Below are 57,671 nucleotides of genomic sequence, written 5' to 3'. Positions count from 1 at the left end.
CTGAGGTATATATCGTTGTCATGCCTGCTTTAGGTTTGACTTCTGAGGTTATCGCAACGAACTCACGTAAACCAATTTTCGGTTACCACGCCATGGTTTACTCCTTGATCGGTATTACCGTGTTGTCATTTATCGTATGGGGTCACCATATGTTTGTGACAGGTATGAACCCGTTCTTGGGTGGTGTATTTATGATCACAACGTTGATTATCGCCGTTCCTTCCGCTGTTAAGGCATTTAACTACTTGGCTACGTTATGGAAAGGTAATATCCGCTTTACGCCAGCAATGATGTTTGCTATCGGTTTGGTATCTTTCTTTATCTCCGGTGGTTTGACAGGATTGTTCTTGGGTAACGCGGCATTGGATATCAACCTGCACGATACGTATTTCGTTGTAGCCCACTTCCACTTGGTCATGGGATCTGCTTCCATCTTCGGTATGCTTTGTGGTGTTTACCACTGGTATCCGAAAATGTTTGGTCGTATGATGAACACGAAATTAGGTTATTTGCACTTTTGGTTGACTTTTATCGGTGCTTACCTGGTATTCTTCCCAATGCACTTTATGGGTATTGATGGTGTACCGCGTCGTTACTATGCATTTACGGAGTTTGCTTTCATGGCAAAATGGGTTTCTGTGAATCAATTGGTTACTTGGGCTGCGATTATCGCTGCTTTGGGACAGGTTGCATTTTTATGGAACTTCTTTTACTCGATCTTCTTCGGTAAGAAAGCGTCACAAAATCCTTGGCAATCGAATACCTTGGAATGGACTACTCCGGTAGAACATATTCATGGTAACTGGCCGGGAGAAATTCCAACCGTACACCGTTGGCCTTACGATTACAGTAAGCCAGGTCATGGTGAGGATTTCATTCCTCAAGATGTTCCCTTCTCTGAAACGATGAGCTCGAATTTGCCTCATGATTTTGAAGGAGATGAGGAAGCTGAGCGTATCCAGGCAGAATGGAATGCTCAAAATGGTAGAAAAGACTAATAAGATTTAATCGAATAGAGTAGGGCTGGTACCTACTCTATTTTATACAAGTTTGTATTTTAAGAGGTAGGGGTTGTATTATGTTTCCAGCAGCTGAAAAGCGATTTATAAAGACCAATTTTATTACGATTATCGTATTGTTTATGGTCATTATTGCTGGAGGCGTTGTGCGGAGTACAGGTTCAGGCATGGGATGCCCAGATTGGCCAAAATGTTTTAACCGTATTATTCCACCCACTGATATTTCCCAATTACCACAGGGATACGAACAACATTATATTGAAGGGAGAGCAAAGAAGAATGAACGTTTCGCCAAGATTGTGGAATTTTTTGGTGATAAGGAAATGGCTTACAAGCTCCGGACAGACAAAAGTATTTTGCAACATGAAGAGTTTAATGTCGCAAAAACCTGGACGGAGTATATCAATCGCTTGGTAGGCGTTATTTCTGGATTCTGTTTATTGTTTACTGCAGTTTATTCTTTCACATATATAAAATCAAAAAGTTCGATCGTTGTTTGGTCAGTGGTTAATCTTTTTGTTGTGGTCATTCAGGCCTGGTTGGGTTCGATCGTTGTATCCACCAATTTGATGCCCTGGATTATCACGGTACATATGCTCTTGGCGCTTGTAATTGTTTGTATCAGTATATATACCTACTTTAAAGCAGTTACGTTACGCGACAAGACTATATTGGTTAATCGTTCTTTAGGCATAATAAAAGGTCTTGCGTTGATTTCCATTTTGTTGATGTTGACGCAGGTGATCGTTGGAACGGGGGTTCGGGAGGAAGTTGATCTGTTGACCGGCTCTAACATTGCCCGTGCCGATTTTATAACAGCTATTGGCCAACAATTTGAAATACATCGATGGTTGGCGTATTGTTCTTTGATTTTAGTTATTGTATTATTCTTTTTGGTCCGCACAAGTTTCAATACGGGATCTAAGCAATTGAAATTTGCTTTAATCACTTTGATCCTCGTGGGTATCCAAATGCTATCAGGAATTATCTTAGCTCGATTTGCAATACCTGCATTTGCACAGACAACGCACTTGGTGGTTGGGACACTTTTATTTGGTGCTCAATTTTACCTGTTGTTACTGTTAAATAAGCAAAGGCATTAATTTTGAAATTCGAGATGTTTATGTTAAAAACTATGTGTTTGAATACACTGGTAGTAGGAGGTCTCTTTTAATTATGAAAGAATTTATTTCAGATTTTAAAAAGCTCGTTAAGTTAAGACTTACGTTGACGGTGGTATTCTCCGCCTCAATTGCTTTTCTGATAGGATCAAAACAACAGGGTGAAATTTTCTGGGTCAATTGGTTATTGTTGACTGTGGGTGGTTTTCTGGTAACAGGTTCTGCCAATGGTTTTAACGAAATCATCGAAAAAGATCTGGATAAGTTGATGAAACGTACAGAGGATAGACCGCTACCTTCTGGTCGGATGACAACAGGTCAAGCTTTGGTAATGAGTGTCTTTATGGGCATCTTGGGCACCTTGGTATTGGTTCGCTTAAATTTTGTCGCTGGCCTACTTTCGGTTTTTTGTATCCTACTTTATGCATTCATCTATACACCTTTAAAAAGAAAATCACCAATAGCCGTGTTTGTAGGTGCATTCCCTGGCGCATTTCCACCATTAATTGGTTATTATGCTGCCTTTTCACAGGATGATCTGGCCTATTACAGTGGACACAACGAAGCCGCAATTATTATTATTCCCTTTGTGTTGTTCGCGATTCAGTTTTTATGGCAGTTTCCGCATTTCTGGGCAATCGCTTGGGTTGTGGATGATGACTATAAATTGGCTGGTTTTAGATTGTTACCAACTACAAAACGTGATAAGATATCGGCCTTTATGGTATTCATTACAGGGTTGTTAATGATTCCTGCTGGATTTATACCTTATTATTTTGGCTTTGGTGGAATTTGGTTTACGATAGTGTCGGTGATCGGTGGATTGATGTTTGGTTATTATGGCTATTTGCTTTTTAAGAATTGTGATATTCCTTCGGCAAAGAAAGTTATGTTTACATCGTTCATCTATTTACCTGTTACACAACTCGTATTATTGCTTAACTTTATTCCTTTGAAATAATGTTAGATATACAAGCACAAACTGACGAGAAGTTAGTACAGAGAAAAGCTCAGAAATTCAACCTTTGGTTGGGTATGTTGGGTATGTTCATGATGTTTGCTGCGTTATCCAGTGGTTTCATTGTTTATACAGCAAGTGGGGTGGACAAAGGGATCAAGACCTTACTGCCAGATACGTTTGTGTATAGCACAATCGTGATCGTGGTGAGCAGTCTTACGATATTTTTAGCGCATAAAGCTGCTAAAAATGGTGATTCATCCAAACAGAAGTTATTATTAATGGTGACTTTCGTTTTGGGTATCGTGTTTTTTGCATTACAGGTACATGCTTGGAATGTGTTAACTGAGCGAGGCGTTTATTTTGTGAATAACAATGCGTCTCAATCCTTTATCTACATTTTTACGGGAATGCACTTGGCGCATATTATTGCGGGGTTGATCGTTTTGATTGGCGCGATTATAGGGGCGAATAAGCTTTCTAAGGACGGCAATCTCTTCCGCATGGATCTTGCCAGTATTTTTTGGCATTTTCTCGATCTTTTATGGATTTATATATATGTTTTCTTACTTTTGAATCAATAATAGTAAACAATGAGTACAACAGTATCGCAATTGGATAAGGTAAAAACTGGTCCATGGAATGGTGGAAAATCACCTTGGAACTTAGAGTATGGAAAAATCATGATGTGGTTTTTCTTGGTAGGGGATGCCTTCACATTTTCTGCATTTTTGGTTTATTACGGCGCACAACGCTTTTCTCACCCAACATGGCCTGATCCTGATAAGATTTTCCAATCTATCCCGGGTATTGCGGAGCATGGTCAACCTTTGGTATTCGTAGGTTTGATGACCTTTATTTTGATTATGTCTTCAGTGACAATGGTATTGGCTGTAGAAGCTGGACACCGCAATCAAAAAAATGAGGTTGTAAAGTGGATGTTGTGGACGATTTTAGGTGGTATCTGTTTCGTTGGCTGTCAGGCTATCGAGTGGACTCACTTACACCACATGGGATTCTGGTTTGGTAAAAACCCAGCGACTGGTTTAGAAGGTGATGCAATTAAGACCGCATTATTGCCATACTTTACACACGATATTTCCTATACATCGGCATTGCAATTCGCAAACTTGTTCTTTACGATTACAGGTTTCCACGGTTTCCACGTTACAGTAGGTATTATTTTGAATATCATCGTTCTTTGTATGACCTTAAATAACACATTCGAAAATCGTGGTTCTTACCTAATGATTGAAAAAGTAGGTTTATATTGGCACTTTGTGGATTTGGTGTGGGTATTCGTATTTACATTCTTCTACTTAATCTAATCACTGAATTAATAATTTTAGATCGCTATGTCACAATATCAAGATAATATCGCTCACGGAGAGCATGCTCACGAAGGTGGGATGGATAAGAAAGCCATCTGGAGAGTATTTGGCGTACTTTTGGCGCTTACTTGTCTAGAGTTCTTAATTGCATTAGGTTTTGTTCACCACTGGCAAATTTTAGCCAAAGGTGCATTGGTAAATACAATTTACATTGTTTTAACATTGGTTAAAGCATATTATATTGTTGCATTCTTTATGCACTTGAAATTTGAGAAATCGAGCTTCATCGTTACCGTAGCAATAGTCTTTATTTTTATTATTTATTTTATCGTTCTGATGTTAGTTGAGGGAGGTTTCTTGGCGGGTGCGTTTCAAGAGCATCAATTGTTTCCAAATAAATAGATAAAAGTGAATAATGGATAATAATACTGGACAAAAGAAAGGTATTAAAACTATATTGATCCTGGCAGTAATTCTTTTATTGCCGGGATTTTTATATTTTATACTACATAAAAGCGGTTCCAATAGCTACGCTTCCCTACCGATATTTGGTCAGAAGGAAGTTCCGGGGACGACACACCGTAAATGGGGGCGGGATATTCCCGATACCATTTATCATACAGTGCCACCGGTAGATTTTGTGAACTACGATGGTAAGCCTGTACGCTTAATGGGCAGTGATACAACGCTATCGGTCGTGCATCTGATGTATTCAAGGGATGCTTCGTTGTCACGTACCATGGTGAAAAAGTTGGATCAGATTGCCAACCGTTTTATTCAGAACAAAAAGGTAAAACTGTATTCGATCACAGTAGACACAAGTTATGATACACCTGAAGTATTGGCGAAATACGTAAAAGTTTACAAACCCTGGACTAAATCTTGGTTTTTTGTGACAGATCCAACCGTTGATATCTTTAAATTTGCGAAAGAGAGTCTATTGCAGGATGCGTTGGTAAATACGGATAATAGCAAACCGTTTATTATTGGTTCGAATTATCTTTTACTTGATACGAAGGGACGTATTCGTGGGATATACGACATCAATGTAAAAACAGATGTGGATCGTCTGGAGGACGAAATTAAACTGTTGTTGGTGGAGGAAATCCGAAACCGTCCGGCAACAATAGAACAAAAGAGATAGATTAGTTAGCATTATGGAAGAGAGTCTGATCAAAGAGAAAAAGTATAGCAAATGGATCTGGCTATTGTCTATTGTGATTCCAATAGTAGTAGCGATCCTGTTTACGGTGAATTTACAAAAGTTAGGTTACGATGTAAAGCCATTGACGTTTTTGCCACCTATTTATGCGACGATCAATGGCATTACCGCAATACTGTTATTTTGGGCAGTTGCTGCTATCAAAAAAGGAAACAAAACTTTGCATGAACGTTTGATAAAATGTTGTATCGCTTGTTCTCTGGCTTTTTTGGCGATGTATGTTGCTTACCACATGACATCCATAGAGACAAAATATGGGGGTGAGGGAATTTGGAGGCCTATTTATTTCTTTATACTGATCACACATATTCTTTTGTCGATCATTATCATTCCCTTTGTGCTTTTTACTTTCGTAAGAGGTATTTCGGGCTCTTATGCGCGCCATAAAAAGCTAGCACGGATTACTTATCCCATGTGGCTTTATGTTGCTGTGACCGGTGTTATCGTGTATTTAATGATTTCGCCTTATTATATAGGTTAATTTAACAAAAGGAAAAGGAGTTTGCTTATGAAACGTATTTGGATTTACCAGGCTGATCGTGTCCTGTCGGGCGATGAAGGACAGCAAATTGCAGCTGAATTAACCACCTTTGCTGAGCAGTGGAAGGTGCATGGAAAGCCTTTATCTGCTTCTGCTGAATTGCGTGACAATCTTTTTATCATTCTAAAGGTTGATGAGGATATCGCTGCCGCCTCTGGCTGCTCCGTGGACAGTTCCGTTCGTTTTTTGAAAGGCATAGAGGAAAAATACCATGTTCAGCTCTTCGACCGTATGCAGTTTGCCTATAAATCAGCGAATGGTGTGGCTGTGGTCAACCGTTCGGGTTTTGAGAAACTTTTGGCTAACGGCGAAATAGATGACAATACACTTGTGTTTGATAATACGATCACTTACGATTATCAGTTGGATAGTGCCTGGGTAATTCCTTTTAAAGAAAGCTGGCATAAGAGATTATTTGCATAACGAAAATAACATGTATTTAAAAACGCCATTCCTAAAATGGCGTTTTTTTTATGTTGTCACGAGATAGCAATGAATCATAAGATAAATGAAGTGATCGGTATTCCATCCGCTGCGTCAAATCAATGAAATCTCCATCTTTAACGCTAATATTCAATGCAGGCTTAACTATTCCGGAATGGTATAATGATGCATGTACTTTGCAATGGCGTTTGCTCTTCTGTTGACATAAGAAGAAGGATTACGTGCGTCCCATTCGCGGGGATTTGGCAGGATTGCGATAATTAATGCCGCTTGTTTTTTGGACAGATTGCTTCCGGTTTTGCTAAAGTAGTATTCAGCAGCTGCATCTGCTCCATAAACTCCCTGCCCCATTTCAATGACATTGAGATAGACTTCAAGAATACGTTTTTTACTCCAGAAGGTTTCAATGAGTACTGTGAAGTAGGTTTCAAATCCTTTTCTTAACCAAGAACGACCTGGCCATAGAAAGACGTTCTTAGCGACCTGCTGACTGATTGTACTTCCGCCACGGAGCTTTTTACCCTGTGCATTTTTCTTGATGGCATTTTGAATACCTTTAAGGTCAAAACCCCAGTGGGTCATAAAATGGGCATCTTCCCCTGCAATGGCCGCTAATTTTAAATTGTCCGAAAGTTCGTCGTAACTCAACCAGTTTTTTTTCAGTTTAAACCCCTTCCCCTGTTCCTTAAGTTCAAACCCACGTTGAATCATCAGCCAGGTAATGGGGGGATTAATGAACCGCAAGCTAATTACCCAAAAAAGACTAATACCGATAAAATAAAGAACTACTCTGCTTGTGATACGGAGAATAGGTGATTTGATAGACTTCAACGGATTGAAGGAAGCTTTCTTAAAGGTATTTTTTTGTTTACTGGCTGTATTTTGCTTACCAGATCTCTTGATGGCCATATCATTACAAAATTTGTGCAAACATAACATCAAAAAGTTATACTTTCATACTTTACTTCATCATTTCTTTTAAATTTTCCAAAGTCACAGCACTCATCCAAGATATAGCTTTTGTATCTATTTCTCCATTCGGCTTTACAACAACATATGTTGGAAATCCGGAACGATTAAATAAAGTGAATAGTTCACTGATCACCGTATTTGCGACAAACAGATGTGTACCTGGCTGTTCCAGTTCTGCTACTTTGTTGATCCATTTTTGTTGGTTAGAGGAAGCGTCGGTGCATAGATAAATAAATTCTACAGGAAGTTTTGCCTCTTTTGCTTGGTGATGTAGTTTTTTGCTGTAGGGCATCTGATCAAGACAGGGACCACACCAGGTCGCCCATATATCCAATAAGATAAGCTTGTTTGGATATTTTGCTTTGATGGTTTGAAGAAGTTCGGCACCCGTTTTCGTATTGTTCAATAGTAATGCTGCATCGAAAGGGAGCTCTTTAATTAATGTGCCGAAAGGGGTTTGCTTTGATTCGGTAGGAGTGGAATCTAATATATCTTTCAGTTTTGCCTGTTTGGCAGTTAAATTTTCTATTTCAATATTGAGGTTGTCTTTGGCCCATGCACTCTTTAATTTTGGCAGTAAAGTACTATAAATCGTATTTTGTGTTTGGATATCATCATCATCGAATTTTAAGTTGAGGATATCTGCATAATTTTCTGGAAAAGTTTTGGTAATATAATCGGATACTTTAACAAAATCGCCACGACTTGCGTTGTCAGGATAGAGGACATATTTGGTATAGTAATGTAAAAATCGGTAATAATCGCTAACTTCATTGGAAATGGAGTAAATCGGGATTAACAGACCATCGCCGATTTCTTTGTTGATTTTATTTTGCATATAGTAATCCAGCAGTCTGTAGGTATACTGCGCATTAGTTGCTGCATCAATTAGCGGTTTGCAGGTTGTACCATAAGCTTTATAAAATGCTGTATTTGTATTTCTTTGAATCGTAAATAAGGAGTCTAGTTTTTGCTGAAACTGGGGATCTTTGGGATCGAGCTTTCGCAGGGGTTTGTAAAAATCAGGGTTATTTTTCTTATCGAATAAGATATACTCATTCATCTGTCGATTTACTTCTGCATCTTTTCCAGCGAAGGAAATACCATCACCGATCATGTAAACCTTGTTTTTCTTCAGCTTCTCTAAATCAAAGATGAGTTCTAAATCCTCATGAAGATAAAGACAGGTATAGGCATCATAATCACCCAAGTTAAACCAGACTTGCTGATAGGGAAGATTATGCGTTTGTCTAAATTCGAATGTGCCATCAGCGTTCACTGGTATCGTTGCTTTACTTTGATGAGTTCCTATTAAATTGACGATACTGTATTGTATTTGGATTTTGGATAGTTCTTCCTGATTAGCATTTATGATTTTACCAGTCACTTTAGCCAGTTGTTTTTTGCTCAATTGATCATAGGATTCATCTGTTAGGGAAATTGGTTCAAGGTCCTTTTGCGCATAAAGCATACATGGTAGCCATAGCGTAAGCAATAAAGCAATAAAATAGACTTTCATAACAAGTGGTTTATATGTAAGCCTAATATATTAATTAAAAAAAATCAATTTCTCTTAATTAATGTTAAAATTTGTTCGATATTGTAATTTGCCAAAGCGACGATATTATCCTATTTTTACGCTTCACAAATTTGATTTTAGAAGTTGGCAAAAGAAAAGAAAGTAACTCCGTTGATGCAGCAATATAATGCGATCAAGATTAAGTATCCTGGTGCATTATTGCTGTTCCGTGTTGGCGATTTTTACGAGACATTTGGTGAGGATGCAATCAAGGCGGCTCAGATTTTGGGTATCGTTTTGACGAAACGAGGAAATGGTTCGGAATCCGAAACGGCTTTGGCGGGTTTTCCACATCACTCTCTGGAGACTTATCTCCCTAAATTGGTGCGTGCAGGTCAACGGGTAGCAATCTGTGATCAGCTGGAGGATCCCAAAACAACCAAAACGATCGTCAAACGTGGCGTCACGGAATTGGTTACTCCTGGAGTCTCTTACAATGATAACATTGTTCAGCAGAAATCGAACAACTATCTGGCCTCTATTTTTACAGATAAAGATAAGATCGGTATTGCTTTTCTGGATATTTCGACTGGTGAATTTCTTGTTGCTCAGGGAAGTACATCCTATATAGATAAATTGCTTCAGGGCTTCATGCCGACGGAGATCATTTTGCCGAAGAAACAGAGCAAGGATTTTATTGAACAGTTCGGAGCACATTATTACACTTATTTTTTGGATGAGTGGCCTTATACCGGAGATTATGCTACCGAAGCGTTGCTAAAGCACTTTGAAGTCGCTTCGCTGAAAGGCTTTGGTGTGGACCGGATGCCGGCTGGCATTGTTGCTGCTGGGGTTGCACTGCATTACCTCAATGAGACGGAACACCGTAACCTACAACATATCTCTACGCTTTCGCGGATCGAAGAGGACCGGTTTATGTGGCTGGACCGATTTACAATCCGTAATCTGGAACTGATCGGATCCATGAACGAAAATGCAGTTACGCTATCAGATGTCCTCGATCATACAGCCAGTCCAATGGGCGCACGGCTTTTGAAGCGTTGGATCGTCATGCCGTTGAAAGACAAAAAGGGTATTCAGGAACGTCTGGACGTGGTGGATTTCTTTTTTAATAACCGTGAACTGCGGGACGAGCTGATCGGGCAGATTAAACAAGTTGGTGACCTGGAACGATTGATATCAAAGATCGGGCTTCAAAAGGCCAATCCGAGAGAGATCGTTCAATTGAAACGTGCTTTACATGCCATTGAAAACCTCAAGGAACTGACCGATCGTAAGGACGCGCAATCGCTGGCCCTGATATCCGATCAATTGGATGCCTGTGCCGCTATTCGAGAACGAATAGAACAACAAATACAGGCTGAGCCGCCCGTGGCCATCAATAAAGGCAACGTCATTGCTGCGGGAGTTGATGCTGAATTGGACCGCCTTCGTAAGATTTCTTTTGGTGGTAAAGATTATTTGTTGGAAATTCAAAAAAGGGAAGCTGAACTGACGGGTATCCCGTCCCTAAAGATCGCCTTCAACAATGTATTTGGTTATTATCTTGAAGTAACGAATACACATAAGGACAAAGTTCCCACGGAGTGGATCCGCAAGCAAACCTTGGTCAATGCGGAACGATATATCACAGAGGAACTGAAAGAATATGAAGAGCAGATTCTTGGAGCCGAAGAAAAAATCCAGGCATTGGAAAATAGACTCTATGCTGAACTATTGGTTGCTATTGCAGAATATATCAAACCGATTCAATTGAATGCACAGCTTATTGCCAAGCTGGACGTGCTACTTAATTTTGCCATTGTCGCAGAGAAGAACTACTACGTCAAACCGGAGGTAAGTGACAGCAAGATTTTGGATATAAAAGGTGGACGGCATCCTGTTATCGAAAAAAATCTGCCGATAGGTGAAGATTATATTACCAACGACACCTATCTTGACCCCAAAGCACAGCAGATTATTATTATCACGGGGCCGAATATGGCGGGTAAATCGGCTTTGCTCCGTCAGACAGGGCTAATTGTCCTGATGGCACAGATTGGTTGTTTTGTACCTGCCAAAGAAGCCAAAATAGGTCTTGTCGATAAAATATTTACCAGGGTAGGAGCTTCGGATAATTTGTCTTCCGGAGAGTCTACATTTATGGTGGAGATGAATGAAACCGCCAGTATCATGAATAATCTTTCGGATCGAAGTCTGATCCTTTTGGACGAAATCGGACGTGGAACAAGTACGTACGATGGAATTTCGATCGCTTGGGCAATAGCAGAATATTTACATAATCATCCTGCTGCCAAAGCGAAGACTCTCTTTGCGACACATTATCATGAATTGAATGAACTGTCAACCTCGCTTGAGCGCATAAAAAATTACAATGTTACAGTAAAGGAGGTCAATAATAAGGTGATCTTTTTGCGTAAGCTCGTACCCGGAGGATCCGAACATAGTTTTGGTATTCATGTTGCCAAGCTCGCTGGAATGCCGCCGAAGCTGTTGAACCGTGCCAATCAAATTTTGAAACGATTGGAACAGGAGCGTACAGGGGGAGAGCAGATTAAAGACAGCATGCGTAAGATTCAGAAACAGGCCTATCAGTTGCAGATGTTTTCTATAGATGATCCGGTTCTGAATAAAATCCGTGACATGTTGAACAACTTGGATGTTAACTCACTTACTCCTGTGGAGGCCTTGATGAAACTGGATGAAATTCAGCGTTTGCTAAAAAATTAGGTAAAAACAGATTGACTTATTGCGCACGTGGATCCCAAGGATCTGCTTCAACAAGAGGGAAAGAGGTTCAAATGGAGAAACTGATGATAAAGTGAATTAGAACCTGAAGAAGAACGCCGCAGTTCCGTAATTCGACTGTATCGGTGTCAGTACCTTGCTGCTCGCATCATAGGGAGCATAGTGGTAAGCCACTTCAATTCCAACATATTTCTTGTTTTTCATCTGAAAAAGGGAGGAAAAACCCAAGCCTAAGTGAACATTATTAATGGTTACCATACGATCGTTGTAACCACCCTCATAATAGTAACCGTCCGGGTCATAATATCCGTCTGAATAGACGCTCTCCGTGATGCCCGTATCTGTAATATCTATCCCTATTATGCCTTTGGGAATCAGGATGCATTTTTCGTTATCAAAAATTTTATAGCCTAGGGAACCACCTATAAACCCGGTGGCGGAGGAATTGACCGTAACATCGGATCCTTCATAATTATAGGCGATATTTTTATCATTTGAATTGATCCGCACATGGAAACCGCCTTCGAAAATAAATTTGCGTTCCAATGAACTCATAAGCATAAATCCAAACATGAAATTTGTTCCAAAAATCTTGTTTGAACCTCCAAGAGGACTTATCACACCGATGAGTGGAACATAGCCCAGTTTGGATCTACTTCTGTTTCCGTAGGCTTGAGGACGATTCTTCTGTTGTTCTGTAATTTGAGGTGCCGGTTCATCTTCTGGGCTATCGGTGTCGGCAAACAGATGAAGAATATCTCTTTCACGGTCATCGAGACTGTAGTTAGTTGAGGAGAGCAGCGCGCGGGCTCTTATCTTGATTAAATTGTCCAGGGGATGCCGAAGGGGAAAGAAATTGTATATCGATTTATTTTGTTCATATTGCTGGGCGAAGTCGTCCCGGTCAGCAGCATCTAAACGTTGAACAAATGTCTTGTCCAATTGATTACTGATATAACGTTCTATTTCTGTGCCACTATCCTTTTTCTCGATAATGAGCAGAAGAATGCGTAAACGCTGGCTGAATTCCGGTATACCACAGCTGGCCTGTAAGGTATTCAATAGGGACGGGATTTTGTCGAACTCATTGTTGTTCAACGCTCCTGTTATTAAAGGAAGGACCTCTGCTGTATATTTTTCGCATGTTTCTTGTGCCGAAGTTTTTTGTGGTGCAAGAAAACAAATGAAAGCAAATACTGCAAAAATGAACTGACGGATCATCATGGCTTACGGATTTATCAGAGACTAAATTAATAAATAAATTGAATGATGTCTTTGTTATTTGTGGCAAACATCTCAAAAGTTTTATCTTTGGCTCATGGCGTCTATATTTCGATTTAAACAATTTGAAGTTGATCAATCCAATTGTGCGATGAAGATCAATACAGATGGCGTATTGTTAGCGTCATTGGTCGATACGGATGGTGCGAGGCGGATGCTGGATGTCGGTACGGGCACAGGTGTGATCGCCCTTATGTTGGCTCAACGGATGATTGACAGCCAGGTGGAGGCCGTGGAGATAGATGAACTTGCAGCAGAGATGGCGAGAAGAAATTTTAATAATTCGATTTTTAAGGATCGGCTCGTATTGCATGCGACTGCTTTTCAACACTTACAAATAAGCGATCACTACGATCTGATTGTATCAAATCCTCCTTTTTACACAGATTCACTGCATAATCCAGATGTCCGGAAGAAATTAGCCCGGCATACGGATCTGGACTTTTTTCGAGAATTACTACAGTTCGCGTCGTCGTATTTAACTTCTAACGGTAAAATTGTTCTGATTCTTCCTACACAACTCGCGGAAACAGTAATAGCATTGGCAGTGGAACGTCGCTTGTATCGTACCGCTGAAATTGAAATAAGCTCATTCGTTGGAGAGCCCGTGATTCGAAAGATCGTTACTTTTGAACGTATGCCAAATACGACGGTTGACCGACGTGAATTTGTGATTTATAAATCCAGGGGCGTTTACTCGGATTCGTACAAGAATGCTCTGGCGCCTTATTTTTTAGCTTTCTAGACTATGACAAAAATTGGACTTCTTTCGGATACACATTCCTATTTAGACGAATCTGTATTCAAGTACTTTGCTGATTGCGATGAGATTTGGCATGCTGGGGATTTCGGCGACGCCGATATTGCGGACCAACTAGAAGCTTTTAGACCTTTGCGTGGGGTGTACGGAAATATTGACGGAAAAGATCTTCGCTTGCGTTTTCCTGAAGATTTAAGATTTACCTGTGAAGAGGTGGAGGTTTTTATGACCCATATTGGGGGCTATCCGGGGAAGTATGCTCCTCGAATCAAGGCCGACCTATTGGCTAATCCCCCAAAATTGTTTATCACTGGGCATTCCCATATCCTTAAGGTTGTTTTTGACCCGAAAATCCATTGCCTTCATCTCAATCCAGGTGCTGCAGGCAAACATGGTTGGCATAAAGTAAGAACACTTATGCGCTTTGAGATCAATAAGGACAAGATTGAAAATCTTGAAGTGATTGAGCTCAAGGGGAGATAGCCCATAAATAGACCTATCATTTATTGACGTTTGCAGATGAGATTTTATCAGACCGAACAAACTGCTGCCCGTTTTATATTAGGTTTTTTGTTTGGCGTTATCAAACTCTAAAGGGGCGTGCTACAGCTCTTGTCTTAAGATGGATATATAGAAGATATTCTTATAAAGAGTCACGGACTTCCAGCAAGAAGCTCTTCAGGCGTTCTAAAGAATCCACAACACGTTGATTTTCTTTTGCCTCGGATTTGTTGTCACGGAGATAGTCTCTTGCACCTTGTAACGTATATCCTTTTTCTTTTACCAAATTGAAGATGATTTTGAGGTTTGCGATATCTTCCTGCGTAAAAAGTCGGTTGCCCTTTTTATTTTTCTTTGGTTGAAGAATGTCAAACTCACGCTCATAAAAACGTATCTGGGATGCATTTACATCAAACATCTCTGTAACTTCCCCCATTGTATAATACAATTTATTTATTTCACGCTCTTTGTACGGCATATCATCGCAATTAATCTATAACAAACTTAATAAAAATTCCAATTCAAAAAGAAATTTTGCGGTTTCTTATTTTAGGTTGCCGGGAAACAAAGCGGTGAAAGAGAACCGGTAATTGAAGTTCTGATCTATACATGGTCTTAGCCACTTTGGGACTGGGACATTGCAAGTTGTTGTTGTGGCGCTATGGTGCGCATTGTAAATAAGGACTAAATTAGCTAAGTTTGACTGGGGTTGAACCTATATGGACAGATCGGATGATTATCGTTAGCAAATTTTGGACAAATTTATTCTCTTTTGGGAAAGCCGATGCAATTACTATTTTTCCAATTATATTTCTGAAACATGCATTTTTTAAAGATAACAAGGAGCTGATCCGCCACGAGCGTATCCACTTGCGGCAAGCTTTAGAACTGGGGATTGTGTTTTTTTATCTCTGGTATTTATGCGAATTTATGGTTCGCTTTGCCCATTTTCAGAATTTTGACAAAGCTTACCGCCAAATTTCCTTTGAACGGGAAGCTTATCGTCACGAAGATGATCCTGCCTATTTATCCAGAAGAAAGATCTGGGCATTTTGGAAATACATATAAACGACACGATCAGCAATTTAAATTGCATAAAAAAGGCTCTTAAAATATGTTAAGAGCCTTTTTGTATATTTAATTTTTACGTTTTATCCGACTAATTTGAGATAAGTGGCTACTTTGTCTTTTAATTGTCTACGGTCAACGATAAAATCCAAGAATCCATGTTCAAGTACAAACTCAGATGTCTGGAATCCTTTAGGAAGGTCCTTTTTGATTGTTTCTTTAATAACACGAGGGCCGGCGAATCCGATCAACGCGCCGGGTTCAGCAATATTAACATCGCCCAGCATGGCATAAGATGCTGTTACTCCGCCGGTGGTCGGGTCAGTCAGTAGACATACGTAAGGAAGCCCTGCTTGTGCCAGTAACGCTAATTTGGCTGAAGTTTTTGCCATTTGCATCAAAGAGAAAGCGGCTTCCATCATACGAGCACCGCCTGATTTTGAGATCAGCATAAAAGGAATTTTATGCTCGAGGCAGTAATCAATCGAGCGCGCGATTTTTTCTCCAACGACAGATCCCATCGATCCGCCGATAAAGCTAAAGTCCATACAAGCGATCACGATGTCTTGGCCATTCATTTTACCGTGACCAGAGCGTATCGCATCTTTAAGGCCCGTTTTTGCTTGACTTTCTTTTAAGCGTTCAGGATATGGTTTTGAATCGAAAAATTCCAGCGGGTCACCAGAATTTAGGTTGGGAAACAGTTCAGTAAATTCGTTATTGTCAAATAAAATTGAAAAATATTCTTTGGAGCCAATTCTTAAATGATGGCCACAATATTGACAAACATAGTCGTTTTCTACTTGTTCAAGATGCAGCAGTGGTTTTTTACACGTGGGACACTTGTTCCACATACCATCCGGTGCTTCTTTTTTATTAGCGGTAGCTGTGCTAATACCAGCTTTTTCTCTTTTAAACCAACTCATACGATAGTTCTTATTCGATTACAAACTTAGATAAAAATGCTTTTATATACAATTATAATTGTGTTGAATGTAAAGGGCAGTAAATCAATTGTTTCGTGTGTTAAGGGACACTGGTCGGCGGATAAGACACTCGATTTGAGAGCATATTGTTGGGCTAAATTGGGGTGGCTGAGGTTGAGGACGATCCCTGATCAAAAATTTGGGCACAAAAAAAGGGTAAGCTACTTCTATCGCACCGCTCAACCAAATACCCTTGCTTTGTTCCCAACCTGGGGGAGTCAATGGGAGCTGGTCGTAGAAGACTTACCCAGCACAAAAGTAGAAAAAAAAATAGTTTTAGGAAAGAAAAAATGCCTTTTTCTCCTACTTTGCTGATTCTCATTAGAATAAATTGTTCAAAGGGCCATCTTGTTGGTATAAATAATCCTTTAAGATGGCCATGAAGCCTTTTTTTATGCATTACATCTTCTTTCTGTCGTATTCGCCCAGCAAAGAATAGTAGCCAAACAGCCCCAAACCGAGGGAAATGATCGGTGTTAAGATACAGAGGATAATGATACCAAAGACCAGATCCTCTTGATGTCCTGTAGCAATTTTAGGTAATGCCAATTCAAAAATGGAAAAATATGCCGTGTATATGGCTAGTATGATCCATACTATACCGAGAAGTTTTTTCAGATTATTCATGGTTCGGAGGTGTTGATTTGTTGTTGATGTATAGACTACCGATAATAAAGCAGACTGCAGCAATAAGGATAGGATACCCTAGTCCCGCCAGATAAAACTGTGGCGTATTCGAGGCTTCTGCATTTGTGGTAAGGTAGGTGGAAACTGCCGGAAGGAGCCCTCCAAATATACCGTTGCCCACATGATACGGTAAAGACATGGAGGTATATCGGATTTTTACAGGAAACAGTTCTACTAAAAATGCTGCAATAGGTCCATAAACCATCGTAATATAGATGACCTGTATAAATATAAGGACAACGAGCAGTATGTAATTTTTGCCTGTTAAATGTACGGTTGTTTTGACCGTTTCTTTTCCTTTAAGTTCTCCTTCCTGATGTTGTATTTTTGAACTGGTCATTTCTGTCCCATCGGCATATTGGCTTTTTGTGATGGTAACAATGGTCGAATTCTGCTGTATGCTCGGTACTGTTGTTTCGTCGAGCTTGTTTTTTTGCTGTACATTTGATAGCTGATACATCGCTTCGTAAATGGGGCGATAGGTCAGCACCGCCAGGAGCATACCACCCAGCATAATCCACTTGCGACCAACCTTATCGCTAAGCCATCCAAATACGACAAAAAATGGAGTGCCTAATAATAACGCGATACCTAAAATGGTATCTGCCTGATCGGATTGCAGGTGCATGACTGTTTTCATGAAACTCATGGAGTAAAACTGTCCTGTGTACCATACCACTCCCTGGCCCATGGCGGCTCCAAATAAGGCGAGTAATACAAATTTGAGGTTATAGCGATTTCCGAAACTTTCCTTGAGTGGGTTGGTACTTGTCTTACCTTCTGCTTTCGCTTTGCTAAACTCAGGCGATTCCTTCATTTTTTTACGGATCAGGTATGAAACATAGACCATTACTAAGGAGAGTAGGAAAGGGATACGCCATCCCCAGCTGTCAAATTGTATCTCACTCAGAAAACTTTTGGTTAAAAGAATCACCACAAGGGATATAAACAGCCCAAATGTGGCGGTGGTCTGTATCCAGGATGTCCAATAACCACGTTGCCCCAACGGAGCATGTTCGGCGACATAAGTCGCCGCACCACCATATTCGCCGCCCAGAGCGAGTCCTTGCAGAAGCCGTAGGATCAAAACAATCAATGGTGCCCAAAAACCGATCGTTTCGTAACTTGGAATACAACCAATCAGAAAGGTTGCGCCACCCATCAGCATCAGTGTTACCATAAAGGTGTATTTGCGGCCGATGATATCGCCCAAGCGACCAAAAAACAATGCTCCAAAAGGGCGTACGACAAATCCAGCGGCAAAAGTAGCCAATGTCGATAGAAAGGCCGCTGTGGGATTATCGGCAGGAAAAAATTTGGTTGAAATTACGATGGAGAGACTTCCAAAAATAAAAAAGTCATACCACTCAATGAGAGTGCCCATGGATGAGGCGCCGATGACTTTCCAGATGCTCTTTGTACTGTTTTCGTTCATTAATAATCGGTTTAGTGTTATTGAATTAATTTTTACGTTTATTAGGTCGTCCTTACATTTACTTGGCCACCAATGGTGACGCCGCAAGCGATTTATATACTTTTCCGGGGAGTGAACGGATCAACGATTGCATTTCCAGTTCTAATAAGACCAGGGCCAGCTTACTCTGCGGCCAGCTCAGCAGCTTGATCATTTGATCAAGTTCCAGTTGTCCGCTTTGGTGAATGAGAGTGAAAAGGCTTTCCTGATCTTTAGTCAAACTCAATGGGAGGGCTAACTGCTGGTATACGTCATTTTTTTTACTGATTTCCCAATTCATGACATAGGCGAGATCTTCGGCATGTCTGATCATGTGGGCACGATTTGTTTTGATCAGATAATTGGTTCCTTCACTGCTCTTCTCGTATATGGATCCCGGAAAGGCACATACGTCTCTGTTATAACTATTCGCTATTTCGGCTGTAATTAATGCGCCGCCCTTAATTGCCGCTTCTACCACGATAGTAACATCTGCCATCCCGGCGATAATGCGGTTACGCATTGGAAAATTGACTCGTTCGGGTATGGTCTCAGATGTGAATTCAGTTAATAGTCCACCATTTTCGAGCATTTTTGATGCGAGTTCGCGATGAGATGCTGGGTATATCCGATCCAGTCCATGAGCTAGTACCGCAACGGTCGGGATATTATTTTTTAAGGCATTGCGGTGTGCCAGAGCATCAATGCCATAGGCTAGGCCGCTGACGATCAGCGTGTCCCGGTTTTCATTTAAGTCACTGATCAGGTCCTCGCATATTTTCTGCCCATAATGTGTCGCATTTCTTGTCCCGACGATGCTGATGACTTTTGTTGCGTTGAGCACTGCATTTCCCTTGTAATATAACATGAGGGGGGCATCATCACATTGTTTTAGTCTATCGGGGTATTCCTTATCTTCGATCCATAGCGCTTTAATGTGATGTTTGTCGATAAAAGCGAGTTCCTTTTCGCAGGCTGACAGGTAAGTTTTGTTACGGACAGCATCGGCGATAGATGCCTTCACCCCCGGGATCTGCATCAGTTCTTTTTTTGAGTAAGAGAAGAAATCCGCTAAGTTGTCGCAATGGTCCATGATATTACGCGCTGTTCTAGGGCCAATGCCCTTGATCTTAGTCAAAGCTATGGGATAGATTAATTTCATAATTGGGTACTCTAAATATAGTGAAAAATTATAAATCTTGTAGTGCTTTTCATTAGAATTAATCATTTGATTTTGTGGCCGTTTTCCACAAATCTTAGTTGTGTTGTTCTTCTGATAAGCCGTAACCCTGAGATCGTATTGCTGGTTGATTTCAGAACCGTTCCTTTTAGGGGAACAATTTGAGGCTGTTTTTGCGAAGAATGGTTTGATTTGGTAGCTTTGTTGAATTAACAATATTTTTAGTATGGAAATGAAAGAACCTTTTGATATAGAATTGGGCGATATAATTTATTCTGTTTTTCCGGAAGAAGAAGATACCTATGTGATCTTTAAAGAAGGAATGGAATATGTGAAAATTATAAAGGATACCGATACCACTTGGCTAAAACTAAATCCAGAAACCGAATTGCCGATGTTTGGAATGGATGAAGAGATTAATCTGATCGGGGAGGAGATCAAAAAAGAACTTAACCAATAAGTCTTGTAAGTTAAAGATCGTTAAAATTATTTTGCTCTTATCTGAGGTTGATTATTTTAGGATAATCAATTATAGATATGGCACGTATTGGTTTCCTATTTTTAATCGCTTTTTGTGTTTATTTTGCTTGTGATCGGCCGGTTTTCGCTCAGCCTGTAGAATTCGTTTTGCAGGATACCGTAAAAAAGAAGAATGGAAAAGATACGCTTCGGTTAGATACAGTCCAGGTGAAGCGTAAAAATAACCCAGCCGACGACAGGCTTAACGAAAAAAAAGAAACTTACAAATCCATTTACGCCTTAGGGGATAGCAAGGAGATGGTTACCTTACCCAAGAAAGGTGGGATAGGGCTTAGTATTAATAAGCTTTATAATAAATTAAGTCGAAAAGGGCGGAATGCGAGAAAGCTTCAGCGACAGTTTGAAAAGGAATACCAACAGGATCTAATTCGGGAGGAATGGTACCCGCTGACGAAAGAATACAGTAAGTTGTCGGGAGATTCATTGCGCAAATTTAGGATATATTATGAACCCACTATAAAGTGGTTCCGTGAGCACGATCGGTATGAGAAGATCGCTTATATACATAAGTGCTTAACATATTATCTAGATTCTGTAGACATTATCCACAGGCGGCTTCAACTGCCTATGGATAATGCTAAACTTTGATTACATCGGTACGTATACCAAATATTTTGTTTCAAAAAAATCTTCCTTAAAGTAGCCCGAGAGCGGGTACAATTCGGCTTTTAGTTTGGATTCTTTGATTTCTTCGCTCAGGTCACCACCTTTTAGATAAAGAATTCCGTTGGGAATACCGTTTTTATCTTTCTTTGCGAATTTGTTTCGGATCCAGGGGGTGAATTCTCCAAGTCTAGTTACTGCCCGCGAGATGACAAAATCATATTTGTCATCCAATTGTTCTGCGCGAATATGGTCGGCTTCAACATTTTTAAGGCCTAGTCCTGCGGCGACTTCACGGACTACCTTGATTTTTTTTCCGATCGAATCGACTAAGTGGAACTTGACGTCGGGGAAAAGGATCGCCATGGGGATGCCCGGAAACCCGCCACCGGTACCGACATCCAAAATCTGTGTTCCCGGAGTCAACTCCTGAACAAATTTGGCGATACCCAATGAATGTAATACGTGATGAAGATATAGGCTATCAATATCCTTACGTGAAATTACATTGATCTGACTATTCCAAAAAGTGTAGAGGTCTGCAAGTTTGGCAAACTGTTCTTTTTGTATATCCGTTAATTTCGGAAAATAGGAGTATATGATATCGACTGTAGGATTCAACATGTGATTTTTTAAAGGGGTGAATTATTTCCAGCTTATTTTTTTCTTTTTTCGGCTGAACAAACCATTGATACAAATATAGAAATAGTAGATGAAGTCTACCAAAGGAAGCCACCAAATCAGTTCTTTCACTTCGAGTTTCCTGTAAATAGATGAAAAAATGGCCCATTGGGTGAATAGTCTGAGCAGGTAAGCTGTAAGCGGAACGTACCAGAACATCGGAAAAGCAATAGCAACAGCAATCAAGGTTACGTAAAACAATACTGCAGAGACCAGTTGTATACCCAACATGCGCTGGTGACGTTTTTTATAAATGGTAGAGGCTCCTGAATGTCTTGCTTTTTGTTTATAATAGCTTTTCCAGGTTGTTTTGGGTACCGAGTAAACAATTGCGGTTGGTGCGAGGACGATATTGACATTGGTTGCGGTGGCATTTTGGTTGACAAAAAGATCGTCGTCACCGGATTTGACATGCATGTGGGCGGCGAATCCCTTGTTGCGGAAGAAGAGTTCTTTTTTGTAGGCCATGTTTCGGCCAACACCCATATAGGCGTCTCCTTTGAGTGCATAGGATAAATAGCTCATCGCGGTATGGCTCGTTTCAAACCGAATCAGCAAATTGAGTAAGCTTCTTTTTTTTAAATAAGGCGAATAGCCCAATACGATTTCGGTCTCTGGCCTAAAAGCCGATGCAACCTCTTTCAGCCACTGATCAGATTGAGGAGCACAATCTGCATCGGTAAATACCAAAGTCTGATGTTTTGAAGCCTTGATCCCCATACTTACCGCGAATTTTTTGCCATGTTTCAATCGGATATGCTCTTTGATATCGACAATTTTTAAATGGGCATATTGCTCATCAAATTCCTGGAGTATCCATGGTGTTTCGTCGGTCGAAAAGTCGTTGACAACAATAACCTCAAAATTGGGATAATCTTGTTCAAGGATACTGGGCAAGTATTCACGGAGATTATCCTGCTCGTTGTGCGCACAGATAATGACAGATATTGCCGGGAGATCCGTTCCATCTTGATAAGCTTCAATTTGGTACCTGCTTAATTTGCTGTAAACAAATAAGATGTAATATAATTGTGCCAATAGGAAAAGACCTAATATTCCAAATATAATATATGGAAGATTGGCCAAAAATACATGTAGGTCAAGCATAGCCCACAAAGATAAGCGCATTCATAATCTTTTTATAAAGGAAAATGATAATTTATTCGTGAAACATCCTGTTTGCAAATCTTTTTGTAGTATTTTTGCAACATATTTTAGGAAAGGACGGGCGTAAACACACTGGCAAGCGGAACCATATTTCCGTTGTTGAAAACAGTCTTGCCCATAATTAATGGGAAAAACACATGCAGAGGCCTGTCTACTAAAATGAAATTAGTCTCAGAGGAAAATATTAATGAAATTTACGCTACAAGCACAAGATACATTATCAAAAGCACGTGCGGGTGTTGTCGAAACTGCACACGGTCCCATTCAAACTCCCATCTTTATGCCTGTTGGCACCGCCGGTACGGTGAAGGCCATTCATCAGCATGAGTTGAAAAATGATATTGAAGCACAGATTATTTTGGGGAATACCTATCATCTTTATTTGCGTCCGGGATTGAACGTCTTGAATAAAGCTGGTGGATTGCATAAGTTTAACGGCTGGGATCGTCCGATTTTGACCGATTCTGGCGGTTATCAGGTGTACTCCCTGACGGAAGTGCGTAAGATTAAAGAAGAAGGGGTAACTTTCCGTTCGCATATTGATGGTTCAAAACATCTTTTTACGCCAGAAAATGTTATGGATACGCAGCGTATTATCGGTGCGGATATCATCATGGCCTTCGATGAGTGTACACCTTACCCTTGTGATTATGGTTATGCACGTCGTTCATTGGATATGACCCATCGTTGGTTGAAGCGATGTGTCGATCGTTTTGATAGCACGGATCCGCTATATGGATATGATCAGACTTTGTTTCCTATTGTACAAGGCTCAGTTTATAAGGACCTAAGAATAAAATCCGCAGAGACAATAGCCTCCTTTAACCGGGACGGAAATGCAATCGGAGGATTGTCCGTGGGTGAACCAGCAGAGGAAATGTACGCGATGACCGAAGTGGTCTGTGATATTTTGCCTAAAGAAAAACCGCGTTATTTGATGGGAGTAGGTACCCCTGTAAATATCCTGGAAAATATCGCTTTGGGAGTCGATATGTTTGACTGTGTCATGCCAACGCGTAATGCAAGAAATGGGATGCTTTTTACACAAAACGGGATCATCAACATTAAGAATGAAAAATGGAAGGACGATTTTTCGCCTATTGAAGCAGAAAGCGATTTACATGCAGATCAGTTCTATTCAAAAGCGTATTTACGGCACCTGATAAAATCACAGGAAATTTTAGGTGCACAAATTGCTTCATTACACAATTTACATTTTTATCTTTGGTTAGTCAATCAGGCCCGGGAGAAAATCATAGACGGTACATTCTATGACTGGAAAAATAAAATGGTGAAAATTTTGGATCAACGTTTGTAATGGAGTCACATAAAAAAATAAAACATAGATAAAGTATGTGAGCCCTGGGCTTGCAGAAGTAGAGTCTCAAATCTCATATCTTAATACTCAAATCTAACAATATGCTTTCGTTAATCGATCGTTACATCATCAAAAAGTATCTGACAACATTTGTTTTCACGATGGCCATATTCACTGTGGTGATGGTCGTCTTTGATGTGTCCGAAAGATTGGATGATTTTCTGAAATACAAAGCACCATTGGATAAGATTATCTTTGAGTATTATGCCGGGTTTATTCCATTTTATCTTAATTTTCTCTGTCCGTTAATTAACTTCATCGCGGTGATCTTTTTCACTTCGAAAATGGCGGACCAAACCGAGATTGTCCCGATATTAAGTGCGGGTTATAGTTTCAACCGTTTGTTGCGGCCTTATATGATAGCTGCAACAATAATCTTTGCTGTATCTTTCGTATTCAATATATTCATTATTCCGCATACCAATAAAATGAAGGTGGATTTTGAGAATATCTATGTGAAACCATTGAAGGACAACTCCCGGGTATCAACACATATGCAGCTGGATAAAAACAGTTACGTGTATATTGACAATTTTGATAATGCTACCAAGACTGGCTATGGTTTCGTCCTGGAGATTTTCAAAGGAGATACATTGAAGGAGAAGATGATGGCAGACCGTATTACCTGGGATTCAGTGGCGACGAAATGGAAAATAGAGGGATACACCAACCGTATTATCAATGGCTTACGCGAGCGAATGGACAAAGGAACAGTCAAAGATACGACATTGGATATGAAACCCTCTGATTTTGAGTTAAGGGATAATATGTTTACTGCCATGGATACGCGAGAACTCAATATCCGTATCCATAAAGAAGAAACGAGGGGAACGGGGGTAATGAATGACCTATTGCTGGAAAAATATAAACGCTATGTTTACCCATTTTCGGCTTTTGTTCTGACGCTCATGGGGGTAGCGCTTTCCTCCAAAAAAGTCAGAGGTGGTATTGGTTTAAGTCTTGGTGTCGGAATCGGCTTGAGTTTTACGTATATTGTTTTTATCCAATTTGCCACCATGTTTTCACTGAAAGGCGGATTGCCGCCGATAATTGCGGTATTGATTCCAAATGTGACTTTTTTATTAGTCGCAATTTATCTGGCGATAAAGGCGCCAAAATAACTCCGATTACGATCATCAGCTTAAGCAGCGCACAAGAAAAGGGAAAATAAGTGCTGCGCATGGTGATTTTTCATTGCCATTACAAATAATTTATATTCTATTGAATATGTCCAAAATTCATCTAAATCGGAATATCTTAATTCTGCATTTAACAATCCTGATTTGGGGATTTACGGGGATTCTAGGGAGTCTCATTTCTGTTTCTGCGATTCATCTGGTTTGGTACCGCGTGGCGATAGCTTCTATTTCTTTGCTGGCCTATTTCCTGTTGACCAAACAAACGGTAGTAGTTTCCAGAAAACAGTTTCTCCAGTTTTTTATGGTAGGGGCCGTGGTTGGTCTACATTGGGTTTTATTTTTTTATTCCATCAAAGTATCTACGGTCTCGGTCACGTTGGTAACCTTATCTTCGGTGACATTGTTTACGGCAATATTGGAACCGATTATCAATAAAAAGCGGATCGCGCTATTGGACATTGTAGTTGGTCTGGTGATCATCGTGGGGATTTATACCATATTTTCCTTTGAAACGCATTATTTGGTCGGCTTACTGGCGGGGCTTGGCTGTGCTTTTTGTGCCAGTATATTTTCCATTGCCAATGCTAGGATGGTCAAGAAATCCAGTCCGACACTGATTACGTTTTATGAAATGCTGGGTGCCTGTTTTTGGATCAGTATACTTATGCTGTTTACAGGAGATTTTAATGCTGAGATGAAATTGGGACAACAGGATCTGATTTATCTTTTATTATTAGGTGTAGTTTGTACGGCGGTGGCCTATGTGATGGGGGTAGCAGTAATGAAGGAATTATCCGCTTTTACTGTTGCATTAACCACTAATCTGGAGCCTGTCTATGGTATACTTTTAGCAATGTTGATCTTTGGTCAGAAAGAAACGATGAGTGGTGGGTTTTATCTTGGTGCTTGTATCGTTCTCGGAGCTGTGTTTACCTATCCTTATGTGAAAACGAAACTGGAGAAAAGACAAAAAGATCTTATTATCCGAAAACTACATTAAAAATTACCGGGCTGTCCAAAAAGGCGGACAGTCGGTAATCTTTTGTTGTACACACTCCTATTCCTGACAGTAGTTCGCTTTGATCGTTCAGCATATCAAGAATTCAATTGGCGGGCAAATTAAAAGGTAAATTCACCTACCAGAACATTTCTCTCCTGATCTCTATCAAGGTAAATCGTCGTGAGTTTCCGTTCCTGTCTTCCGGTGCTATAATAGGTGTATATTTCTGCCAGAACAGCAGCTGGACCGGCCAAGGTCAGAGAACTGTCGTTGTAGAAATCAACTTCTATTTTATATTTTCCTTTTAATGCTTTCTTTAATAAAAATTGTTCTGGACCGTAGCCTCCGGTAAAGTCGTTACTGAGGCGGCCGCCGATTGCTGTTGCGGGGTTGCTGTAGAAGCATTTTTCTCCGTTTGGATCAGTTACCCAAAGATCGATATCGGTGTTTTGGGAATTCCAGTTGATGACTACGCGCATGTCAACGGGTAGGTCGGCAATCAGCTTTTTCTCCACAGCAACTTTTGCAGTTGCGTTTTTCTGAAGTTTAATGAGGTTATTGATCTCCATCACAAGAATTTCTTCGATACCATCATCTCTATTTGCGGCCTCGGGTGAATAGCTTTGTGTCAAGATACCATAAAGTTCATCCAAGGCTTCTTTATAACGACCTTTATCCTGTAATACTAGGGCATAATCACGATGGCTCTGTGGATCCATTGGTCGCCATTTCAGTACTTTACCGGCTATGTACAAGGCATTGTCGACATCACCCCATTCACGGAGCTTGTAGGAAATGGTCTTGTAAAGATCTGCATTTTCAATTTGCAGGTCTGCCAACGCACTTAGGATAAGTAAGGCCTTTTGCCTATCTCCCTTTTTGAAAAAGAAGTTGGCAACATCGAAATAGAAGGTAGGTGTTCCCATATACTGATCCCGTAGCTGAAGATAGCTTCTGTAAGGATCTTTGGATTGATTGAGTTCCTTTAGGTAAGCATTGTCTTCCTTAATTTCGGGAATACTTATTTTGCCGGTTGTGCTGCCGAGGGGACTGGTGGGTTGTACTCCAGCAACGCGTCCTTCTAGTGCCTGAACAGCATCTACAGTAGCGGTTTTTTGAAGTGCGTCGTTGGATGAGATTCCCTCCAGCATTACTTTGCTGGCCGCTTCGGTAGCAGCTCCTGAATTGGCGACTGCAGACATGCTCTTGTCGTCACTAGTCCCTACTGATGATCTGGCTTCCACAACCGGCGGTGTAGCCACTGGGCTTGCGACGGGACGGGATGGTGTGGGGGGAACAGCGATATTTACAGTGGGAGCGTCTTGAGCAATAGCTGTACCAGTAGACCGACCTGACCGATCCCGTTGTGGATATTTCGTTTTTTGCTGAAAGTCGGTATTCCACCAAGATTGAAGTTGTTCGGTGATATTCTGGGCCTGTGTCAATAAATCCGCTACGCGTTCTTCCTTTTCGATGCGCTCTTCTTTTATGAGTCGATTGAATTCGGGAAGCAACTCAGCTGGTGGCGTGATTGCATAACGTATATAATCTTCCAAATTTTCCAAAACAATTAAACTGGTGTTCCGTGTCACAATGCCAAATTGTTTTCCGATTGCTTCGATTTCATCCCGATGGTCGTCGTATTGGATGTCCAGTGTATTTATTTTCTTTTGTGCCCAGATCTGTTGCAGATCGATCTCGCCATTGTCGGACTTTAATGGAACTTTGATCTCTTTAATTATCTGTGTTCCATCACCGACTAAAAGTGTGATTTCTTTTGCATCACTGTTTTTACCAAGTCCCGAAACAGAAAAATAGGATTGAATAGGGGAGCCCTTTTCGGGATAGATTTCGGTAAAAGCATATTGTTCTTTTACACCCAAGAAGAGGAGGTCAATTGTGTTTAACGCGTTATAGGCTTGATTGGCTGTTGTTGCTGTCAAGTTGACCATTTTTCCAAAATGCGTCTGAGCAATTTGTTTGAGGTTCGCATAATCTGAGGCTGTTGACGAAGTAATGCAATAAGTGGGCTTATCCAGCACAATTTTACCTTGGCCAAATGTAGAAAGTCCGTCACTGAAAAAGAGGTAATTTGCGCCATGCAGAACTCCGCTCTTCACTTGGCTATAATCAGTACCGCCGTCATAAACAGTCTGTTTTAGGTAATCCTTCAATTCTGTCCAGTTTCCGTTGTTGATCTGAAAAGTGCGGGCTTTACTGAAACGAATATCTAGATACCCTAGATCCACAGATATATTCTGATTTTCATTGAAAAACTGATCCAGGAGACTGAATTCTTTGTCCAGATCTCTATTTTTTGAACTTAGTGAACGATCCCAAATAATGGCGAGGCTGTTGCCCCATTTTTTTTGCGTCTGCTTTGGGATTTCCATTTTTGCATTGGCGAGAAAGTAAAAACTACCATCTTGGTTGAATTGTTTTAATCCGGAGACGGCGTTTTCGTTTAAAGGGAGCTTAATCGCCAGATTTTTTGAGGATTTAAACTGTTGCTTGTGTAGTGTAGCGGCGTAGTTATGATTTTGTTCAGCAAATGCCAAGGAACCATCGGGTTGCTCAGTAAAGCTTGGTTTTTTATTGCCTTGGTAAACGTTGATGTTCAGCTCGACGTTTTCAATAATGGAATTATAGTTCAAAGGCAGATAATAGTATAATGCCTGATCGGATTCCGGTGTTAGGTTTTCGGAATAACTAATCTGGACCGTACGCTGTCCTTTTGAAGGTAGGGGATAGATTCGGCTTCGGAAATTGTTTCCTTCTACTTTTTCAAGCAATCCGGGGTCTACTCGTCGTGTTTCTATACTTTCAAAAACTTCGGTTCCTTTATTTTTGTCCACAGGTACCGCCTGACGTAGTTTTCCATTGATATCCAGCGCATAACCGCTAACGGAAACGCCTTCCGGCATCGGGAAAGTAAGTTCTCCTTCAAGATCCCGATTTGTCGTGTTTTCGAAAGTCATGGTTATGGATGTTTTTGCAATATTTCCAAAAATACTAACAGCTACTTTTAGGTCGACGAGTTTTGCTGCATCTAGACGTTGCTCATTTTTTATTTTTAAGCTGGGGACCTCACGGGTTGGTTTTATTTGAGACTTTGTATCCACATTGGAAAATACCAATAAGGTGAGGAGGGCTAATATTGTCTTTTTCATCTTTGAAATGATTTGTTTATCAATTATTTTCTGAGTGATGCAATGAAAAACGAAATTCCATAAAGTCAATCTATTTTTATTTGTCATTTGGTTTGGTCGGTGGATGTAAGTTATTTAAACGTTTGTTAATGATGCCCTAATATGCGAGGTTTATGTTTGCAGGATAATAGAATAAATTATGAAAAGATTATACAGTGTATTGGGGATTGCTCTTTTGTGTGCCTCCTGCAGTAAGGATGATGTATCAAAGATCATTGATCCGATTGTCAATTTAACTTATCCGGATAAGGCTGTAGCCATGGATCCAAAAGTATTGAGTACGATTGGTGAGGTAAAGGTATATAATGGTGGGTATGGCTCTTCCATGGTTCAGGATCCGAATGATAAGACAGTGTTTTACCTCTTAACAGATCGCGGGCCAAATATTGATGGTACGGAAAAAGATAGTAAAGTTTTTGCTAACCCGATGTTTACCCCTCAGATCGGTAAATTTCGATTAAAGGATAATGTGCTGGTTTTTGAATCAGCTATTGAATTAAAGAATAAGAACGGCGTAAAATTGAACGGCTTGCCGAACCCTGAGGGAAAAGGTGGTTCGGGAGAGAAAGCTTTGGATACGAATGGAAAGGATTTGGGAAAAAGCGAAGATGGTATCGATTCGGAGGGCTTGGCAAGAGCCGCTGACGGTTCTTGGTGGGTAAGTGATGAATATGGACCACATATCGTTCACTTTGATGCTTCTGGAAAGGAGATTGAGCGGATCAATCCTTGGACAACAGGAAAGAAATTACCATTGGTATTTGCTAAGCGCCGGGCAAATCGAGGGATGGAGGGATTGACCATTACGCCTGATGGAAAGACATTGGTAGGTATTATGCAATTTCCACTCTATAATCCTTCAAAAGATGCGGTGAAGAATTCTTTGGTTATCCGTATCGTAACCATGGATATCGCAACAGGAAATACCAAGCAGTATGTGTATATGATGGAAAAGACCGATTTGCAGGCTGTCAGTGAAATTGCTGCGGTGTCTAACTCTACCTTTATTGTATTGGAACGTGACGGTGCATATGCAACAGAAGCAACACGTGGTGATGTGTTCAAAAAAATCTATCATATCGACCTTGCGGGTGCAACAGATATTTCTGATCCTAATAATGGTGTTAATGGTTTGTTTCCTGGGAATGGTACAAAGACGGTCGAAGAACTGAAAGATGCAAAGACCCTGGCGGAATATAATATTAAGCCTGTAACCAAAACCTTGGTTGCTGATTTAATGACCGATATCAAAGAGTTATATCCGCACGACAAAGCAGAGGGTTTGGCGGTTATCAATTCATCTTTAATTGCCGTATGTAACGATGATGATTTTGGGGTTACAGGAGAAGGTTTTTACGAGTCGAAGATATTACCGGCTATAAAGACGGTAGATCAGAATAGCATCTATTTTATTAAATTAAAGACTCCTTTGAAATAACGACTTTGGTTGATATCAAAAAATACCTGTTTTAAAAAGTCAGGTATTTTTTGATATTTCCATTTTGAAACTAGTAAATTGCTGAAGGATTCTTTTTATTGTGATAAAAAGAATCCTGATCCATTTTTTATTTATGTCTGTCTATAGTAGACTACAATTAAGCTTGTTGGGTAGCCAAGAAATCCTTGCTTTCAAGTTCGGAATAGCCCATGAGGTATTCGTCTACTTTTCGTGCGCACTCCCGGCCTTCAGAAATCGCCCAGACCACCAAGGATTGCCCTTTGCGGCAGTCACCCGCTGTAAAGATATTTTCCACTGAAGTTTGGTAATCTTTATCATTAGCCAGAATATTTCCTTTTTCGTCCACGCGCACACCGAGTTGCTCCAATAGTCTTTGCTCGGTATGTTTGTAGCCAATAGCCAATAAAACTAGATCAGCTGGAATTTCCCGAACTTCGGATTCACCCAATCTCGTACGGCGTCCAAATTCGTCGACTTCGTATTGAACTTCTTTAATTTTTACCGCTTTGACATGGCCATTTTCGTCGTGAACAAATTCTTGCGTCTCCGTTGCCCAAAGACGCTCACAACCTTCTTCTTGTGAAGAGGAGGTTGCGAAGGTCACTTTGTCCATCGGCCAGGGATTGTTTCTTAAACGTTCTTTTGAAGGTGTTGGTTTACGGGCGATCTGTGTAATACTTTTGGCCCGGTGGCGGTTGGAGGTACCTATACAGTCCGAGCCTGTATCACCGTCACCAATCACGACCACATGTTTATCTGTCGCTAAAATGCGTTCCTCGTCAATACTGATGCCACTGACTTCTTTGTTCTGCTGTTTCAAGAAGTCCATGGCGAAATGGATTCCTTTGGCTTCATGTCCGGGCAACTGCATGTGCCAGGGGATGGTCGATCCAGTAGCCAATACTACGGCATCATAAGCTTTCAATTCGTAAAAGCTAATGTCTTTTCCTACCTCTGTATTTACGCTAAATTCAATCCCAGACTCTTTCATTAAATTAATCCGGCGGTCGATAACAGACTTCTCCAGTTTAAAATCCGGAATACCATAGCGGAGTAAGCCGCCTACCTGATCGTCACGTTCAAAAACAGTGACGTCATGGCCCGCTTTATTCAATTGTGCTGCGGCAGCAAGTCCGGCCGGGCCGGAACCGACCACGGCAACACGTTTTCCTGTTTTTAAATAGCTCTTATGGGCCTTTACATAGCCTTTTTTGAATGCAATCTCAATGATATGCTTTTCAATTTCTTCAATTGTGATCGGTGTGCTATGGATGCCCAATACGCAGGCCGATTCGCAAGGAGCAGGACATATTCTACCTGTAAATTCAGGAAAGTTGTTGGTCGAGGTCAGGATCTGATAAGCCTCTTCCCATTTACCGTCGTATACGGCATCATTGAATTCAGGAATGACATTGCCCAGCGGACAGCCTGAATGACAAAACGGAATACCGCAATCCATACAACGCGCGGCCTGTTTATTCAGCTCATTCTCAGAATATCCTTTATTAAATTCTTTGAAGTGCTGCACACGGCCTTCAACAGCTTCTTTTGTTGGAAGCACGCGCTCAAATTCTTTAAAACCTGTAATTTTTCCCATGATCTGTGCTTCCTATTTTATGCTTCAACTAATTTTTGACGAATGACATTTTTATATTCCCTAGGGAATACTTTAATAAATTTATTTTTTTCCCGGGTCCAGTTCTGTAAGATGAAATCTGCTCTACGGCTATTGGTAAGTAATACATGACGTTTCAATAGGGCAATAATTGCAGTTTCATCTTCACTTTCCAAGGGATCCAGGTCCACCATCTCCTGATTGCAGTTTTCGCGGAAATCATCATTGATGTCATAAATCCACGCAATACCACCGCTCATTCCGGCTGCGAAATTGCGTCCTGTCGCGCCGAGGATCAGCGCGCGACCACCGGTCATATATTCACAACCATGATCACCTACTCCCTCGACGACAGCGGTAGCTCCCGAGTTACGAACAGCAAAACGTTCACCTGCTTGTCCATTGACGAAGAGGTGTCCTGAGGTAGCTCCGAATAGTGCTACGTTGCCGATAATGATATTATCTTCAGGTACAAGGGCACTTTCCGTTACTGGATAAATGGCCAACTGTGCCCCTGATAAGCCCTTGCCAACATAGTCATTGGCTTCGCCCTGCAGCTCAAAAGATAGTCCTTTTGTTGAAAATGCACCAAAGCTCTGACCCGCCGATCCTTCAAATTTGAAATTGACCGTGTTATCCGGTAATCCTTCAGACCCGTATAATTTGGAGATCTCATTGGATAACATTGTTCCGATGGTACGGTCGGTATTTTTTACTTTGAAAGTTCCAAAAACCGGTGTTCTGCTTTCTAGCGCTAGTTTGGATTGTTTCAATAATCCCCAGTCCAAAATCATGGCCATGCCGTGATCCTGCTCTTCCGTATTGTACAACGACTGTCCCGGTTCATTGCGTTCCACATGCAGGATGTCTGTAAAGTCGATTTTCTTTGCTTTCCAATGGTCGATGTTCTCCCGTTTTTTGAGGAACTGCGCACGACCTACCATTTCGTTGATGGTGCGGAATCCGAGGTATGCCATGGTCTCGCGAACTTCCTCGGCAAGGAAGGTGAATAGGTTGACGATATCTTCGGGTTTTCCGGAGAAAAGTTTACGCAATTCGGGATCTTGTGTGGCAACTCCTACCGGACAAGTATTTAAGTGACACTTGCGCATCATGATACAGCCTCCAGCGACCAATGCAGCTGTGGATACCCCCCATTCTTCGGCGCCTAAGAGTGTTGCGATAACGATATCGCGACCTGTTTTTACCTGACCATCGGCCTGTAAGACCACACGGCTACGTAACTTGTTTTTCACAAGGGTCTGATGTGCTTCGGCAAGGCCCAGTTCCCAGGGTAATCCGGCATGTTTGATCGAACTGATTGGTGAAGCTCCTGTTCCGCCGTCGAAACCTGCGATCAGGATGACGTCGGCATGTGCTTTGGCAACACCAGCGGCTATTGTTCCTACACCAGCTTTAGATACCAACTTTACGTTGATTCTTGCTTGACGGTTCGCGTTCTTTAAGTCAAAGATCAACTGTGCCAAATCTTCGATGGAATAAATGTCATGATGTGGTGGCGGTGAAATCAGCCCCACACCAGGGGTAGAGTGTCTGGTTTTTGCAATCCAGGCATCTACTTTAGGGCCTGGTAATTGACCGCCTTCACCCGGTTTAGCACCCTGTGCCATTTTGATCTGTAACTCATCCGCTTGTGTCAGGTAATTGGAGGTGACACCAAAGCGTGCAGAAGCGACCTGCTTAATTGCCGAACGCATGGAATCTCCATTTGGAAGAGGTTGATAACGCAATTCATCTTCCCCGCCTTCACCGGTGTTAGATTTTGCGCCGATGCGGTTCATGGCAATGGCAAGGGTACTATGCGCTTCGTGGGAGATAGATCCAAAGGACATCGCTCCGGTAGCAAAGCGTTTTAGTATTTCACTTGCCGGCTCAACTTGCTCCAATGGAATGGAATTGCGATGTTTAGCAAAATCCAATAGTCCACGAAGGGTAAACATATGTTCTTTCTGTTCGTTGATCTTGGTCGCATATTTTTTATACGTGGCGTAGTCTCCGGTCCGGCATGCCTGCTGCAATAAGTGAATGGTGTCTGGATTCCACAAGTGACCTTCGCCACGACGTTTCCATTGATAGATACCACCTTCCGGCAATAGGCTCTGTGGTGTACGGCTTTTTTCAAATCCGCGCCAGTGTTTAGATAAAGCCTCTTTAGCCAGATCATCCAGTGTCATACCACCGATACGGGATACTGCGCCACAGAAGAATTTATCAACAACAGATTTGTCGATACCAAGTACTTCAAAGATCTGTGCCCCGTGATAAGATTGTAATGTTGAAATCCCCATTTTGGAGAAAATTTTCAATAAGCCATTGTTAACGGCTTTTACGTAGTTTTTGGATAGTTCCGGCCAGGTAAGTTCGGTATCTAAGGTATTCTGTTCCTTCATGGTACGAATACTTGCTAGTGCCATATATGGGTTGATTGCCGTAGCACCAAAAGCCAATAGACAGGCAAAGTGGTGTACTTCCCAGGCATCGCCGGCTTCGACGACTAGACCAACAGCACCACGGTTACCGGTTTTGATCAGGTGGTGGTGGACCGCTGATACGGCAAGCAAAGAAGGGATAGCCGCGTGTTTGGAATCTATGGCACGATCTGAAAGTATCAATACCTGAAAACCATCCCGTACAGCATCATCGGCATATCTGCACAGACGCTCTAAACCAGCTTCCAGCGAACCCGGCTTTCCGTCTGAACGGAAATAGGACTGAATGGTTTTTGCCTGAAATAATCCGGTATCAATAGAACGCAATTTTTCAAGTTCTTTGGATGTAAGGATCGGATGAGGCAAGGTCACACAGTGACAGAATTTTTTGTCCTCGATCAGGATGTTGCCTGCATTACCGATAAAGGTCGCCAAGCTCATGACCAAACGCTCCCGGATGGGATCGATCGGTGGGTTGGTTACCTGTGCGAAAAATTGCTTAAAGTAGCTTGAGATATGTTGTGGCTGATCAGAAAGAATAGCCAAAGGAACATCCGAACCCATCGAACCTGTTGGTTCGTATCCGGTCAATGCCATTGGTGTCAGGATTGTTTCGAGGTCCTCTCTGGAGAAGCCAAATGTCTTTTGATATTTGAAAACGGATTCTTTGGAAAGATAAGTATAGGTGACGCGCGGTTCTTCCAGTTCTTCTAACTTGATTTTATAGTTGTCCAACCAATCGCTATAAGGTTGTTGGTTGATCAATTGATCTTTTACTTCTTCGTCCGTCAAGATACGACCTTGTTCCATGTCGACGAGAAATATCTTGCCTGCCTGTTGGCGGCCTTTTTTAATAATGGTCGATTCTTCGATCGGAAGTGCGCCGGCTTCGGAAGCGACCACAACACGGTCATCCGAAGTTACAGCATAACGTAATGGGCGTAAACCGTTGCGGTCTAGTGTTGCCCCGATATGTTTACCATCGGTAAAACATAGTGCTGCAGGTCCATCCCAAGGTTCCATTAAAGTTGCATGGTACTCGTAGAATGCACGTTTCAATGGATCCATTTGGGTATTACCATCCCATGCCTCAGGTACCAACATCAACATAACGTGTGTCAGGCTACGGCCACTGTGTAAAAGCAGCTCGGCAACATTGTCTAGACAGGCTGAATCCGACTGACCCCGATCAACAACAGGAAGCAAGATTTCCATTTCATCCTCGGTGAAATATGGAGACGAAAGGGAGCGCATGCCTGCATAAAACCAATTGAGGTTACCGGTCAAGGTGTTGATCTCACCGTTGTGTGCCAGCATACGGAATGGTTGCGCTAGCGACCAAGAAGGAAAAGTATTGGTCGAGAAGCGTGAGTGTACCAATCCAAATGCAGATACCACACGGGGATCGCGTAAATCAAGGTAATAGGTGCCGACTTGGTATGTTGTTAATTGACCTTTGTAAATGATAGTTTTGCAAGAAAGTGATGCAAAGTAAAGTGGGAGCGGGTATTCTTGTTGTTGTTTAACTTTTTGAATGATCAGGCGACGTAGAACAAAAAGCTTGCGTTCAAATTCTTCCGTGTTTGAAACTCCGTCCGGTCTGCTAACAAAAAATTGGACGATTTCAGGTTCGGCACTGAGCGCTGTTGGTCCAATACCTTCTCGATTGACTGGTACTGGACGGTAGCCAAGGAATTTCATACCCCTTTCGGCTGCCGCTTCCTCAATCAAGTCCCGACATATTTTGTTCATGCCTTCTTCTTTCGGAAGAAATACCATTCCTGTTCCATAATATCCCGGTTCCTCTAATTGTATTCCTAAGCTGATACATTCTTCCCACAAGAATTCATGTGGCAACTGAATCATGATACCAGCTCCGTCTCCACTTTCGGGATCACAACCACAGGCCCCACGATGCTCCATGTTCTCCAGCATGGTCAGGGCGTCTTTTACTTGTGCGTGTGATTTATTCCCTTTGATATGGGCGACAAAGCCTACTCCACAGGCGTCATGCTCAAAATTAGGGTCGTAAAGGCCCTCCGTTTTCGGTCTTTGTTGAATCATCTTTCCTTTTCAAATATTATACATTGCTAATATAGGAATAAAAATGAATAAAATTATAAATATTCTAATAAAAATGTGTTTGTTTTGATTTTATTGTTTGTTTTTAATGTTTTTGTTACGGATATTGTATTTGCTGTTTGGTTGTGTTAACACGCTTTTTCGACCCTTAAATAATGCATCATTTGGCGATAAATTTTTACTGGATATGGAAAAAACATCGTGGGATTGCAATAATATGTATAAATTAGGCAAAGTATTGCATATCGTTTGTGCTTTATCAAAATGACTTAATTTATAGACAGAAGATGAAAATAACTGAAATTGAGATATATCGGCTGAGTATTCCGATGGAGCCATTCGTCATCGCGACCGGAACCATGGATTATGCCCAGAATACTTTTATACGGGTACATACCGATACGGGAATCTACGGTGTCGGTGAATGCTCGGCATTCCCCATGATTGTGGGAGAAACACAGGATACCTGCTTGGTTTTGGCGCGTGATTTTGCCAAGATCTGGAAAGGAAAGGATCCATTGGCTATTAGTGAACGACTGGCTGAGCTGGATTTGTATATTGCAGGGAATCGAACGATCAAATCAGCTTTTGATATCGCATTACATGACTTAGCGGCCAAAGATGCGGGTATTCCTTTGTATCAATTTTTGCGCGGAGCCAAACGGGAGATAACAACGGATATAACGCTGGGTATAGCATCTCCAGAAGAGATGGCGATGAAAGCTAAGCGTCTGCAGGAAGGTGGCGCTGTGCTATTGAAAGTAAAATTGGGTAAGGATCCGAAAACAGATGTCTCACGTATCCGTGAAATTCGTAAAGCGGTAGGATTTGAGATGCCTATCCGGATAGATGCCAACCAAGGTTGGTCCTACGAAGAGGCAGTGGAAGCTTTACAAGGCTTAGAACCGTTTAAAATTCAGTTTTGTGAACAGCCCATGCGCACATGGAACGATGAGTTATTACCTCAGCTGCGTACCGAAACGATCGTCCCAATTATGGCGGATGAGTCGGTCTATTCCCATCATGACGCCGAGCGGCTCTGCAAAGCGGACGCCTGTGATTATATCAACATCAAATTTTCAAAATCCGGTGGTATCCAGGAAGCCTTGAAAATCAGTCAGGTCGCCGCGGAGTATGGCATCAACTGTATGATCGGTGGGATGTTGGAATCTCGTTTAGCATTAGCTGCTAAAGTCCATTTCGCCTATGCGGCTCCCAATGTCAAATTTTTTGATCTAGATACCTGCATGGTCGGACACCTGAAAGATCCGGTCGTCGGGGGGATCCAATATGACGGTTACAAAATCCATCTATCGGACCAGCCGGGTATCGGCGCTGATATAGAACAAGCATTTTTGGATGGCTGTGAAAAATGGGTGATTTAACTTATATACATAAGGTATGAATAGCATGAACTGGGGGATAGGTGGTCAGGAGATTGCCGTCCTTTTTGTTATCCTGATTTTCTTGGTGGCCGCCTATTTCTTTTTCTCCAAACTGTTGAAGAAGTAAAATTGTCTATTTTTTTACATTTGTTAAAAAATAAGCAGTCAATAGCTGTTTTGGTGAGAGAGGAAGCCTAAAATAGATAATATTCAGTACCTTTGCGGTACTTATTATTTTATAAAAGTTAGAAAATATCATGAGTACTCAAAAAGGACCTATTTCTCAATTTATTGAGCATAATTACCGTCACTTTAACGCAGCAGCATTAGTAGATGCTGCAAAAGGTTACGAGGAACATCTTTTGGATGGTGGAAAAATGTTGATCTCCCTGGGGGGTGCAATGTCTACTGCCGAATTGGGTGTTTCTTTGGCAGAAATGATCCGTCAAGATAAAGTACATTTTATTTCATGTACTGGGGCTAATTTGGAAGAGGATGTGATGAACCTGGTTGCTCACTCACATTACAAAAGAATCCCGAATTATAGAGATTTGACAGCGGAACAGGAAAGAGAATTATTGGATAATCACTATAACCGTGTAACAGATACTTGTATTCCAGAAGAAGAAGCTTTCCGTCGTTTGCAGAAACATCTTGAAGATGTGTGGCATGCCGCTGAAGCGAAAGGTGAGCGTTACCTGCCACATGAGTTTTTGTATCAGGTCGTTAATTCTGGTGTATTGGAGCAATACTATGAAATTGATCCAAAAGATTCATGGATTGTTGCTGCTGCTGAGAAAAATTTGCCTATTGTATGTCCGGGATGGGAAGATTCGACTACAGGTAATATCTTCGCGTCAAATGTAATCAAGGGTAAATTGAAAGCGAGCACCGTTAAATCAGGTATTGAGTACATGATTTATCTGACAGAATGGTACCGTAACAATTCCGCTGGAAAAGGCGTAGGTTTCTTCCAGATTGCCGGTGGTATTTCCGGTGATTTCCCGATCTGTGTAGTTCCGATGATGTATCAGGATTTAGAATGGGAAGAAGTGCCTTTCTGGGCTTATTTCTGTCAAATTTCTGATTCAACGACTTCTTATGGTTCTTACTCTGGGGCGGTTCCAAATGAAAAAATCACTTGGGGTAAATTGGATATTGATACACCTAAGTTTATTGTGGAATCTGACGCGACAATCGTAGCGCCTTTGATTTTCTCTTATATCTTGGGACATTAATCTTTTTATAGAGAAAGGGGAGTGAGGAATAAAGAATTTGACTCGGGCAAGTTCTTTATTCCTCACTCCTTTTTTCTTTTACTCTTTTCTTGTTTATCTTTACTTTCCACTATTTTTTTTTCAGACGATGAGCAATTTAACAACAGATAATCCGGTAGCCCTTCAAGCCTTAATGGATGAAACTATTTTTTCCAATGGGTATGACTTCCGGTCGGAACCAGAAGCTTTAGCCAAAGCAAAGGATACGGAATATGTGGCTGTTGGAATTCCCTCGGTTGATCATCTCTCTACACCAGTTATTTTAGACAAAAATATTGAATCAAGTGCATTAGAGAACGAAAAAGATCAAAAGGGTACTGTCAATGCGCTGGAGGTATTAGGCGGAGAATTTATTTATCAGGGCAGCAAAGATCAAGGGATACTCTTTATTCTGCGTTATGTAGCATATCCTTATTTCTCTCCGGCGGCTCTCGACGCATTTGAAAAAACGATTGGTGCCTTAAAATTGACCAAGGAAAATGTTGCGGTGGTTAACTTGGCCAATGCACATAACCCAAACGATTTTAAACGTATCATGCAGTTTTTTGAACCCAAAAAGATTATTCTATTAGGTGTGGAGCCCGCATCCTTAAAGCTTCCTCCGATCGAACACAATTCTTATATGAAAGGGCGCATAGCGACGGTATTCAATACCTTCAGTTTTGAGGAGATGTTTGCCGATGTCAATAAAAAGAAACTGTTCTGGAACGAGTTTAAAACATTTATCGTTTCGTAATTTTTAAAAAAGATTTGTCCCGTTACAATGATTGCCGTCTTTTAAATAAGAATTTCTACTTTTGGCAATATAATTTGAAGAAAATGCTAGAACTTGTATTTGCAACGAATAATGCCCATAAACTGGAGGAGGTTCGGGCAATAGTGGGAGATGCTTTTGTTATTAAAAGCTTAAACGATATCGACTGTCAGGATGATATACCGGAAACCGGGGAGACATTTGAAGAAAATGCACAGCAAAAAACGGACTATTTGGTCAACAAATATGGGCTTTATTGTTTTGGTGATGACTCAGGCCTGGAAATAGATGCCTTAAATGGAGAGCCGGGGGTGTATTCGGCACGTTATTCGGGCTCTAGGGATATGGAAAAGAATATTGATCTTGTGCTGGAAAAATTAGGCGATAATCCAAATCGTTCGGCCAGATTCAAAACCGTTATTTCGTTGTACCTGAATGAACAACAGCATTTTTTTGAGGGAAGTATCGAAGGTCAAATCATTAAAGAGCGTAGAGGAGTGGATGGATTCGGTTATGACCCGATTTTTATCCCTGATGGCTATAACACAACTTTTGCTGAGATGAGTGCCCAAGAAAAAAATGCAATCAGTCATCGTGCGATTGCTGTCGGCAAACTTGCCCAATATCTAAAAACAAAATAATGCTTAGACGTAGTTTTAGTTGATAAACTTTATCCTTGACGGTAAACACAAACGGGGCAAAATATTTATTTTGCCCCGTTTAGTTTTATCTTTTTATATGGTCTATTTCGGCTCTTTCTTTTTGGACTTTTGGGTACTATCCGGTGCTGCTACTGTCAACGGTTTTAAATTCGTTGAATCCCGTTTTACAGCTGTTTTATCGGTTGTTGGCGCAATGTCGTTTTCTACTTTTTGCTTGGCTGTTGTTGCTTCGGGGGGTGTTGCTTTAGGCGTACCGCCTGTTTTATTCGAAACAGCTTTTGCTCCGGCTTTCGTGTCATTCCCTTTCTTCTCCTGGCCCTGCTTATCCTCTTTAGGCTTGGATTTCATTTTTCCATTTTCCTCCGTTTCCTTTTCTGTCGGAGCGGTGAAAGATGATTTGGAAAGGTCACGTTTTCTATTTAATAGATCCGCTTTCGATTTAGGACGGTCTTCAGGGCGCCATGTAAAGTTTGGTAGAAACTCTTTGTCTGCGGTAACCTCCGCTATCGGATAGACCTTGCCATCGACTTTTCGGATGGAAACGTATTCTTTGAGTTTATTGTCCTCCATCAGAATTTTAAAACGACTGCTCCGATCATGTACCAATTCTGTTGTTACATTTGTTTTCTCATCGATATTATAGAAAATGTTTTCAGCATTTCCATCTACAAAGAGGCGTTCCATCCGGTTATTGGTAAAGAAACTGGTAATTTTTCGTCCTTTGATCTGATTGAATTTCAATGAATCGCTTGTGGCATTGACCATAAATGCATTTCCGACTAACAGCGAATTGTCCAGTTTTTGATTTTTGACCTGCAAGAAGATCGTATCGCCGGATATTTGCGAATTCTCAGCCCACATCATCGGTTTTCCCATCAACCTAAACATTGAATCCTGCATACCATAATACATCGAATCGGCAACCGCCTGCAGATCGGATTTGAATAATCGGGCATTATAGTAGGCTTTCAGAATTCTGGTTTTTGCGGTATCCTGAGCCAAAGAATCTTTTTTCCCGCCTTGTGCATTTTTTAATGCAGCATCCATAATCTGATCCGATTCCCCGCCTTTTGGGATGATGGCTTTTTTACGTAACACACTATCGGCTTTCAGGTTTTTTTCAATCTCAATCCGATTTTGATCACCTACGATCACCGGTTGTTTCTTCGCAATATTCTGCCTCTTCGTGGCACTGGTATCTGCTGATTTCTTGATTTCCTTGCCGAGGGCAGGTTCCTTGATTTCTTTCTTATGGAGGCTGTCTATACCTTTTTTTAAGCTATCGGCTGCTTGTCGTAAATTATTGGTTGAATCTATATCGGCGGACATAGAATCTGTATCACCGTAATCGACCTCATTGTCTTCTTCAATGGCTCCCCCTTCTCGGTTTAATTTAAAATCCCGCGCGATATAATCTCGCCGGAAGATCATTTGTGAGAATAGGGTGTCTGCAGTCATAAAAACAGAATCCATCTCGGACTTTTCTTTTAATTCCTCATCCTTTCCGATGACATTCTTATTTTCTGCTACGGTCTTCTTAGGATCCTTATCGGTAATAAGTGCTGCTTTGTTATTTTTTTCCTTGTCTTTCTGTTCTTCTTTTTCAGCTTTCTTTAATTCTTTTGCTTCTTTTTTTAGTTCCTTTTCAGACTTTTTCTGTACAGGTGAAAACGAGGAGACAGAATCTTTTTTTGTTGAATCCTTTTTTACCACGGAAATAACCAAGGGTTTGTCTGTCATCGTAATGGACTCATTTTTTCCATTATAGAGTCCATATCCACCATATGCATAAAATTTATCAAGGGTGTCCACGAAGACGACATTTTTCACGGCTTTACCGATGCCGACCTGTCTATCATAGAAAAGACTATCTCCCTTCAGGAATTTAGTGCCTTCTGTATAAAGATTGTTCTTGGAAAAATAGGCCTGACCGGTAGCCATATGGTAACGGCCTTTCTCGGTATATAGATTTTCGCCCTTATTCCCTTTCATATTTGTAGGGCCGTAGAAATCCGTTATTCGGGTGTTGCCATTGTATTTCATGGAGTCCGTATAGACTTTTACGTTCGGCGATCGGACAACAACCTTTTGGTTAAAATATGATTCGCCGGTATTTTCGAAATAGGTAGCACGCTGACTGGTGATGGTGTCGCTTCCGGAGAGAATACGTCCACCGCTATAGTAGTTTCCAATTTTACTACGCATGTTATAAACGAGGTGATCGGTGGTCAATATTGATCCGCTGGTACTGACCATACGCACTGCTCCGGTTAATGTCGCTAATTGCATAGCTGCTTCATAATGCAGCTTATTGGAAAATATCTGTGTGCCATCAGGTTGGGTGATGATTACATTTCCATAAGCCTCAAAGAATTGCCGACCCAGTTTATCATTATGCAAATATCCACTGTCAGACGATAAGGTCGAGCCAACGTGCTCATAGACCGGGCGGTAAAAAACAACATTGCCGTTCTTTCCAGTAATAATATGTGACGAAGAAAGTAACTTTAATTCGTCCTGTTTCTGCGCTTGGACCGTCAAGCCAGTTAAAATAAATACAATCAGGGTAAAAATGTATTGTCTCACAAGGGCAAAAATATGGATTTTAATTGCTACTTTATTGGATTTCACAAATTTTAAGATGTGAATTTATCATTCAGACAAATATACCGTAACTTTGTTTATATGAATGTGCTGGAAAGATTAAAGGGATATATTGAAAAGGAGCATTTGATGATGCCTCATGACAGAATATTGCTTACGGTAAGTGGGGGAAAGGATTCGATGCTGATGGCACATTTATTCGCAAAAGCCGGCTTTAATATCGCTATTGCACACTGTAATTTCCAGTTGCGTGGAGAGGACTCCGAACTAGATGAAGCTTTGGTTCGAAAATTTGCTGCTGATAATGGGATTCCAATCTTTGTCAAGCAGTTTGATACCAAGACCTATGCCAAGGAAAATCAAATTTCCATTCAGATGGCTGCGCGCGAACTTCGTTATCGCTGGTTTGAACAACTTCGTGAGCAACTTCAGTTTGACCGAATTGCTGTCGCTCAACACCTAAATGATCACATTGAAACCGTCTTGTTAAATCTTTCACGTGGAACTGGCCTGCAAGGGCTTCAGGGCATCTTGCCTATAAGAGATCGTATCATTCGGCCACTTTTATTTCTTAAAGCAAGTGAAATCGAATATTACGTTCAGGAATATGCCATTGCTTATCGGGATGACCAATCTAACTTTTCGACAAAGTATGCGCGCAATAAGATAAGAATCGATATTATTCCGCATTTCAAAAAGCTACAACCCGATTTTGAACAGATTTTCGAACAGAATATTACACACTTTAAGGAATCTTATCAATTGCTACAACAATTTGTCGAACCGATCCGGAATAAACTTTTTCGGTCTACAGGCGATGGTTGGGTAGTGCGCAAAGAGGATTTGGAAGAACATTTGAACAATTTGCCTTTATTGTACGAGTTGTTTTCCGGTTTTAATTTTTCTAAAGCTGTGTTAAGTGATTTACAGCAAGCTTGGGGACGGGAATCAGGGCGTATCTTCCAATCGGATTGCTATCATATGCTTTTGGATAGAAATGAGCTTTTTATCAAAGAAAAGGAGTTTATATCGTCGGACGAGGCGATCATTACCTCTGAAACATCGACGGTGGAGTGGAAACAATATTGTTTCCATGCTGGGGTCTCTACAGAACTTACGATTAACAATAGTAGGGAGATTGCAAAATTCGATTATGATCTGCTTATCTTTCCATTGACAATCCGTTCATGGAAGATCGGAGATAGCTTCTATCCTTTGGGCATGGATGGGCGAAAAAAGCTGAGTGATTTTTTCATCAATAAGAAAATCAGTTTATTTGAAAAGGAAAATATTCCGATCCTGGTGAATGGAAATGGCGATATTCTTTGGCTTGCCAAATATCGCATGGATAATCGCTATAAGATTACCAGCAATACAAAAAAAGTCCTTACTTTAGTCTGTAAATGTGGTTAAGGATTAAGGAGCAAGAGGAAATTGTCCCAATACCCTATTATAAAAAAAGAAATGAAAGAAGGTGTATTCTATTCGGAAAATCAATATTTAGGACGTGACCGTGTTTGGATAAGCGTACGTTTGGTACTTGTGTTATTTTGTTTTACCGCATTTTATCTGAATTTGGACCATTTGATTTCCAGTCAATTGTTTTTCATTGTCGGAGTGGGAATCATCATTACATCCATTGTTATGATGTATATGGTCTTGTTTCGTATAGAAGTATTCCAGGATCATATCCTGATCAGTGGCCTCTGGTCCACTCGGGTGGTGAAAATAGATTTGGCTTCTATTTCGAAAGTTGAAAAGGGGCCATACAGCACATTCTTTTTTAATAACCCTGTTTATAACCTGCATTCCAAAGGGAAGATTAAGTTTTTTGCAGGGGGTAAAAATGCAGTTTTCCTAACGGATAAAGATGGATTGACTTATGTGTTGGGAACCCAGCGACAAGAGGAGCTTTTTCGTACAATCATGGAAACGAAAGGAAAACTGGCGAAGTCTTAAAAATTGTTAATAATTTCTTATCTGACATTTTAAAGACAACAGTTTATTGAGTTATTGGTTAAATTTGAGAAAATAGCAACGAATTAACTATGGCATTTTTAAAATTTATACTTATTACATTTGCTGTTTACTTTGTAATAAGATTCTTATTCAAATTATTATTACCGTTTGCAATGCGTAAAGCAGCTGAAAAGCTGATGAAAAAAGCGCAGGAACAGGGGGGAGCATATAGCGGCCAAGGGCAAGGTGGTACTTTTCACTATGAATTTACCGGTCAGGGGCAGCAAGAAAATAAAAGATCTCAGCCTGAAGGCAAAATCAAAGTTGATTATATTCCACCGAAGGAAACACCCGAGCGCAAAGGGGCGGAAACGGCTGGTGAGTTTGTCGATTTTGAGGAAATAAAATAATTTTTAGCGGCCCAAATAGCGTATCTTTGTGCTATGTGGCTTAAGCAACTTTCTGTTCTAAATTTCAAGAATTACTCGGAAACTTCTTTGGAATTTCTCCCTGAAGTAAACGCTTTTACAGGGAATAATGGTGTTGGCAAAACCAATCTTTTGGATGCAATCCACTATTTATCGCTTTGTAAAAGCTACTTTAATCCTATAGATTCGCAACATATCAAATCCGGTAACGATTGGTTCATGGTTCAAGGTGAATTTGATAAAGAATCGAATAGCGATGTTATTTCCTGCAGCCTAAAAAAGAATCAAAAAAAGCAGTTTAAAAAGAACAAAAAAGATTATCCTCGACTGGCCGATCATATCGGACTTTTTCCTTTGGTTATGATTTCTCCAAATGATAGCATTATCATTACGGATGGGAGCGAGGAACGTCGAAAGTTTGTGGATAATGTGATTTCCCAAACGGACAATAAGTATCTGGATACGCTAATTATCTATAATAAATTCTTAGCCCAACGAAATAGCCTGCTCAAACAGGCCCGTCAATCCAATGTGCTGGACTTGGGATTAATCGAAATTCTTAACTTTCAACTGGAGGAAGTCGGCAATATTATCTTTGCCAAGAGAAGAACATTTATGGAAGAGTTTCAACCTGAGTTTGATCGGCATTATGAATTTTTGACCGAAGATGCTGAGTCTGTCCAGCTGCAATATGAGTCTCCCCTAATGTCGGATTCCTTCTTGAATATTCTGGCAAAGAACCTTGAGCGTGACCGTATTTTGGAACGTACTAGTCAGGGAATTCATAAAGATGATCTGATATTTACTATCCATGGTGGAATGCCGCTGAAAAAGTTTGGCTCCCAAGGACAACAAAAATCATTTCTCATTGCGTTAAAACTTGCTCAATATTCCTATTTACAGCAAAAAAAAGGATTTAAACCCTTACTTCTCCTGGATGATATCTTTGATAAACTGGACGATCGTCGTACGCATAAATTGATGCAGATGGTCTCTGATGATGATTTTGGTCAGATTTTTCTGACGGATACGGACTCAAAAAGAATTCAACGAATCTTTGATGAAATCAATCGGCCTGTTCGTATATTTGGAATCGAAGGAGGACAAGTGAATGTATAAGAAGCAACCAACGAAGAAGAGCCTGGAATTTATTCGGTCAAGCGATGACATGACCATTAAGCAGGGGGTGGAGCGTCTCCTCGAAGCTTATAAACTACGCCGAAAATTTGATGAGACCTCAATCGCTTCGGTATGGCCTCAACTGATTGGAAAGGCAATTGCCAATCGCACACAGCAGCTATATGTACGTGACAAAAAGTTGTTTGTGCGCGTAGAGTCTGCCGTGATTAAAAATGAACTGGCATTAATGCGTCGTCAGATTCTCGGAAGGGTAAATGAGTATGTCGGACATGTCATTATCGAAGAGGTCGTGATTTTGTAGCCTGTATTCCTAGCTAAGTTTAACCAGTTGTTTGATAACCTATATCATCTCCCTGAAACCGCAGGGACAAAGCTGTTTGCACGTTTTGAACACACTGAATCCAAGCGGGATGACTATCCCATCAGAGAAGGAGATTACTTTTTCATTTTATTTTTATTGGCCGGTTTGATCCATCAATACAGCTGGAGTAACAAGTGAATTTACACAGTGGATCGGTACAGCCAATCTTTTCATCACTGATCTCGCATCTTTTATTTTTGATGTTCCTTCCATATAGAATTTTCAATGCATCAATGATTGTCGTATATACCGTTTATCAAAATGAGATTGTCAACAGATGGAAGCAGATATCGTTTTATTTTATCTCCACTGGCAGGTCTCGTCCTTTGTGATCTGTGTAAAGCTTGAGCTTGTATTATAAGGCATTCGATACCATAAAGTGACAGGCGTAGGTTTGTTTTTATATCGTAAATCCAATGACACTTTTTTAAGATGTCGCGATTGCCTATGCGATTCGAGTGAGCACACAGAGAGCCCGACGATTAAAAGTTTTGAACAGGAGCCTGTAATCATTCACCACAAGACAAGAATTTGAACTCTTTAATAGGGCAATAAAGCAGCGAGTGGCACTTGGGGCTATAGCTTTCAACATTGAGATGTTAATATAGGATGATTATACACAATGTATTTTGGCTGGGAGATGCTTTCAGCTGTGTTGTTAACATTTTTGTGTGGATAACCTCGTAGTTTTGCACATTTTGCTGAGATTTTTAATTTTGCCTTGTTGTGTTATTCACATTTTAATGTTGGTAAGCGCTGAGTTGTTCACATTTTTAGGTAACGAATGGGTATGGGTATCCCACTTATTAACATTTTATATGTTAATAAGTGGCTTGTTTTGTTAATAAGTCCACGCTGAAATACTAAAGAGTCAATCTTATGCACAAAATACCAACAGTCCGTTAGGGTTGGTATCGCATGTTTATTGGTCGACTGGATTTCCCTGTGGGAGTATGGAAGCTACTATAGGTACTGTTCCAGATCGCCTTTGCCTTCACGGATAACGTCAAAGGTTCCTTCCGTCAGATCTACTACCGTGGAAGCAACATTGTCCCCATAACCACCATCGATAACAGCATCGACAAGATCCTGATATTTCTCGTAGATCAATTCGGGATCAGTTGAATATTCGATTATTTCATCTTCATCGTGAATGGAAGCCGTCACAATCGGATTGCCCAATTGTTTCACAATTTCCCGAACAATGTTATTGTCTGGCACGCGGATACCCACAGTCTTCTTTTTCGAACTTAATAGCTTGGGAACTTTTGTTGTTGCGTTAAAAATAAAGGTAAAGGGGCCGGGGAGCGCTTTCTTCAGGACACGAAATACGGTGGTATCGAATGATTTGGTGTACTGGGAAATATCGGTCAGGTCATAACAGATAAAGGATAGATTGGCTTTATCCGGTTTTAATCCTCTGATCTCACAGACACGTTCTATTGCTTTTTGTTGTGTAATATCACAGCCGATACCATAGACGGTATCGGTAGGATAAATGATTACTCCGCCTCTTTTAAGGATGTCAACAGCCTGTGCAATGGCTTTTGGATTGGGATTGTCGTTATATATCTTGATAAGCATATTGCGTATAGTATATTTATTATAACGTATGAAAATCATAGTTTTTAATCTGGGAAGCCCTGAGCGAGGTGCTTACCATTTCAAGGGGGCAAAACTATTATTCAGATACGTATCTTTCTAAAAGAACAACAGCCAAAATATTTTGTTTTGGCTGTTGTTCTTTATGTTAAAATTCTGCGTTCTTCGGAGTACGGGGGAACGGTATTACATCGCGGATATTGGTCATTCCGGTAGTGAACAACACCAAGCGCTCAAAACCTACACCAAATCCTGAATGTGGTACAGAACCAAAACGGCGGGTATCCAAGAACCATTCCATTTCTTCTGCTGGTATGCCTACTTCTGCCATACGCGCCAATAGACGATCCAGATTTTCCTCACGTTGTGAGCCACCGACCATCTCACCGATACCTGGGAAAAGAATATCCATTGCACGTACGGTATTACGCCCCTGCGCATCTGGCTCGTTCTGTTTCATGTAGAAAGACTTGATCTCTCTTGGGTAGTCAGTCAGAATAACAGGTTTCTTGAAGTGTTTCTCGACCAAATAACGTTCGTGTTCAGATTGCAAGTCTGCTCCCCAATCGTCAATTAAATACTTAAATTGTTTCTTTTGGTTTGGCTTACTGCGTTTTAGTATTTCAATAGCATCTGTATAAGTTACACGCTCGAAATCATTGGCTAAGACGAAGTTTAACTTTTCAACCAAATTTAATTCAGAACGTTCTGCTGCTGGTTTTGATTTTTCTTCTTCCAATAAACGACTTTTCAAAAACTCGATTTCCTCAGGACAAGTTTCTAAAGCGTATTTGATCACGTATTTTAATAATGCTTCGGCCAAATCCATGTTGTCTTCCAGTTCATAGAAAGCCATTTCCGGTTCAATCATCCAGAATTCAGCCAAGTGACGTGTAGTATTTGAGTTTTCTGCCCTAAAGGTCGGACCAAAAGTATAGATATTTCCAAAGGCCATTGCTCCAAGCTCGCCTTCTAATTGACCGGAGACCGTCAGGTTTGTCGATTTTCCAAAGAAATCCTCTTTAAAATCAATTTCTCCGTTTTCTTTACGCGGTGGATTTTTTAGATCCAGCGTAGTCACCTGAAACATTTCACCAGCACCTTCGGCATCAGAACCTGTGATAATCGGTGTGTGCATATACACAAAATCATTTTCCTGGAAAAATTTATGTACTGCGAAAGCCAAGGCATTACGAACTTTGAATACCGCATTGAATGTGCCTGTACGGAAACGTAAGTGCGCAATTTCACGTAGAAATTCTAAGCTGTGCTTTTTGGGTTGTAAAGGATATTTTTCAGGGTCTGAATCACCAATAATGCTTACCTCAGTAGCTTTAACTTCTACTTTTTGTCCCTTACCCAGTGATTCTATCAATTGACCTTTTACGCGAACTGCAGCTCCGGTAGTGATACGCTTCAGGATATCTTCAGGTGTATTTTCAAAATCGACTACTGCTTGAATATTATTGATTGACGAACCGTCATTAATTGCTATAAATTGATTGTTACGGAAAGTTCTTACCCAACCTTTAACAACGACCTCTTTGCCGAATTCTGTGGCATTCAATAGTTCCTTTATTCTTGTGTGTTCCATCTTAATTTTTGGAGAATGACTTGTAAAAGATGCTTTGTTTAAAAAGCAATACAAAAATAAGCTATTCTGTTGATTTATTGGGTATCAATGTTGATTTAATTCGCTGACTGAGGGATCAATGAGCTTTTAAACTTAATTTTTCCGGACGAATATTTGGATCAAAATCAATAGAAAGGGGGCGGCATTTAGAACAAAAAAGCGGATCAACTCAGTTGATCCGCTTTTAAGCTTTATGACGATCGAAGGAATTATCCTTTCAATACTTTGGTTACTAATTCAGCAGCTTCCTTCAATAAGATTGCAGAATAAACTTGTAGACCTGACTCATCGATTAATTTTTTCGCTTCTTCAGCATTTGTACCTTGAAGTCGTACGATAATAGGAACAGGAATATTACCAATTTCACTGTAAGCATCAATTACCCCTTGCGCAACACGGTCACAACGAACGATACCACCAAAGATATTGATTAAAATAGCTTTTACATTCGGGTCTTTCAAAATGATATTGAAACCAGCTTTCACCGTTTCAGCATTTGCCGTACCACCAACATCCAAGAAGTTCGCAGGTTCTCCACCCGCTAATTTGATGATGTCCATTGTTGCCATTGCAAGACCGGCACCATTTACCATACAACCTACGTTACCATCTAGTTTAACATAGTTAAGGTTTGATTCGCCAGCTTCAACTTCTGTAGGATCTTCTTCGGTTACATCGCGCATAGCAGCGTAATCAGGATGACGGTACAATGCGTTCTCGTCAAGATTAACTTTGGCATCAACGGCTAAGATCTTGTCGTCGGAAGTTTTCAATACTGGATTGATCTCGAACATCGAAGAATCAGTAGAATCGTATGCTTTATAAAGCGCAGCAACAAATTTTACCATTTCTTTGTGTGCAGCACCGGAAAGACCTAGATTGAAAGCGATTTTACGTGCTTGGAATCCTTGTAAACCTACTTTTGGATCGATTTCTTCTTTGAAAATCAAGTGCGGTGTTTTTTCTGCAACTTCTTCAATGTCCATACCACCTTCTGTAGAGTACATAACGATGTTACGTCCTGTAGCACGGTCCAATAAGACAGACATGTAGAATTCTTTTGTTTCGCTTTCACCTGGATAGTAAACGTCTTGAGCGATCAAAACTTTGTTTACTTTTTTACCTTCAGGTCCAGTTTGAGGCGTTACTAATTGCATACCAATGATGTCAGTTGCCCTTTGTTTGACTTCATCTAAGTTCTTAGCTAACTTGACACCACCACCTTTACCACGGCCACCAGCGTGAATTTGAGCTTTGACAACAACCCAGTCGGAATTGTAGTCTTCTTTCATTTTTTTAGCCGCTTCCACAGCTTGCTCTGGAGTATCTGCTACGATACCTTCCTGTACGCGCACACCAAAGCTCTTTAGTATTTGTTTTCCTTGATATTCGTGAATGTTCATTTGCAAAAATATTTGGCGTAAAAATATGTTTTTTTGAGGGATAAGACAAGGGATAAATTGCTCTTTTATCTATTTTTTGACATTTGTGAAAAATAAAATGGCTGAAATAGAGAAATAACTGCTTATTTATTCAAAGACGTGATATCGTAAATTTATTTATCTTTGTCCTATGATGTTACAAGCCAAAGGAATTCACAAAGCTTATGGGGCATTGCCCATCTTAAAAGGCGTTGACATAAGCGTGGAAAAAGGTGAAATCGTGAGTATTGTCGGAGCTTCAGGAGCAGGTAAGAGTACACTTTTACATATTATCGGAACATTGGACAAACCTGATCAAGGTTCAATATTTATTGATGGTGTTGATATCCATAAACTGAATGCCAAAAAGCTGAGTGCTTTTCGAAATGAGCATATTGGTTTTGTTTTCCAGTTCCATCACTTGTTACCTGAATTTACGGCATTGGAAAACGTGTGTATTCCTGCTTTTATCCATGGGCAGAAGCGGGCAGAAGTGGAGACAAAAGCAAAGGAATTATTGGAGTTACTTGGAGTTTCACATCGTATTGACCATAAGCCTGCTGAGATGTCAGGGGGGGAACAGCAACGTGTTTCTGTTGCACGGGCCTTGATAAATGATCCTTCTGTTATTTTGGCGGATGAACCTTCCGGAAACTTAGACTCTGAAAATGCTGCGGCACTACATCAGCTGTTTTTTGATCTTAGAAACAAATTTCAACAAACATTTATCATTGTAACCCATAATGAAGAATTGGCCCGCATTTCAGATCGGACAATTCATATGCGGGATGGATTGGTTGTTTAATTTATATCATGTTACAAGCATCTTAGATTTAGATTGTCTTGTGAGCGACCAAAAACTGATTATTGGGCATCGTGGATCACTAGTCCCCTATGAATAACAAATTATTTTGATGAAGAAAATATTAATAACTTTCGGAACCAGACCACTGGCGATGCGTATTGCCAAAAAGCTTGCAGGTAAATTTGAAGTTTTGTACGCCAGTTCGGAAGAGATTCCGGAGTTACTATTAAAATCGGGGAATTATGAGTCTATCCCCAAAGGATTACTGCCTACCTTTGCCCACGAGTTGCTCAAATTGAGCCTAGACCAGCAAGTGGACTATGTGCTGCCTTTAGGTGTTTTTGAGCTCGAACCATTGGCTGAAGCCAAAGTATTATTTGAGGAGTACCAGATAGCCGTACTTGTTCCGGATAAAGATATGCTAGGCACTTTTCCTATCATTGAAAATCCTCCTGCCGAACTCCCCTATGTTTTGCTTTCCAAAGGCAATAATTTATTGGAAGACGATGTTGCTGAAAATACCTTGGATGGACTATTGGTCAGATCGGATTCTGAGGAAGATTTTGCGCTAGTCTGTGTATCGAAATAAGGCGACTGTACTATTGTTCGCCTCATGCTGAACCTGACTTGTGCGACGTTTTTTTAATTTAAAGGTTTATTAGTGATGCTGTTTCCAGAAGAAAAGAAAGTCTATGTGTTTGAATTGGATGATGTTATTTTTCCAAAGAAAGACTACTTGCTCCAAGTTTATTATCTGTTTGCTAATTTTATTGAATTCACGGAGACCTTTCCTCCACAGGGTGATTTGGTTAACTTTATGAAAAACCATTTGGAAAATCAGGGTGAAGAATCCCTATTTGAACATGCGCAAGCAACATTTGGATTTGACATGAAGTACAAGGAAAATTTTGAACGATTGCATGTAAATGCCGTATTGCCGTTAAAGCTGCATCTTTTTGATCATATCTCCACATTATTTTCTCAATTGAGTGCTGCTGGTAAAATGATATGTATTCTGACGAAGGGAAATCCACTGGAGCAACTGAACAAAGTGAGATTTGTGGACTGGGGGCCTTTCAGCGATCGGATAAAAATTTATTTTGAGGATGAACTTGTGTTTCGTAAGATAGATCCCATGTCATTCTTAGCCCAGGAATTTGCGGTAGATAGTTCCGCAATTCAATTTGTGGACTAAGTTTTCATTGATTATCTTTGTATTATCTACCAACAATGTTTTGACTTTAGAATATACTGAATAAACATTGTTGAAAAAAAATTATGATTAGGGATATAAAAGCCCTATTTTTATATAAAGCCCTTGGATTTATGAATAAAGTGAACAAGCCTGCCACGATTAAGGAAATTGCCAAGAAGCTGAAAATCAGTCCTTCCACGGTGTCGAGAGCATTGAATGATCATCCAAGTATTGGATTGGTAACGACAATGCGTGTCAAAAAAATGGCCGAAGAATTGAACTATGAACCCAATCAGACAGCTATTTTCTTTAAACAACGCAAGACATTTACCATCGCTGTTATCCTGCCTAGTTTATCGGAGCCATTTTTTTCCTTCGCGATCAGCGAAATAGAAAACGTTGCTTCGGCTCAACGGTATACTGTTTTAATGGGGCAATCATTGGATGATCCGGATCGGGAAGAACAGATATTAAAAACATTTAAAAATCATCGTGTAGATGGTATATTAATGTCGATTGGGAAGAAGACAACAAATTTGGAATTTATCGAAAAGCTGGAGTCATCTGGAATACCGGTTGTCTTTTTTGATTGTGTCCCTAGTTTACCGAATATCAATAAAGTCCAGAGTGATCTGTCGACCGGCATGAATGAGGCTGTGGATGCTTTTGTGGCACGAGGGCACAAAGTAATTGCTTTAGTTAATGGACCGAAGACATTACCTGCCAGTGAGGACCGAAAAGTAGCGTATTTGTCTGCAATGAAGCGAAATGGAATGGACATTCTGGAAAAGAATATTATTGAAACAGACCTGAGCACAGAGGGGAATGAAAAAGCCATGGAAAGTATATTTGCAATGCCTGAACGACCTTCAGCGATTATTTCTTTTAATGACTTTGTTACACTGGATCTGATGAAAGCAGCGCGCAACAAGGGATTGGTTCTAAATCAAGATATCTTTTTCATTAGTTATGCCAATTATCCACTGTGGCAGTATATGGAAAATCCACCCATGGGACGTATCGAACAGTTTCCGGGTATGCAGGCACGTAAGGCGGCCGAAATTCTATTTGAGCGAATTGAGAATTCAGATGTAGCAGATCAACAAATTGTTTTTAAGTCGAGATTGGTGATGTAATTTTTTAGCTAAATGAATAACAACATAAAAAAGAGGGGAAAATCATTCGATTTTCCCCTCTTTTTTATGTTATATGCGACTATAGATGGATCACTTCACCGTATGCATCGGCACATGCTTCCATAATAGCTTCACTCATCGTTGGGTGTGGATGGATTGATTTGATCATTTCATGTCCTGTTGTTTCCAATTTACGGGCAACAACAACTTCTGCGATCATTTCAGTAACGTTAGATCCGATCAGGTGTGCACCTAGGAATTCACCATATTTTGCATCAAAGATAACTTTGACGAAACCGTCTTTTGCTCCAGCTGCAGAAGCTTTTCCTGAAGCGGAGAATGGGAATTTACCAACTTTAATTTCATATCCAGCTTCTTTCGCTGCTTTTTCGGTATAACCGACAGAAGCAATCTCAGGAGAACAGTAAGTACATCCAGGGATATTGTTATAATCGATAGGTTCTACGTGAAGACCTTTGATTTTTTCGACACAGGTAATACCCTCTGCTGAAGCAACGTGAGCTAAGGCCTGGCCTTTAACGATGTCACCAATAGCGTATACACCTTCAATATTTGTTTTGTAGAAATCGTCTACGACAACACGGCCACGATCAGTTTTAACACCAACTTCTTCCAAACCGATGTTTTCGATATTGGGAGCAATACCTACCGCAGACAGTACAACTTCCGCTTCGATGACTTCAATACCTTTTTCCGTTTTAATGGAAACTTTGCTCAATTCTCCGGATGTATCAACGGATTGCACCTCTGATTTGGTAAGGATATTAATGCCTTGTTTCTTTAAGCTTTTTTCTAATTGTTTTGAGATTTCTTCATCTTCAACTGGAACGATTCTATCCATAAATTCAACGATAGTCACTTTTGTTCCAATTGCATTATAGAAATAAGCAAATTCAACACCGATGGCACCGGAACCAACAACAACTAAAGATTTTGGTTGTTTAGGTAATGTCATTGCCTGGCGGTAGCCTACAATCTTTTTACCATCTTGTGGTAAGTTAGGCAGTTCACGTGAGCGTGCTCCTGTGGCTAGGATGGTGTGTTTTGCCGCATATTCTTTGGTCGAACCGTCTGCACCTTTTACATCGATCTTACCGCCTTTTTTAATTTTTGCAGTTCCGTTGATGACATCAATTTTATTTTTTTTCATCAAGAACTGAATACCTTTACTCATTCCTTCAGCTACGCCGCGGCTTCTTTTGACGATAGCTTCGAAATCAGCCTCACCACCTTGAACATTGATGCCGTAATCTGCGGCATGGTTTAAATATTCAAATACTTGAGCACTTTTCAATAATGCTTTTGTAGGGATACAGCCCCAGTTTAGACAGATTCCGCCTAATGATTCGCGTTCAATAATCGCTGTTTTGAACCCTAACTGAGCGGCTCTAATGGCAGCAACATACCCGCCTGGACCACTACCGATTACAATGATGTCGTAATTCATATAAATAAATATTCTGTAGTTGAGTGTTATAGCTTCAAATACCAAGGTACTGAACCTTATATTCATTCAAAAGTACATATTTTTTCTGATGAATATGAACTATTTATTGTAAAATTGGCGGTTTTTGATAAAACAATGTCATTGTGTACAGCCTAATGTCACGTGTCGGTAAAAGGAAGAAAAATAATGGAGTAAACGTGTTTAGAGTGTTATTTTTGATGTTCACAATACACAGTTTATCATTATGTTAAGAATATTTAGACAAATTGCGCTGTGGGAGGCTATTTCCACGATCTGCTTGTTTTTTATTGCAATGCCCCTGAAATATTTTGCCGGAATACCCGAGGCAGTGAAGATTGCGGGATCCATTCATGGCTTTTTTGTCGTTATATTTGTCGTGATGCTCATCATGTCTACCATCGAATATAAATGGCCCATTCTGAAGGCAATTAAGTACTTTTTGGCCTCCTTGGTTCCCATCCTTGGATTTTGGGTAGAATTGGATTTAAAGAAGGAGATCGAAGGAAAAAGACAGAAATCTTAATCATTTGGATTTGAGATATTAATATTGAGATCTTAAAATCATTACGCTTAGGGATAGGTTTAAGTTAGGGATATTCAGTAAATGTTATAAAAAATGGTGGTCAGAATAATTTCGGTCACCATTTTTTGTTCTGTTATCCCGATCTTTGTAAGATTTTTCCGC

Annotated in this window: 51 protein-coding genes and 1 other RNA gene (1 of these 52 running past the window's edge); 33 read left to right on the top strand and 19 right to left on the bottom strand. The window is 40.6% G+C overall.

The annotated features are described in order from the left end of the window. From D7322_RS17315 to D7322_RS17275, 9 genes are all read left to right on the top strand, one after another. A protein-coding gene (locus D7322_RS17315) for a cytochrome c oxidase subunit I (RefSeq protein WP_183078738.1) crosses the window boundary here: on the top strand, positions 1-998 show its 3' portion. It extends 874 nt beyond the left edge of the window; 998 of the gene's 1,872 nt are visible here — the last part of the coding sequence; the start codon falls outside the window, past its left edge; its stop codon occupies positions 996-998. 80 nt (positions 999-1,078) lie between these two features. Next, entirely contained in the window at positions 1,079-2,122 is a 1,044-nt protein-coding gene (locus tag D7322_RS17310) for a COX15/CtaA family protein (RefSeq protein ID WP_121125513.1), read from the top strand. Between the two features lie 73 nt (positions 2,123-2,195). Continuing rightward, positions 2,196-3,101, top strand: a complete 906-nt coding sequence (cyoE, locus tag D7322_RS17305) for a heme o synthase (RefSeq protein WP_120261489.1) — start codon at positions 2,196-2,198, stop codon at positions 3,099-3,101. Next, positions 3,101-3,682: a cytochrome c oxidase subunit 3 gene (locus D7322_RS17300; RefSeq protein ID WP_121125512.1), complete on the top strand. Its 582-nt coding sequence runs from the start codon at positions 3,101-3,103 to the stop codon at positions 3,680-3,682. The genes cyoE and D7322_RS17300 overlap by 1 nt, the downstream gene beginning before the upstream one ends. Positions 3,683-3,691: 9 nt before the next feature. Continuing rightward, on the top strand, positions 3,692-4,426 hold the full coding sequence (locus D7322_RS17295) for a cytochrome c oxidase subunit 3 (protein WP_121125511.1): 735 nt from the start codon (positions 3,692-3,694) through the stop codon (positions 4,424-4,426). A gap of 27 nt (positions 4,427-4,453) precedes the next feature. After that, complete coding sequence (locus D7322_RS17290; protein ID WP_120261492.1) at positions 4,454-4,831, top strand: cytochrome C oxidase subunit IV family protein; 378 nt, start codon at positions 4,454-4,456, stop codon at positions 4,829-4,831. A 13-nt stretch (positions 4,832-4,844) separates the two neighbouring features. Next, positions 4,845-5,573 (top strand): SCO family protein, encoded by a 729-nt coding sequence (locus tag D7322_RS17285; RefSeq protein WP_121125510.1) that lies wholly within the window; start codon positions 4,845-4,847, stop codon positions 5,571-5,573. 13 nt (positions 5,574-5,586) lie between these two features. Further along, positions 5,587-6,132, top strand: a complete 546-nt coding sequence (locus D7322_RS17280; protein ID WP_121125509.1) for a DUF420 domain-containing protein — start codon at positions 5,587-5,589, stop codon at positions 6,130-6,132. Positions 6,133-6,159: 27 nt separating this feature from the next. Continuing rightward, positions 6,160-6,615 carry an ABC transporter ATPase gene (locus D7322_RS17275; protein ID WP_121125508.1) on the top strand — a complete coding sequence of 152 codons (456 nt, stop codon included), beginning with the start codon at positions 6,160-6,162 and terminating at the stop codon, positions 6,613-6,615. A gap of 165 nt (positions 6,616-6,780) precedes the next feature. Here D7322_RS17275 and mtgA read toward each other — a convergent pair whose 3' ends face one another. Together mtgA and D7322_RS17265 are read right to left on the bottom strand one after the other, a co-directional pair. Beyond that, positions 6,781-7,545 carry a monofunctional biosynthetic peptidoglycan transglycosylase gene (gene mtgA, locus D7322_RS17270; protein WP_121125507.1) on the bottom strand — a complete coding sequence of 255 codons (765 nt, stop codon included), beginning with the start codon at positions 7,543-7,545 and terminating at the stop codon, positions 6,781-6,783. 52 nt (positions 7,546-7,597) lie between these two features. Continuing rightward, positions 7,598-9,127: a TlpA family protein disulfide reductase gene (locus D7322_RS17265; protein ID WP_121125506.1), complete on the bottom strand. Its 1,530-nt coding sequence runs from the start codon at positions 9,125-9,127 to the stop codon at positions 7,598-7,600. 144 nt (positions 9,128-9,271) lie between these two features. Here D7322_RS17265 and mutS point away from each other — a divergent pair, with 144 nt between their 5' ends. Further along, a complete protein-coding gene (gene mutS, locus D7322_RS17260) occupies positions 9,272-11,878 on the top strand; it encodes a DNA mismatch repair protein MutS (RefSeq protein ID WP_121125505.1) in 2,607 nt (868 codons plus the stop codon). A 96-nt stretch (positions 11,879-11,974) separates the two neighbouring features. On the opposite strand, the gene D7322_RS17255 is transcribed toward mutS, so the two are convergent. Continuing rightward, positions 11,975-13,120, bottom strand: a complete 1,146-nt coding sequence (locus D7322_RS17255; protein ID WP_147430460.1) for a hypothetical protein — start codon at positions 13,118-13,120, stop codon at positions 11,975-11,977. A 94-nt stretch (positions 13,121-13,214) separates the two neighbouring features. Between D7322_RS17255 and D7322_RS17250 the strand changes: the two genes are divergently transcribed. Together D7322_RS17250 and D7322_RS17245 are read left to right on the top strand one after the other, a co-directional pair. Next, entirely contained in the window at positions 13,215-13,922 is a 708-nt protein-coding gene (locus D7322_RS17250) for a tRNA1(Val) (adenine(37)-N6)-methyltransferase (protein WP_121125503.1), read from the top strand. A gap of 3 nt (positions 13,923-13,925) precedes the next feature. Then, complete coding sequence (locus D7322_RS17245) at positions 13,926-14,420, top strand: metallophosphoesterase family protein (RefSeq protein ID WP_121125502.1); 495 nt, start codon at positions 13,926-13,928, stop codon at positions 14,418-14,420. Positions 14,421-14,580: 160 nt separating this feature from the next. On the opposite strand, the gene D7322_RS17240 is transcribed toward D7322_RS17245, so the two are convergent. Beyond that, on the bottom strand, positions 14,581-14,916 hold the full coding sequence (locus tag D7322_RS17240; RefSeq protein ID WP_077437903.1) for a MerR family transcriptional regulator: 336 nt from the start codon (positions 14,914-14,916) through the stop codon (positions 14,581-14,583). Between the two features lie 221 nt (positions 14,917-15,137). Here D7322_RS17240 and D7322_RS17235 point away from each other — a divergent pair, with 221 nt between their 5' ends. Further along, entirely contained in the window at positions 15,138-15,506 is a 369-nt protein-coding gene (locus D7322_RS17235) for a hypothetical protein (protein WP_245971365.1), read from the top strand. An 83-nt stretch (positions 15,507-15,589) separates the two neighbouring features. On the opposite strand, the gene accD is transcribed toward D7322_RS17235, so the two are convergent. The 5 genes from accD to dprA form a co-directional block, all read right to left on the bottom strand. Beyond that, positions 15,590-16,432: an acetyl-CoA carboxylase, carboxyltransferase subunit beta gene (accD, locus tag D7322_RS17230; protein ID WP_121125500.1), complete on the bottom strand. Its 843-nt coding sequence runs from the start codon at positions 16,430-16,432 to the stop codon at positions 15,590-15,592. 211 nt (positions 16,433-16,643) lie between these two features. Next, positions 16,644-16,741, bottom strand: an RNA gene (gene ffs / locus D7322_RS17225) — signal recognition particle sRNA small type. Between the two features lie 150 nt (positions 16,742-16,891). Next, entirely contained in the window at positions 16,892-17,119 is a 228-nt protein-coding gene (locus D7322_RS17220) for a DUF6814 family protein (protein ID WP_121125499.1), read from the bottom strand. Next, on the bottom strand, positions 17,112-18,614 hold the full coding sequence (locus D7322_RS17215) for an MFS transporter (protein ID WP_121125498.1): 1,503 nt from the start codon (positions 18,612-18,614) through the stop codon (positions 17,112-17,114). Before D7322_RS17215 ends, D7322_RS17220 begins: the two co-directional genes overlap by 8 nt. A 58-nt stretch (positions 18,615-18,672) precedes the next feature. Beyond that, positions 18,673-19,794, bottom strand: coding sequence for a DNA-processing protein DprA (dprA, locus tag D7322_RS17210; protein ID WP_121125497.1), 1,122 nt, complete (start codon positions 19,792-19,794; stop codon positions 18,673-18,675). 244 nt (positions 19,795-20,038) lie between these two features. On the opposite strand from dprA, the gene D7322_RS17205 reads away from it, so the two are divergent. Both D7322_RS17205 and D7322_RS17200 read left to right on the top strand, forming a co-directional pair. After that, complete coding sequence (locus tag D7322_RS17205) at positions 20,039-20,272, top strand: hypothetical protein (RefSeq protein WP_121125496.1); 234 nt, start codon at positions 20,039-20,041, stop codon at positions 20,270-20,272. A gap of 77 nt (positions 20,273-20,349) precedes the next feature. Then, positions 20,350-20,940 (top strand): hypothetical protein, encoded by a 591-nt coding sequence (locus D7322_RS17200; protein WP_121125495.1) that lies wholly within the window; start codon positions 20,350-20,352, stop codon positions 20,938-20,940. Here D7322_RS17200 and rsmG read toward each other — a convergent pair whose 3' ends face one another. Both rsmG and D7322_RS17190 read right to left on the bottom strand, forming a co-directional pair. Next, positions 20,941-21,579 carry a 16S rRNA (guanine(527)-N(7))-methyltransferase RsmG gene (rsmG, locus tag D7322_RS17195; RefSeq protein ID WP_183078737.1) on the bottom strand — a complete coding sequence of 213 codons (639 nt, stop codon included), beginning with the start codon at positions 21,577-21,579 and terminating at the stop codon, positions 20,941-20,943. A gap of 21 nt (positions 21,580-21,600) precedes the next feature. Further along, positions 21,601-22,764 (bottom strand): glycosyltransferase, encoded by a 1,164-nt coding sequence (locus tag D7322_RS17190; RefSeq protein WP_245971364.1) that lies wholly within the window; start codon positions 22,762-22,764, stop codon positions 21,601-21,603. A gap of 226 nt (positions 22,765-22,990) precedes the next feature. Here D7322_RS17190 and tgt point away from each other — a divergent pair, with 226 nt between their 5' ends. From tgt to D7322_RS17175, 3 genes are all read left to right on the top strand, one after another. Further along, positions 22,991-24,121 carry a tRNA guanosine(34) transglycosylase Tgt gene (gene tgt, locus D7322_RS17185; protein ID WP_108635974.1) on the top strand — a complete coding sequence of 377 codons (1,131 nt, stop codon included), beginning with the start codon at positions 22,991-22,993 and terminating at the stop codon, positions 24,119-24,121. A 101-nt stretch (positions 24,122-24,222) separates the two neighbouring features. After that, a complete protein-coding gene (locus D7322_RS17180) occupies positions 24,223-25,302 on the top strand; it encodes an LptF/LptG family permease (RefSeq protein ID WP_121125493.1) in 1,080 nt (359 codons plus the stop codon). Between the two features lie 106 nt (positions 25,303-25,408). After that, positions 25,409-26,320, top strand: coding sequence for a DMT family transporter (locus tag D7322_RS17175; protein WP_121125492.1), 912 nt, complete (start codon positions 25,409-25,411; stop codon positions 26,318-26,320). Positions 26,321-26,439: 119 nt separating this feature from the next. Here the strand turns inward: D7322_RS17175 and D7322_RS17170 are convergent, their stop codons facing one another. After that, positions 26,440-29,490: a VIT domain-containing protein gene (locus D7322_RS17170; protein WP_183078736.1), complete on the bottom strand. Its 3,051-nt coding sequence runs from the start codon at positions 29,488-29,490 to the stop codon at positions 26,440-26,442. Between the two features lie 178 nt (positions 29,491-29,668). On the opposite strand from D7322_RS17170, the gene D7322_RS17165 reads away from it, so the two are divergent. After that, positions 29,669-30,967 (top strand): esterase-like activity of phytase family protein, encoded by a 1,299-nt coding sequence (locus tag D7322_RS17165; protein WP_121125490.1) that lies wholly within the window; start codon positions 29,669-29,671, stop codon positions 30,965-30,967. Positions 30,968-31,124: 157 nt separating this feature from the next. On the opposite strand, the gene D7322_RS17160 is transcribed toward D7322_RS17165, so the two are convergent. Then, positions 31,125-32,585 carry a glutamate synthase subunit beta gene (locus D7322_RS17160; protein WP_121125489.1) on the bottom strand — a complete coding sequence of 487 codons (1,461 nt, stop codon included), beginning with the start codon at positions 32,583-32,585 and terminating at the stop codon, positions 31,125-31,127. A 17-nt stretch (positions 32,586-32,602) separates the two neighbouring features. Further along, positions 32,603-37,117: a glutamate synthase large subunit gene (gltB, locus tag D7322_RS17155; RefSeq protein ID WP_121125488.1), complete on the bottom strand. Its 4,515-nt coding sequence runs from the start codon at positions 37,115-37,117 to the stop codon at positions 32,603-32,605. Between the two features lie 305 nt (positions 37,118-37,422). Between gltB and D7322_RS17145 the strand changes: the two genes are divergently transcribed. The 4 genes from D7322_RS17145 to D7322_RS17130 all read left to right on the top strand — a co-directional run bounded on the left by D7322_RS17145 (position 37,423) and on the right by D7322_RS17130 (position 41,192). Beyond that, positions 37,423-38,520 carry a mandelate racemase/muconate lactonizing enzyme family protein gene (locus D7322_RS17145; RefSeq protein ID WP_121125486.1) on the top strand — a complete coding sequence of 366 codons (1,098 nt, stop codon included), beginning with the start codon at positions 37,423-37,425 and terminating at the stop codon, positions 38,518-38,520. 257 nt (positions 38,521-38,777) lie between these two features. After that, positions 38,778-39,758: a deoxyhypusine synthase family protein gene (locus D7322_RS17140; RefSeq protein WP_046674101.1), complete on the top strand. Its 981-nt coding sequence runs from the start codon at positions 38,778-38,780 to the stop codon at positions 39,756-39,758. Positions 39,759-39,885: 127 nt separating this feature from the next. Then, positions 39,886-40,533, top strand: a complete 648-nt coding sequence (locus tag D7322_RS17135; protein WP_121125485.1) for a hypothetical protein — start codon at positions 39,886-39,888, stop codon at positions 40,531-40,533. A gap of 83 nt (positions 40,534-40,616) precedes the next feature. After that, the gene (locus D7322_RS17130; RefSeq protein ID WP_121125484.1) at positions 40,617-41,192 is read left to right on the top strand and encodes a non-canonical purine NTP diphosphatase; all 576 of its coding nucleotides are present in this window, start codon (positions 40,617-40,619) and stop codon (positions 41,190-41,192) included. Positions 41,193-41,294: 102 nt separating this feature from the next. On the opposite strand, the gene D7322_RS17125 is transcribed toward D7322_RS17130, so the two are convergent. Beyond that, positions 41,295-43,799: an OstA-like protein gene (locus D7322_RS17125; RefSeq protein WP_245971363.1), complete on the bottom strand. Its 2,505-nt coding sequence runs from the start codon at positions 43,797-43,799 to the stop codon at positions 41,295-41,297. A 57-nt stretch (positions 43,800-43,856) separates the two neighbouring features. Between D7322_RS17125 and tilS the strand changes: the two genes are divergently transcribed. The 5 genes from tilS to D7322_RS17100 all read left to right on the top strand — a co-directional run bounded on the left by tilS (position 43,857) and on the right by D7322_RS17100 (position 47,645). Next, positions 43,857-45,230: a tRNA lysidine(34) synthetase TilS gene (tilS, locus tag D7322_RS17120; RefSeq protein ID WP_245971362.1), complete on the top strand. Its 1,374-nt coding sequence runs from the start codon at positions 43,857-43,859 to the stop codon at positions 45,228-45,230. A gap of 51 nt (positions 45,231-45,281) precedes the next feature. Further along, on the top strand, positions 45,282-45,776 hold the full coding sequence (locus D7322_RS17115) for a hypothetical protein (RefSeq protein ID WP_245971361.1): 495 nt from the start codon (positions 45,282-45,284) through the stop codon (positions 45,774-45,776). A gap of 89 nt (positions 45,777-45,865) precedes the next feature. Continuing rightward, the gene (locus tag D7322_RS17110) at positions 45,866-46,186 is read left to right on the top strand and encodes a DUF4834 family protein (protein ID WP_121125482.1); all 321 of its coding nucleotides are present in this window, start codon (positions 45,866-45,868) and stop codon (positions 46,184-46,186) included. Between the two features lie 33 nt (positions 46,187-46,219). Then, on the top strand, positions 46,220-47,323 hold the full coding sequence (gene recF / locus D7322_RS17105) for a DNA replication/repair protein RecF (RefSeq protein WP_121125481.1): 1,104 nt from the start codon (positions 46,220-46,222) through the stop codon (positions 47,321-47,323). Continuing rightward, positions 47,316-47,645: a DUF721 domain-containing protein gene (locus D7322_RS17100; RefSeq protein ID WP_077437878.1), complete on the top strand. Its 330-nt coding sequence runs from the start codon at positions 47,316-47,318 to the stop codon at positions 47,643-47,645. Before recF ends, D7322_RS17100 begins: the two co-directional genes overlap by 8 nt. A gap of 1,023 nt (positions 47,646-48,668) precedes the next feature. Here the strand turns inward: D7322_RS17100 and D7322_RS17095 are convergent. From D7322_RS17095 to sucC, 3 genes are all read right to left on the bottom strand, one after another. Continuing rightward, positions 48,669-49,289, bottom strand: coding sequence for an L-threonylcarbamoyladenylate synthase (locus D7322_RS17095; protein WP_121125480.1), 621 nt, complete (start codon positions 49,287-49,289; stop codon positions 48,669-48,671). Positions 49,290-49,455: 166 nt separating this feature from the next. Then, positions 49,456-50,901 carry an asparagine--tRNA ligase gene (gene asnS, locus D7322_RS17090; RefSeq protein ID WP_121125479.1) on the bottom strand — a complete coding sequence of 482 codons (1,446 nt, stop codon included), beginning with the start codon at positions 50,899-50,901 and terminating at the stop codon, positions 49,456-49,458. Between the two features lie 248 nt (positions 50,902-51,149). Continuing rightward, a complete protein-coding gene (gene sucC / locus D7322_RS17085) occupies positions 51,150-52,343 on the bottom strand; it encodes an ADP-forming succinate--CoA ligase subunit beta (RefSeq protein WP_108635949.1) in 1,194 nt (397 codons plus the stop codon). A 172-nt stretch (positions 52,344-52,515) separates the two neighbouring features. On the opposite strand from sucC, the gene D7322_RS17080 reads away from it, so the two are divergent. The 4 genes from D7322_RS17080 (at position 52,516) to D7322_RS17065 (ending at position 55,497) form a co-directional block, all read left to right on the top strand. Next, positions 52,516-53,166 carry an ABC transporter ATP-binding protein gene (locus D7322_RS17080; RefSeq protein WP_183078747.1) on the top strand — a complete coding sequence of 217 codons (651 nt, stop codon included), beginning with the start codon at positions 52,516-52,518 and terminating at the stop codon, positions 53,164-53,166. 109 nt (positions 53,167-53,275) lie between these two features. After that, on the top strand, positions 53,276-53,755 hold the full coding sequence (locus D7322_RS17075; protein WP_121125477.1) for a hypothetical protein: 480 nt from the start codon (positions 53,276-53,278) through the stop codon (positions 53,753-53,755). Between the two features lie 75 nt (positions 53,756-53,830). Next, on the top strand, positions 53,831-54,361 hold the full coding sequence (locus tag D7322_RS17070) for an HAD family hydrolase (protein WP_121125476.1): 531 nt from the start codon (positions 53,831-53,833) through the stop codon (positions 54,359-54,361). A 131-nt stretch (positions 54,362-54,492) separates the two neighbouring features. Next, positions 54,493-55,497, top strand: a complete 1,005-nt coding sequence (locus D7322_RS17065; protein ID WP_121125617.1) for a LacI family DNA-binding transcriptional regulator — start codon at positions 54,493-54,495, stop codon at positions 55,495-55,497. Between the two features lie 79 nt (positions 55,498-55,576). On the opposite strand, the gene lpdA is transcribed toward D7322_RS17065, so the two are convergent. Beyond that, positions 55,577-56,965 (bottom strand): dihydrolipoyl dehydrogenase, encoded by a 1,389-nt coding sequence (gene lpdA, locus D7322_RS17060; RefSeq protein WP_121125475.1) that lies wholly within the window; start codon positions 56,963-56,965, stop codon positions 55,577-55,579. Positions 56,966-57,209: 244 nt separating this feature from the next. Between lpdA and D7322_RS17055 the strand changes: the two genes are divergently transcribed. Next, a complete protein-coding gene (locus D7322_RS17055; RefSeq protein ID WP_121125474.1) occupies positions 57,210-57,509 on the top strand; it encodes a DUF3817 domain-containing protein in 300 nt (99 codons plus the stop codon). Positions 57,510-57,671: the final 162 nt, after the last annotated feature.

The organism is Sphingobacterium puteale (assembly GCF_003627955.1).
Lineage (GTDB): Bacteria > Bacteroidota > Bacteroidia > Sphingobacteriales > Sphingobacteriaceae > Sphingobacterium > Sphingobacterium puteale.
The sequence above is the reverse complement of the archived record's forward strand: the minus strand, read 5'-3'. Positions and strand labels throughout refer to the sequence as shown.

Excerpts from the sequence above, each read along its gene's own strand:
- D7322_RS17115 (WP_245971361.1), top strand. The coding sequence starts at position 45,282 with ATGAAAGAAGGTGTATTCTATTCGGAAAATCAATATTTAGGACGTGAC.
- D7322_RS17180 (WP_121125493.1), top strand. The coding sequence starts at position 24,223 with ATGCTTTCGTTAATCGATCGTTACATCATCAAAAAGTATCTGACAACA.
- D7322_RS17275 (WP_121125508.1), top strand. The coding sequence starts at position 6,160 with ATGAAACGTATTTGGATTTACCAGGCTGATCGTGTCCTGTCGGGCGAT.
- tgt (WP_108635974.1), top strand. The coding sequence starts at position 22,991 with ATGAAATTTACGCTACAAGCACAAGATACATTATCAAAAGCACGTGCG.
- D7322_RS17310 (WP_121125513.1), top strand. The coding sequence starts at position 1,079 with ATGTTTCCAGCAGCTGAAAAGCGATTTATAAAGACCAATTTTATTACG.
- D7322_RS17170 (WP_183078736.1), bottom strand. The coding sequence starts at position 29,490 with ATGAAAAAGACAATATTAGCCCTCCTCACCTTATTGGTATTTTCCAAT.
- gltB (WP_121125488.1), bottom strand. The coding sequence starts at position 37,117 with ATGATTCAACAAAGACCGAAAACGGAGGGCCTTTACGACCCTAATTTT.
- cyoE (WP_120261489.1), top strand. The coding sequence starts at position 2,196 with ATGAAAGAATTTATTTCAGATTTTAAAAAGCTCGTTAAGTTAAGACTT.
- D7322_RS17145 (WP_121125486.1), top strand. The coding sequence starts at position 37,423 with ATGAAAATAACTGAAATTGAGATATATCGGCTGAGTATTCCGATGGAG.
- D7322_RS17080 (WP_183078747.1), top strand. The coding sequence starts at position 52,516 with ATGTTACAAGCCAAAGGAATTCACAAAGCTTATGGGGCATTGCCCATC.
- D7322_RS17280 (WP_121125509.1), top strand. The coding sequence starts at position 5,587 with ATGGAAGAGAGTCTGATCAAAGAGAAAAAGTATAGCAAATGGATCTGG.
- D7322_RS17300 (WP_121125512.1), top strand. The coding sequence starts at position 3,101 with ATGTTAGATATACAAGCACAAACTGACGAGAAGTTAGTACAGAGAAAA.
- D7322_RS17240 (WP_077437903.1), bottom strand. The coding sequence starts at position 14,916 with ATGCCGTACAAAGAGCGTGAAATAAATAAATTGTATTATACAATGGGG.
- D7322_RS17205 (WP_121125496.1), top strand. The coding sequence starts at position 20,039 with ATGGAAATGAAAGAACCTTTTGATATAGAATTGGGCGATATAATTTAT.
- lpdA (WP_121125475.1), bottom strand. The coding sequence starts at position 56,965 with ATGAATTACGACATCATTGTAATCGGTAGTGGTCCAGGCGGGTATGTT.
- recF (WP_121125481.1), top strand. The coding sequence starts at position 46,220 with ATGTGGCTTAAGCAACTTTCTGTTCTAAATTTCAAGAATTACTCGGAA.
- D7322_RS17190 (WP_245971364.1), bottom strand. The coding sequence starts at position 22,764 with ATGCGCTTATCTTTGTGGGCTATGCTTGACCTACATGTATTTTTGGCC.
- dprA (WP_121125497.1), bottom strand. The coding sequence starts at position 19,794 with ATGAAATTAATCTATCCCATAGCTTTGACTAAGATCAAGGGCATTGGC.
- D7322_RS17255 (WP_147430460.1), bottom strand. The coding sequence starts at position 13,120 with ATGATGATCCGTCAGTTCATTTTTGCAGTATTTGCTTTCATTTGTTTT.
- D7322_RS17055 (WP_121125474.1), top strand. The coding sequence starts at position 57,210 with ATGTTAAGAATATTTAGACAAATTGCGCTGTGGGAGGCTATTTCCACG.
- D7322_RS17250 (WP_121125503.1), top strand. The coding sequence starts at position 13,215 with ATGGCGTCTATATTTCGATTTAAACAATTTGAAGTTGATCAATCCAAT.
- D7322_RS17200 (WP_121125495.1), top strand. The coding sequence starts at position 20,350 with ATGGCACGTATTGGTTTCCTATTTTTAATCGCTTTTTGTGTTTATTTT.
- D7322_RS17160 (WP_121125489.1), bottom strand. The coding sequence starts at position 32,585 with ATGGGAAAAATTACAGGTTTTAAAGAATTTGAGCGCGTGCTTCCAACA.
- D7322_RS17175 (WP_121125492.1), top strand. The coding sequence starts at position 25,409 with ATGTCCAAAATTCATCTAAATCGGAATATCTTAATTCTGCATTTAACA.
- D7322_RS17215 (WP_121125498.1), bottom strand. The coding sequence starts at position 18,614 with ATGAACGAAAACAGTACAAAGAGCATCTGGAAAGTCATCGGCGCCTCA.
- D7322_RS17075 (WP_121125477.1), top strand. The coding sequence starts at position 53,276 with ATGAAGAAAATATTAATAACTTTCGGAACCAGACCACTGGCGATGCGT.
- D7322_RS17130 (WP_121125484.1), top strand. The coding sequence starts at position 40,617 with ATGCTAGAACTTGTATTTGCAACGAATAATGCCCATAAACTGGAGGAG.
- D7322_RS17095 (WP_121125480.1), bottom strand. The coding sequence starts at position 49,289 with ATGCTTATCAAGATATATAACGACAATCCCAATCCAAAAGCCATTGCA.
- D7322_RS17140 (WP_046674101.1), top strand. The coding sequence starts at position 38,778 with ATGAGTACTCAAAAAGGACCTATTTCTCAATTTATTGAGCATAATTAC.
- D7322_RS17100 (WP_077437878.1), top strand. The coding sequence starts at position 47,316 with ATGTATAAGAAGCAACCAACGAAGAAGAGCCTGGAATTTATTCGGTCA.
- mtgA (WP_121125507.1), bottom strand. The coding sequence starts at position 7,545 with ATGGCCATCAAGAGATCTGGTAAGCAAAATACAGCCAGTAAACAAAAA.
- asnS (WP_121125479.1), bottom strand. The coding sequence starts at position 50,901 with ATGGAACACACAAGAATAAAGGAACTATTGAATGCCACAGAATTCGGC.
- D7322_RS17245 (WP_121125502.1), top strand. The coding sequence starts at position 13,926 with ATGACAAAAATTGGACTTCTTTCGGATACACATTCCTATTTAGACGAA.
- D7322_RS17135 (WP_121125485.1), top strand. The coding sequence starts at position 39,886 with ATGAGCAATTTAACAACAGATAATCCGGTAGCCCTTCAAGCCTTAATG.
- rsmG (WP_183078737.1), bottom strand. The coding sequence starts at position 21,579 with ATGTTGAATCCTACAGTCGATATCATATACTCCTATTTTCCGAAATTA.
- D7322_RS17165 (WP_121125490.1), top strand. The coding sequence starts at position 29,669 with ATGAAAAGATTATACAGTGTATTGGGGATTGCTCTTTTGTGTGCCTCC.
- D7322_RS17295 (WP_121125511.1), top strand. The coding sequence starts at position 3,692 with ATGAGTACAACAGTATCGCAATTGGATAAGGTAAAAACTGGTCCATGG.
- D7322_RS17285 (WP_121125510.1), top strand. The coding sequence starts at position 4,845 with ATGGATAATAATACTGGACAAAAGAAAGGTATTAAAACTATATTGATC.
- D7322_RS17220 (WP_121125499.1), bottom strand. The coding sequence starts at position 17,119 with ATGAATAATCTGAAAAAACTTCTCGGTATAGTATGGATCATACTAGCC.
- D7322_RS17265 (WP_121125506.1), bottom strand. The coding sequence starts at position 9,127 with ATGAAAGTCTATTTTATTGCTTTATTGCTTACGCTATGGCTACCATGT.
- D7322_RS17065 (WP_121125617.1), top strand. The coding sequence starts at position 54,493 with ATGAATAAAGTGAACAAGCCTGCCACGATTAAGGAAATTGCCAAGAAG.
- D7322_RS17110 (WP_121125482.1), top strand. The coding sequence starts at position 45,866 with ATGGCATTTTTAAAATTTATACTTATTACATTTGCTGTTTACTTTGTA.
- D7322_RS17070 (WP_121125476.1), top strand. The coding sequence starts at position 53,831 with ATGCTGTTTCCAGAAGAAAAGAAAGTCTATGTGTTTGAATTGGATGAT.
- D7322_RS17290 (WP_120261492.1), top strand. The coding sequence starts at position 4,454 with ATGTCACAATATCAAGATAATATCGCTCACGGAGAGCATGCTCACGAA.
- accD (WP_121125500.1), bottom strand. The coding sequence starts at position 16,432 with ATGAGTTGGTTTAAAAGAGAAAAAGCTGGTATTAGCACAGCTACCGCT.
- sucC (WP_108635949.1), bottom strand. The coding sequence starts at position 52,343 with ATGAACATTCACGAATATCAAGGAAAACAAATACTAAAGAGCTTTGGT.